This window comes from Microcoleus sp. POL10_C6, assembly GCF_036701585.1.
Lineage (GTDB): Bacteria > Cyanobacteriota > Cyanobacteriia > Cyanobacteriales > Microcoleaceae > Microcoleus.
In genome coordinates this window covers 1-56,359 of sequence record NZ_JAUBRB010000036.1, presented here as the reverse complement: position 1 = coordinate 56,359, position 56,359 = coordinate 1, and the positions used below count along the sequence as shown (strand labels likewise).

General features: G+C 45.9%; 57 protein-coding genes and 2 tRNA genes (1 of these 59 cut by a window edge). 22 read left to right on the top strand and 37 right to left on the bottom strand.

Going from position 1 to position 56,359, the window contains the following annotated elements:
* Together QUA34_RS19710 and rsmH are read right to left on the bottom strand one after the other, a co-directional pair.
* On the bottom strand, positions 1-1,499 hold the 5' portion of the coding sequence (locus QUA34_RS19710; RefSeq protein WP_333388972.1) for a SpoIIE family protein phosphatase. 175 nt of this gene lie to the left of the window's left edge; the window shows 1,499 of its 1,674 coding nt (coding positions 1-1,499); the start codon lies at positions 1,497-1,499; its stop codon lies off the left edge, out of view.
* A 562-nt stretch (positions 1,500-2,061) separates the two neighbouring features.
* On the bottom strand, positions 2,062-2,964 hold the full coding sequence (rsmH, locus tag QUA34_RS19705) for a 16S rRNA (cytosine(1402)-N(4))-methyltransferase RsmH (RefSeq protein ID WP_333388971.1): 903 nt from the start codon (positions 2,962-2,964) through the stop codon (positions 2,062-2,064).
* A 57-nt stretch (positions 2,965-3,021) separates the two neighbouring features.
* Here rsmH and QUA34_RS19700 point away from each other — a divergent pair, with 57 nt between their 5' ends.
* Together QUA34_RS19700 and QUA34_RS19695 are read left to right on the top strand one after the other, a co-directional pair.
* Positions 3,022-4,206: an NAD(P)H-quinone oxidoreductase subunit H gene (locus QUA34_RS19700; RefSeq protein ID WP_333324118.1), complete on the top strand. Its 1,185-nt coding sequence runs from the start codon at positions 3,022-3,024 to the stop codon at positions 4,204-4,206.
* Positions 4,207-4,439: 233 nt separating this feature from the next.
* Positions 4,440-5,654 (top strand): class I SAM-dependent methyltransferase, encoded by a 1,215-nt coding sequence (locus QUA34_RS19695; protein WP_333388970.1) that lies wholly within the window; start codon positions 4,440-4,442, stop codon positions 5,652-5,654.
* Positions 5,655-5,665: 11 nt separating this feature from the next.
* On the opposite strand, the gene QUA34_RS19690 is transcribed toward QUA34_RS19695, so the two are convergent.
* The 8 genes from QUA34_RS19690 to QUA34_RS19655 form a co-directional block, all read right to left on the bottom strand.
* A complete protein-coding gene (locus QUA34_RS19690; protein WP_333234401.1) occupies positions 5,666-6,007 on the bottom strand; it encodes a DUF5615 family PIN-like protein in 342 nt (113 codons plus the stop codon).
* Positions 6,004-6,228 carry a DUF433 domain-containing protein gene (locus QUA34_RS19685; RefSeq protein WP_333137150.1) on the bottom strand — a complete coding sequence of 75 codons (225 nt, stop codon included), beginning with the start codon at positions 6,226-6,228 and terminating at the stop codon, positions 6,004-6,006. The genes QUA34_RS19690 and QUA34_RS19685 overlap by 4 nt, the downstream gene beginning before the upstream one ends.
* A gap of 117 nt (positions 6,229-6,345) precedes the next feature.
* The gene (locus QUA34_RS19680; RefSeq protein ID WP_333388969.1) at positions 6,346-6,993 is read right to left on the bottom strand and encodes a hypothetical protein; all 648 of its coding nucleotides are present in this window, start codon (positions 6,991-6,993) and stop codon (positions 6,346-6,348) included.
* Between the two features lie 79 nt (positions 6,994-7,072).
* A complete protein-coding gene (locus tag QUA34_RS19675; protein WP_333388968.1) occupies positions 7,073-8,206 on the bottom strand; it encodes a DNA cytosine methyltransferase in 1,134 nt (377 codons plus the stop codon).
* Between the two features lie 96 nt (positions 8,207-8,302).
* Entirely contained in the window at positions 8,303-9,052 is a 750-nt protein-coding gene (locus QUA34_RS19670) for a Uma2 family endonuclease (RefSeq protein ID WP_333388967.1), read from the bottom strand.
* A gap of 202 nt (positions 9,053-9,254) precedes the next feature.
* A complete protein-coding gene (hisS, locus tag QUA34_RS19665) occupies positions 9,255-10,529 on the bottom strand; it encodes a histidine--tRNA ligase (protein ID WP_333388966.1) in 1,275 nt (424 codons plus the stop codon).
* 85 nt (positions 10,530-10,614) lie between these two features.
* Entirely contained in the window at positions 10,615-10,899 is a 285-nt protein-coding gene (locus QUA34_RS19660) for a hypothetical protein (RefSeq protein WP_333388977.1), read from the bottom strand.
* A 34-nt stretch (positions 10,900-10,933) separates the two neighbouring features.
* Positions 10,934-11,209: a photosynthetic electron transport-dependent transcriptional regulator PedR gene (locus QUA34_RS19655; protein WP_006633901.1), complete on the bottom strand. Its 276-nt coding sequence runs from the start codon at positions 11,207-11,209 to the stop codon at positions 10,934-10,936.
* Positions 11,210-11,269: 60 nt separating this feature from the next.
* On the opposite strand from QUA34_RS19655, the gene QUA34_RS19650 reads away from it, so the two are divergent.
* Both QUA34_RS19650 and QUA34_RS19645 read left to right on the top strand, forming a co-directional pair.
* Positions 11,270-11,467 carry a hypothetical protein gene (locus QUA34_RS19650; RefSeq protein ID WP_333388965.1) on the top strand — a complete coding sequence of 66 codons (198 nt, stop codon included), beginning with the start codon at positions 11,270-11,272 and terminating at the stop codon, positions 11,465-11,467.
* A gap of 185 nt (positions 11,468-11,652) precedes the next feature.
* Positions 11,653-12,630: a carbohydrate kinase gene (locus tag QUA34_RS19645; protein ID WP_333388964.1), complete on the top strand. Its 978-nt coding sequence runs from the start codon at positions 11,653-11,655 to the stop codon at positions 12,628-12,630.
* Positions 12,631-12,949: 319 nt separating this feature from the next.
* Here QUA34_RS19645 and QUA34_RS19640 read toward each other — a convergent pair whose 3' ends face one another.
* From QUA34_RS19640 to QUA34_RS19630, 3 genes are all read right to left on the bottom strand, one after another.
* The gene (locus QUA34_RS19640) at positions 12,950-13,438 is read right to left on the bottom strand and encodes a gluconokinase (RefSeq protein ID WP_333388963.1); all 489 of its coding nucleotides are present in this window, start codon (positions 13,436-13,438) and stop codon (positions 12,950-12,952) included.
* A gap of 128 nt (positions 13,439-13,566) precedes the next feature.
* Positions 13,567-14,265, bottom strand: a complete 699-nt coding sequence (gene aqpZ, locus QUA34_RS19635; RefSeq protein WP_333388962.1) for an aquaporin Z — start codon at positions 14,263-14,265, stop codon at positions 13,567-13,569.
* Positions 14,266-14,599: 334 nt separating this feature from the next.
* The gene (locus tag QUA34_RS19630; RefSeq protein ID WP_333388961.1) at positions 14,600-15,361 is read right to left on the bottom strand and encodes a DNA-binding protein; all 762 of its coding nucleotides are present in this window, start codon (positions 15,359-15,361) and stop codon (positions 14,600-14,602) included.
* Positions 15,362-15,905: 544 nt separating this feature from the next.
* Here QUA34_RS19630 and QUA34_RS19625 point away from each other — a divergent pair.
* Together QUA34_RS19625 and QUA34_RS19620 are read left to right on the top strand one after the other, a co-directional pair.
* Positions 15,906-16,205, top strand: a complete 300-nt coding sequence (locus QUA34_RS19625) for a type II toxin-antitoxin system HigB family toxin (protein ID WP_333324097.1) — start codon at positions 15,906-15,908, stop codon at positions 16,203-16,205.
* Positions 16,189-16,587, top strand: coding sequence for a transcriptional regulator (locus tag QUA34_RS19620; protein WP_333324094.1), 399 nt, complete (start codon positions 16,189-16,191; stop codon positions 16,585-16,587). The genes QUA34_RS19625 and QUA34_RS19620 overlap by 17 nt, the downstream gene beginning before the upstream one ends.
* A 213-nt stretch (positions 16,588-16,800) precedes the next feature.
* Here the strand turns inward: QUA34_RS19620 and QUA34_RS19615 are convergent, their stop codons facing one another.
* The gene (locus QUA34_RS19615) at positions 16,801-18,123 is read right to left on the bottom strand and encodes a 3-isopropylmalate dehydratase large subunit (protein WP_333388960.1); all 1,323 of its coding nucleotides are present in this window, start codon (positions 18,121-18,123) and stop codon (positions 16,801-16,803) included.
* Positions 18,124-18,539: 416 nt separating this feature from the next.
* Between QUA34_RS19615 and QUA34_RS19610 the strand changes: the two genes are divergently transcribed.
* The 6 genes from QUA34_RS19610 (at position 18,540) to QUA34_RS19585 (ending at position 22,510) form a co-directional block, all read left to right on the top strand.
* Complete coding sequence (locus QUA34_RS19610) at positions 18,540-19,271, top strand: helix-turn-helix transcriptional regulator (protein WP_333388959.1); 732 nt, start codon at positions 18,540-18,542, stop codon at positions 19,269-19,271.
* A 113-nt stretch (positions 19,272-19,384) separates the two neighbouring features.
* Positions 19,385-19,765, top strand: a complete 381-nt coding sequence (locus QUA34_RS19605) for a hypothetical protein (RefSeq protein WP_333388958.1) — start codon at positions 19,385-19,387, stop codon at positions 19,763-19,765.
* Between the two features lie 41 nt (positions 19,766-19,806).
* Positions 19,807-20,154 (top strand): DUF1036 domain-containing protein, encoded by a 348-nt coding sequence (locus tag QUA34_RS19600; RefSeq protein ID WP_333097360.1) that lies wholly within the window; start codon positions 19,807-19,809, stop codon positions 20,152-20,154.
* Positions 20,155-20,429: 275 nt separating this feature from the next.
* A complete protein-coding gene (locus QUA34_RS19595; RefSeq protein WP_333388957.1) occupies positions 20,430-20,795 on the top strand; it encodes a hypothetical protein in 366 nt (121 codons plus the stop codon).
* Between the two features lie 107 nt (positions 20,796-20,902).
* Positions 20,903-22,183 carry a S8 family serine peptidase gene (locus QUA34_RS19590; RefSeq protein WP_333388956.1) on the top strand — a complete coding sequence of 427 codons (1,281 nt, stop codon included), beginning with the start codon at positions 20,903-20,905 and terminating at the stop codon, positions 22,181-22,183.
* A gap of 99 nt (positions 22,184-22,282) precedes the next feature.
* Entirely contained in the window at positions 22,283-22,510 is a 228-nt protein-coding gene (locus tag QUA34_RS19585) for a hypothetical protein (protein ID WP_333388955.1), read from the top strand.
* Between the two features lie 9 nt (positions 22,511-22,519).
* Here QUA34_RS19585 and sfsA read toward each other — a convergent pair whose 3' ends face one another.
* Positions 22,520-23,254, bottom strand: a complete 735-nt coding sequence (gene sfsA, locus QUA34_RS19580; RefSeq protein ID WP_333388954.1) for a DNA/RNA nuclease SfsA — start codon at positions 23,252-23,254, stop codon at positions 22,520-22,522.
* 407 nt (positions 23,255-23,661) lie between these two features.
* Between sfsA and murJ the strand changes: the two genes are divergently transcribed.
* Positions 23,662-25,275, top strand: a complete 1,614-nt coding sequence (gene murJ / locus QUA34_RS19575; RefSeq protein WP_333388953.1) for a murein biosynthesis integral membrane protein MurJ — start codon at positions 23,662-23,664, stop codon at positions 25,273-25,275.
* Positions 25,276-25,349: 74 nt separating this feature from the next.
* On the opposite strand, the gene QUA34_RS19570 is transcribed toward murJ, so the two are convergent.
* The 3 genes from QUA34_RS19570 to moaC form a co-directional block, all read right to left on the bottom strand.
* Complete coding sequence (locus QUA34_RS19570; protein ID WP_006633891.1) at positions 25,350-25,652, bottom strand: DUF3181 family protein; 303 nt, start codon at positions 25,650-25,652, stop codon at positions 25,350-25,352.
* Positions 25,653-25,716: 64 nt separating this feature from the next.
* Positions 25,717-25,974, bottom strand: a complete 258-nt coding sequence (locus QUA34_RS19565) for a 2TM domain-containing protein (protein ID WP_006633890.1) — start codon at positions 25,972-25,974, stop codon at positions 25,717-25,719.
* Positions 25,975-26,062: 88 nt separating this feature from the next.
* A complete protein-coding gene (gene moaC, locus QUA34_RS19560; RefSeq protein ID WP_333077685.1) occupies positions 26,063-26,584 on the bottom strand; it encodes a cyclic pyranopterin monophosphate synthase MoaC in 522 nt (173 codons plus the stop codon).
* Between the two features lie 78 nt (positions 26,585-26,662).
* Here moaC and QUA34_RS19555 point away from each other — a divergent pair.
* Positions 26,663-26,736 (top strand) — tRNA-Arg (locus QUA34_RS19555).
* 95 nt (positions 26,737-26,831) lie between these two features.
* Here QUA34_RS19555 and QUA34_RS19550 read toward each other — a convergent pair.
* The 3 genes from QUA34_RS19550 to QUA34_RS19540 all read right to left on the bottom strand — a co-directional run bounded on the left by QUA34_RS19550 (position 26,832) and on the right by QUA34_RS19540 (position 31,357).
* Positions 26,832-28,076 carry an MFS transporter gene (locus QUA34_RS19550; RefSeq protein WP_333388952.1) on the bottom strand — a complete coding sequence of 415 codons (1,245 nt, stop codon included), beginning with the start codon at positions 28,074-28,076 and terminating at the stop codon, positions 26,832-26,834.
* A 154-nt stretch (positions 28,077-28,230) separates the two neighbouring features.
* The gene (locus tag QUA34_RS19545; RefSeq protein WP_333324073.1) at positions 28,231-29,418 is read right to left on the bottom strand and encodes a glycosyltransferase family 4 protein; all 1,188 of its coding nucleotides are present in this window, start codon (positions 29,416-29,418) and stop codon (positions 28,231-28,233) included.
* A 250-nt stretch (positions 29,419-29,668) separates the two neighbouring features.
* Positions 29,669-31,357, bottom strand: coding sequence for a DUF2079 domain-containing protein (locus tag QUA34_RS19540; RefSeq protein WP_333388951.1), 1,689 nt, complete (start codon positions 31,355-31,357; stop codon positions 29,669-29,671).
* Positions 31,358-31,445: 88 nt separating this feature from the next.
* On the opposite strand from QUA34_RS19540, the gene QUA34_RS19535 reads away from it, so the two are divergent.
* A complete protein-coding gene (locus QUA34_RS19535; protein WP_333388950.1) occupies positions 31,446-32,684 on the top strand; it encodes a histidine kinase in 1,239 nt (412 codons plus the stop codon).
* A gap of 74 nt (positions 32,685-32,758) precedes the next feature.
* On the opposite strand, the gene mutT is transcribed toward QUA34_RS19535, so the two are convergent.
* From mutT to ald, 6 genes are all read right to left on the bottom strand, one after another.
* On the bottom strand, positions 32,759-33,163 hold the full coding sequence (gene mutT / locus QUA34_RS19530) for an 8-oxo-dGTP diphosphatase MutT (protein WP_333324069.1): 405 nt from the start codon (positions 33,161-33,163) through the stop codon (positions 32,759-32,761).
* Positions 33,164-33,351: 188 nt separating this feature from the next.
* Positions 33,352-33,693, bottom strand: a complete 342-nt coding sequence (locus tag QUA34_RS19525; RefSeq protein WP_172187001.1) for a DUF760 domain-containing protein — start codon at positions 33,691-33,693, stop codon at positions 33,352-33,354.
* A gap of 221 nt (positions 33,694-33,914) precedes the next feature.
* Positions 33,915-34,874 carry an RNA polymerase sigma factor, RpoD/SigA family gene (locus QUA34_RS19520; protein ID WP_333324067.1) on the bottom strand — a complete coding sequence of 320 codons (960 nt, stop codon included), beginning with the start codon at positions 34,872-34,874 and terminating at the stop codon, positions 33,915-33,917.
* Between the two features lie 600 nt (positions 34,875-35,474).
* Positions 35,475-36,272 (bottom strand): RNA methyltransferase, encoded by a 798-nt coding sequence (locus QUA34_RS19515; RefSeq protein WP_333324065.1) that lies wholly within the window; start codon positions 36,270-36,272, stop codon positions 35,475-35,477.
* A 73-nt stretch (positions 36,273-36,345) separates the two neighbouring features.
* A tRNA-Leu gene (locus QUA34_RS19510) sits at positions 36,346-36,427 on the bottom strand.
* Positions 36,428-36,691: 264 nt separating this feature from the next.
* Entirely contained in the window at positions 36,692-37,780 is a 1,089-nt protein-coding gene (ald, locus tag QUA34_RS19505) for an alanine dehydrogenase (protein ID WP_333324063.1), read from the bottom strand.
* Positions 37,781-38,092: 312 nt separating this feature from the next.
* Between ald and QUA34_RS19500 the strand changes: the two genes are divergently transcribed.
* The 3 genes from QUA34_RS19500 (at position 38,093) to QUA34_RS19490 (ending at position 41,848) form a co-directional block, all read left to right on the top strand.
* Positions 38,093-39,631, top strand: a complete 1,539-nt coding sequence (locus QUA34_RS19500) for a DEAD/DEAH box helicase family protein (RefSeq protein ID WP_333388949.1) — start codon at positions 38,093-38,095, stop codon at positions 39,629-39,631.
* Positions 39,632-39,730: 99 nt separating this feature from the next.
* Positions 39,731-40,945 carry a DUF790 family protein gene (locus tag QUA34_RS19495; RefSeq protein ID WP_333388948.1) on the top strand — a complete coding sequence of 405 codons (1,215 nt, stop codon included), beginning with the start codon at positions 39,731-39,733 and terminating at the stop codon, positions 40,943-40,945.
* 183 nt (positions 40,946-41,128) lie between these two features.
* Positions 41,129-41,848: a DUF2786 domain-containing protein gene (locus tag QUA34_RS19490; RefSeq protein WP_333388947.1), complete on the top strand. Its 720-nt coding sequence runs from the start codon at positions 41,129-41,131 to the stop codon at positions 41,846-41,848.
* 69 nt (positions 41,849-41,917) lie between these two features.
* Here QUA34_RS19490 and QUA34_RS19485 read toward each other — a convergent pair whose 3' ends face one another.
* Positions 41,918-43,189 carry a hypothetical protein gene (locus QUA34_RS19485; protein ID WP_333388946.1) on the bottom strand — a complete coding sequence of 424 codons (1,272 nt, stop codon included), beginning with the start codon at positions 43,187-43,189 and terminating at the stop codon, positions 41,918-41,920.
* An 84-nt stretch (positions 43,190-43,273) separates the two neighbouring features.
* Between QUA34_RS19485 and QUA34_RS19480 the strand changes: the two genes are divergently transcribed.
* Entirely contained in the window at positions 43,274-45,874 is a 2,601-nt protein-coding gene (locus tag QUA34_RS19480; RefSeq protein WP_333388945.1) for a dynamin family protein, read from the top strand.
* A gap of 163 nt (positions 45,875-46,037) precedes the next feature.
* Here QUA34_RS19480 and QUA34_RS19475 read toward each other — a convergent pair whose 3' ends face one another.
* The 8 genes from QUA34_RS19475 to QUA34_RS19440 all read right to left on the bottom strand — a co-directional run bounded on the left by QUA34_RS19475 (position 46,038) and on the right by QUA34_RS19440 (position 53,115).
* Complete coding sequence (locus QUA34_RS19475; protein WP_333388944.1) at positions 46,038-46,598, bottom strand: Uma2 family endonuclease; 561 nt, start codon at positions 46,596-46,598, stop codon at positions 46,038-46,040.
* Positions 46,599-46,778: 180 nt separating this feature from the next.
* Positions 46,779-47,840 (bottom strand): 3-deoxy-7-phosphoheptulonate synthase, encoded by a 1,062-nt coding sequence (aroF, locus tag QUA34_RS19470; RefSeq protein WP_333388943.1) that lies wholly within the window; start codon positions 47,838-47,840, stop codon positions 46,779-46,781.
* Between the two features lie 219 nt (positions 47,841-48,059).
* Positions 48,060-48,533 (bottom strand): PAM68 family protein, encoded by a 474-nt coding sequence (locus tag QUA34_RS19465; protein WP_333388942.1) that lies wholly within the window; start codon positions 48,531-48,533, stop codon positions 48,060-48,062.
* A 95-nt stretch (positions 48,534-48,628) separates the two neighbouring features.
* Positions 48,629-48,898 (bottom strand): 30S ribosomal protein S15, encoded by a 270-nt coding sequence (gene rpsO, locus QUA34_RS19460; RefSeq protein WP_333205659.1) that lies wholly within the window; start codon positions 48,896-48,898, stop codon positions 48,629-48,631.
* A gap of 250 nt (positions 48,899-49,148) precedes the next feature.
* A complete protein-coding gene (gene ruvA, locus QUA34_RS19455) occupies positions 49,149-49,772 on the bottom strand; it encodes a Holliday junction branch migration protein RuvA (RefSeq protein WP_015174486.1) in 624 nt (207 codons plus the stop codon).
* Between the two features lie 21 nt (positions 49,773-49,793).
* Positions 49,794-50,156, bottom strand: a complete 363-nt coding sequence (locus QUA34_RS19450) for a type II toxin-antitoxin system RelE/ParE family toxin (protein ID WP_333324041.1) — start codon at positions 50,154-50,156, stop codon at positions 49,794-49,796.
* Positions 50,146-50,400 (bottom strand): type II toxin-antitoxin system RelN family antitoxin, encoded by a 255-nt coding sequence (locus QUA34_RS19445; protein ID WP_333324039.1) that lies wholly within the window; start codon positions 50,398-50,400, stop codon positions 50,146-50,148. The genes QUA34_RS19450 and QUA34_RS19445 overlap by 11 nt, the downstream gene beginning before the upstream one ends.
* A gap of 66 nt (positions 50,401-50,466) precedes the next feature.
* The gene (locus QUA34_RS19440; RefSeq protein WP_333324208.1) at positions 50,467-53,115 is read right to left on the bottom strand and encodes an AAA-like domain-containing protein; all 2,649 of its coding nucleotides are present in this window, start codon (positions 53,113-53,115) and stop codon (positions 50,467-50,469) included.
* 1,056 nt (positions 53,116-54,171) lie between these two features.
* Here QUA34_RS19440 and QUA34_RS19435 point away from each other — a divergent pair.
* Together QUA34_RS19435 and QUA34_RS19430 are read left to right on the top strand one after the other, a co-directional pair.
* Positions 54,172-54,381: a hypothetical protein gene (locus QUA34_RS19435; protein ID WP_333324037.1), complete on the top strand. Its 210-nt coding sequence runs from the start codon at positions 54,172-54,174 to the stop codon at positions 54,379-54,381.
* Positions 54,382-54,653: 272 nt separating this feature from the next.
* A complete protein-coding gene (locus QUA34_RS19430; protein ID WP_333175374.1) occupies positions 54,654-55,226 on the top strand; it encodes a hypothetical protein in 573 nt (190 codons plus the stop codon).
* Between the two features lie 40 nt (positions 55,227-55,266).
* Here QUA34_RS19430 and QUA34_RS19425 read toward each other — a convergent pair whose 3' ends face one another.
* Positions 55,267-55,464 carry a hypothetical protein gene (locus tag QUA34_RS19425; RefSeq protein ID WP_333083152.1) on the bottom strand — a complete coding sequence of 66 codons (198 nt, stop codon included), beginning with the start codon at positions 55,462-55,464 and terminating at the stop codon, positions 55,267-55,269.
* On the opposite strand from QUA34_RS19425, the gene QUA34_RS19420 reads away from it, so the two are divergent.
* A complete protein-coding gene (locus tag QUA34_RS19420) occupies positions 55,463-56,179 on the top strand; it encodes a GUN4 N-terminal ARM-like repeat domain-containing protein (protein WP_333324034.1) in 717 nt (238 codons plus the stop codon). The genes QUA34_RS19425 and QUA34_RS19420 overlap by 2 nt on opposite strands.
* Positions 56,180-56,359 lie beyond the last annotated feature (180 nt).

Here is a 56,359-nt window from a genome sequence, read left to right as displayed (position 1 = left end):
CTTGTCACGCTAGCTTCAGTAATTCCGTCACTCGTCAGCAGAAATACATCTCCTGACTTTAGTTCGATCGTACCTGCTTTGCCTCTCCAAACTGGTAGTATCCCCAAGGGAATGCCACGAGCTTTCAGGAAATTCGGCTCGACAGGCGTTTTACCGCTAGCGGCTTGAGCTTTCACCTCCGAGTGAGACCACACGATCGGGTAAATGTGACCGGCATTAGCAAAGGCGAGGTGTCCGGTTGACGGAGTGTAACGAGCTACAACCATTGTAATAAAATGGTTGTTGCCGATCAGGTCGTCAGACATAGTGCTATTCATGTTCTGCATAACTTGATCGGGCTCTGGAGAAACTTCTTGGGAAAGTTCCCGCCGCATCACCGAAATCGCGCTGGCCATAAATAGAGCAGCCGGAACTCCCTTACCCGAAACATCTCCCACCGCTATCCAAATATCCCCCTGAGAGTGAACGTAGACTTCAAAAAAGTCGCCGCCAACTTCCCGCGCGGGATAACAGCAAGCTTGCACCCTGACTGTTTCAAAATCCGGCCAACTTTGGCGCAACAAGTTTGTTTGGATTTGGCGAGCCACTTCCAACTCGTTTTGCATCTGCTTGGCTAAATCCAGAGTCCGCTGGTAGAGCTTAGCTTGAGACAGGGCGAGAGCAGCTTGAGCTGCTACACCTTCTATTAACTCTATATCTTCTGCCGACCAAGGGTTAGCGCCGCCAATCTGGCACAAAGCCAGTACCGCCAGCAATTCTTGCTGGTAAGTCAGGGGCACGGCAATCTCAACCGAGTTACCATCCCCCCCACTGTTTGGGTTCACTTGAGTTTGGCGGCTGGCTACGGCTTGAACCAGCAAATTTTCATCAAAAGAAAAGCTACTGGCTTCAGAGGTTTGGGATTGGTAGGGGAAGGTACTTGGCAATAGTCGATCGGCTTCTACCGGCCGCAGCATACAATAGTTGGCCTCAAAAGTTTGACCTACGGTTTGAACAATAGTTTGTACCATACTAGAGTAATCAAGCGACCCGCGAATCACGCTCATTACCTCATTGAACAGAGATTCCTTGCGTAAAGCGCGGCGCAATGCAACGCTGCGCTGCTTGTAGTATTTGTAAGTATCTGAGGCTTGATTGATCACCAATTTGAGTTCTTCTGGATTCCACGGTTTGGTGATGTATTTGAAAACTTGACCTGAGTTGATGGCCTCAACCAAATCTTCAACATCGGTGTATCCCGTTAGCAGAATCCGAATCGTATCGGGAAATCGCTCGACTGTTTTCCCCAAAAACTCGGTGCCATTCATTTCTGGCATCCGCTGGTCAGATATAATCACCGCCATCTCACCCTGTTCGTCTAGAACTTCCAGGGCGCTGAGGGCGCTATCTGCTTTGTAAACCTGAAAGTCGCGTCGAAACGTCCGGTACAATAAATCCAAGTTGTCGGGTTCGTCATCGACTACCATCAGTTTCAGCTTGCTTCCATCTCCCCGACTCATCTTTCTTCCCCCTTGAAAACCCCCACCATAGCTGTAATCAGCAAGGTGGCGGGAGGAAAAGGGGGGCTGGATATATGCAACATATCAGTTACGTCAAGTTGAGTTAAAGAAACCCGTTTTACCTCAAGGTGAGCATTCCTTTCGCACCATCTGTTCGCACAGATGAGAGGCTTTCGATACTGTAACCCGCCTCGGTAGGCCGCTTCAATAGGGAAAATTCCCGAGTCAGCTTTCACGCTGTGATACGAGCAATGATCTTGTTAGCAGTTGGTACTTTTCTAAACACACCAGCATTCAAAACGGCTAATTAATGCTCTGATTGCAGAGTTCTTAACTAGCTGGGCACTGTCCTCGGTGTGAATTTTAACACTTACTACTAAGGCAGGTATTGCTACCTAAGTCTGGTCAACACCGGCTGTATTTCAAGCCCCACTGTACCCGGAGGGTTAGTGGTTGGTTGTTGGCGCTATTGCCTACATCTTTGCCGAATCGTACTTGATTGCTGCATGCAAGTCTCCTTAATCTCTGAACTTTTTGCAGCAAGCATATTACTACTGCCGAATCAAGTTATTCTTTCTGCCAGTCTGAGCTTAGCAGAACGAGAGCGGGGATTTCTAGCGACTTCTTCGGATTGTGGGACGATCGGCTTTTTTGTCAGTACCTGCAAATTGGGTGTTCCTCTGAGTTGGTGCTTGACTGGTCGGTCTTCGAGACTGTGAAATGTAATGATTCCGATTCTCCCACCTGGTTTTAACCACCTGGGCGCTTGGTTGAGGAAAGTTTCTAAAGAAGCGAGTTCGGAGTTGACAGCTATCCTTAAAGCTTGGAAAGTACGGGTGGCCGGATGGATTCTGCCGTTGCGCTGCTTGGGGGGGAAGCTGGAGGCGATCGCCCCTGCAAGTTCTGTTGTAGTTTGAAAAGGGCGCCCTTGCACAATCCGCCTTGCGATGCGCCGCGACAGTCGCTCCTCGCCGTACCTGTAAATAATATCTGCTAGTTTAACTTCTTCCCAGTGGTTGATAATCTCTTCTGCCGTCAAAGATTGCTGCTGGTTCATACGCATATCTAGTTGAGCTGGGTGGCGAAAACTAAATCCTCGTTCCGGTGTATCGAACTGAGCAGAGCTGACGCCCAAGTCTGCTATGATACCATCAAATTCAGCCTCTGCGGACTGATATTCAGCAAAGTTGCCGTGCCAAAACTCAACGGGCGAGTTGGCAAATCGGGCTTGGCAAAAACGGATGGCTTGTTCATCGCGGTCGATCGCCACCACTGTAACATCAGCCGCCGCCGCTAAAATCAAACTCGTGTGTCCGCCGCCCCCAAGCGTCGCGTCCAAATAGTGTCCGCCTGGACGCACAGCCAAACCCGCAATTAATTCTTGACCCAAAACTGGAACGTGATAGGCGTCAATACTGACATCTGATCCAGGGGTCTCCTTCTCAGAGAGCTCGATATCCTTCATAATCATAAAAGCCAAACAAAAATCAACAATAGCTAGTAATCATTAATTCATTTAATTATGTCAAGAATTGAGACTAGAACCGAACCGATGGTGCTCAACATGGGGCCGCACCACCCTTCCATGCACGGGGTACTCCGGTTAATTGTCACCCTGGACGGGGAAGATGTGGTGGACTGCGAGCCAGTTTTGGGCTATCTGCACCGGGGGATGGAAAAAATTGCCGAAAACCGCACCAACGTGATGTACGTGCCCTACGTGAGTCGCTGGGACTACGCTGCCGGGATGTTTAACGAAGCGGTGACAGTGAATGCACCGGAAAAGTTGGCAAATATTGCTGTCCCCAGACGGGCTAGTTATATTCGGGTAATTATGCTGGAGTTGAACCGGATTGCTAACCACTTGATGTGGGTAGGGCCGTTTTTGGCGGACGTGGGCGCGCAAACTCCTTTTTTCTATACTATGCGCGATCGCGAACCAATTCTCGACTTGTGGGAAGCAGCCACAGGTTATCGCATGGTGAATAATAACTATTTCCGCATTGGCGGAGTTGCCGCCGATTTGCCCTACGGTTGGGTAGATAAGTGCCAAGATTTCTGCGATTATTTCGTTCCCAAAATTGACGAATACGAACGTTTAATTACCAACAATCCAATCTTCCGCCGCCGGATTGAAGGGCTGGGTACTATTTCTCGCAACGAAGCGATTAACTGGGGACTTTCCGGCCCTATGTTGCGCGGTTCCGGCGTAAATTGGGATTTGCGGAAAGTTGACCATTACGAATGTTATGACGACTTCGACTGGGAAGTTTGTACCGAAGCTGCTGGCGATTGTTTAGCCCGGTATTTAGTACGGATTCGGGAGATGCGCGAGTCGGTTAAGATTATCTATCAAGCCTTGAAAGGACTCCCCGGCGGCCCTTACGAGAATTTGGAAGCGAAGCGCTTAGAAAGCGGGCCCAAATCGGAATGGAATGGTTTTGACTATCAGTTTATTGGCAAAAAAGTTGCCCCGACTTTTAAGATTCCCAAGGGCGAACATTATGTCCGCGTTGAAAGCGGCAAGGGTGAGTTGGGGATTTATATTATCGGGGATGATAGTGTGTTTCCTTGGCGCTGGAAGATTCGGGCTGCGGATTTTAATAATTTGCAGATTTTGCCTCACATTGTTCGCGGCGTGAAGATTGCGGATTTGGTGGCAATTTTGGGCAGTATCGACATTATTATGGGATCGGTTGACAGGTAGGTTTTGTCGGTTTTTATCTAAGAAATTAACCCGGTTTTTTTAGGGAACCGGGTTGATTTTTTTTGAACCGCAGATAAACGCGGATAGATATCGATTAATTTTGCTGTTAACGTAGCTAAAATGTACCTTATTTCTCTCTGCTCTCTTCCTCTGTGCCCTCTGCGCCCTCTGCGGTTAATAAAAAAAATCTCTTCTTCACAAATGAAATAACATCAACTTTGATTCGATAAATTATGAAAGTTCAGCAACCAGATATCAATGACAGCAACCTGGAACTCTGCAATTTAATCGGCGAAAAAATTGCCGCCAGTCCCCAGCAGCGTATTACTTTTGCTGAATATATGGATTTGGCATTATATCATCCGCAGCACGGTTATTATAATAGCGATCGACCGTCGATCGGCAAACAAGGCGATTTTATCACGTCGTCTCATTGGGGTGCTGATTTTGCGGAGGTTTTGGCAGAGCAGTTTGTGGAAATGTGGGAATTGCTCGATCGCCCTTTCAATTTCGCGATCGTAGAAATGGGCGCTGGGCGTGGAAATTGTGCCGAAAATGTGCTGCAATATCTGCAACGGCAATATCCCGATTTCTTTCAGATTTTAGAATATATCATTATTGAAGTTTCCCCTGGACTCCAAGCGGAACAGCGGCAAATTCTAGCCGATATCAAGTGTGTTAAGTGGTGCAATTGGAATGAGATAGTTAATAACTCAATTGTCGGTTGTTTCTTTTCTAATGAGTTAGTAGATGCTTTACCCGTGCATCAATTTATTCTGGAAGAAGGGCAAGTTAGGGAGATTTACGTTGCCGCCGAAACACCCAAAAATGAGCAAGAACAAATAAAATTTGTTGAGGTAGTGGGCGAAGTTTCCACGCCTAAAATTGCTGAATATTTTGATTTGGTGGGACTCGATTTGTCGGCGAGTGTTTATGGGGATGGTTATCGCAGTGAGGTGAATTTGGCGGCTTTGGACTGGATGAGTACAGTTGCTCAAAAGTTGCAGCGGGGATATTTGTTAACTATTGATTACGGTTATCCGGCGCACCGCTATTACAATCCGAGGCGCAGGGAGGGGACGCTACAGTGTTATTCTCTGCACCGATATCACAATAATCCTTATATTAATGTGGGGCGGCAGGATTTAACGGCTCATGTTAATTTTACGGCGCTGGAAAGGCAGGGTGAATTGTGCGGTTTGGATGTGGTAGGGTTTACTCAGCAGGCTTTGTTTTTGATGGGGTTGGGTTTGGGCGATCGGCTTGCTTCTCTGTCTACAAATGATGCCGAAGTATTGGATGTGACAACGTTTTTGCGGCGCCGGGAGGCTTTGCATCAATTGATCGATCCGATGGGTTTGGGGGGTTTTGGGGTTTTGGTGCAGTCGAAGGGGTTGAGGGAGGAGGAGAAGGGGAGAATTTTGAAGGGTTTGATGGTTCCTGATTAGTGATTAAAAGTTTAATTTCCACTAATCTCCACCAGTGGTTCACCTGCTTTCAATATCTCCAAAGCTTCAGCTAATGTTGCACTCAAAATCTCTCGCAACCGAGCGTTTGATGTATTGCCGCACGTCAACCAAATAATCTGTGGCGGTGAACCCAGGCGATCGACCAAATCAACAAAGTCACTATCTTTAGTCATTACGATAACTCCCTGCGCTCTCGATGCCTCAAAAATTTCAGGATCTTCGGCATCTCTCAAGCCAATCTCGCGCAAGCCTACTGCTGTGACACCAAATGTGTTTGTAATCCAGGTTGCGATCGCCGGTGACAGATGTGCATCTACCCAAATTATTGTCATGCAACCAATACCGGATGATTGAGTTTGCGCGAAGCATACAAAAGAGATGCTTTCAGATCGTCTGCTTCAAGATCGGGCATTTCTTCTAGTATTTGTTCCGCACTCAAACCAGCCACAAATAAGTCCAGTACGTCTGATACCCTAATTCTCATGCCGCGAATGCAAGGGCGACCGCCGCACTGTCTAGGATTAACCGTGATTCTTGCGAATAGCTCCGACATTAAAGTTAGCTCCTACAACGCTTAGTTATAGTATGAATGAGTGCGAGCGTAATTGTCAATAACTGGATTCCCATGATTATTAACTAATTAAGCGGTACCAATTACTTTTGTCATCACTTAAGCGCACTGACTCAGTGGCGGAAATTGCCATTTTCCAGAATATAAAGTAGATGGCAGCTTTAAAAAATAAGCAGCAGGAACCACCTCAATTAACCACCAATTAAACATATCTCGTTTGGCCACAGCAAAACCAGAAATAGCATCGCCGGTAATGGCATCATACAGAATATCTAAGATGGCATTATAGGCTGTTTTTGTATTGAGTGTTTGCAGCAAGCCATAGAAGATATTATAAGCTTCGTCAGTAGCTTGATATTTTCCAATTTTGTTGATATTAGGAAACAAGGTATCTGCCCAAGTTTCGGGAATTTCACAACCATCCTTCAGCCAACAAGATACAATTGCTTGAACTATATCAGCCTTGTGTTCTTCAGGAAAGTAATGTTTAATCGTCGGTTTAGCGGCTAATGCTATTCCATAAGCCATATAGACGTATCGCTGATGGGATATTGCATCATTAGGCCTTCCAAAGGTTGTCATTACTTCAACAAAGGCTTCTTCTACATTGGACTTTCCACCTCGTTCGTATAAATCGTCATATTTTCTGTCCCAAACCGTCTGAAGTGTTTGCTGTAATTGCTCTGGAATAGTTGAGTTGCTCGGCAATTTAAAATCGGTGTAGTGACCTAGATCAAACTTGATCATTGACTTTCCCTCATGATGTATTTTTTTTAATCATAAACAAAATACAAGCTAATCTTAAGCTTCCTATCTACCGCCCATTTCAAATTAACTGCAAACTCTGCTCGAATCCCTCGGATTCAGCCCATTTTAATCGTTGTTGAATTGACATACCCTGCAACTTTTTACTCATTTCATATAAATCAACTTGGGGATAATCTCCCTTAAATAGCGGAATCAAAGACTCAACAACAGCAGCAATTCCCTGCGGTGGCACTGCATTGCCAATCTGCCGTCGCACTTCAGTCGTAGAACCTTCAAAAACAAAATCATCGGGAAATGTTTGCAATCTTGCCCTTTCACGATTTGTCAAAGAACGCGGTTCTAAATAATGATAACCCCAAGTTCCGCCACCTCCACCAGCAATGATTGTCGATGATGGTTTATCTGGATGAATTCGCCGATAAACGTGACTGATCATGCCTTTGACATAGTATGGACTATCCTTGGGAATATCAGAAAAATTGCCTCCCGGTTTAATTCGATTTAAAATTTCAACGGTGCGGGCTTGAATTTTATGATGTTTGTTATTGTCAAGAACTGCTTCCACATTTTTGAGTGCTTCGCCCGCAGTTCGATAAGGATTTTTGCGATTTTGACCGTATTCTGGCTGAGGATGCACAAAGTTAAATCCTGTATCCATCCGAATGCCAACTAATAACACTCTTTGGCGAAATTGCGGAACTCCGTAATCAGCAAAGTTGTAGAGTTTAGGTTTAACTAAGTAGCCCGGAGCTATACTTTCAAAATCAGAAATTATTTGTTTTATTGCTTGGTAATTATTTGCACTTAATAAGCCTTTGACATTTTCTGCTACAAAAGCTTTGGGCTTTTTTTTGTTGACAAAATCTAGAAAATATGTATATAAATTGCCTCTGGTTCCTTCAAGTCCGGGACGTTTCCAAATTAGGGAGAAATCTTGACAGGGGAACCCTCCTATACATATTTCTGCTTCGGGAACTTGTGCAATGTCTATATTTTCTATGCTGTCGTTGACGATGACATCGGCGATGTTTCGGCTGAATGTTTTGCAGGCGTAGTTATTGGAGTCGATCGCCCAAACTACCTCAAATCCGGCTTGGTGGAATGGCAAATCCATGCCGCCGCAACCAGAAAATAAGGATATGAGTCGCGGTCTTTTTGTCCAGGCGATCGCCTGGAGACGTTCGATTAACATAGGAGTGTAAAGTTTGCCAAGGGCGGGCTGGATGCCCGCACCACAAGAGTGTCATCATACCAAAACCCGATCGAACTCGACTCATCAATTGATATTTCACTCTTCATCATCTAACTCGATCCCCGCTTGACGCAGTTTTTCGGCCAATTTTTCAGCGCGCAGTCGTTCGCGATCGGCTCGTTCTTCCGACCACAGCAACAACTCGCCTTCTGTATCCCACCACCTCAGCCAACAGCCTGTTCTCCCTTCGTGGGTTCCTTCCCAAATACCTAAAAATAAGTCTAATCCCGGTATCCAATAACGTCCATTTTCATCTGGTTTTTGCAACTTGTAGTGATCTGATTCTAAATCGTAAACTTCTAAATGAGCTGTTTTTGCTCGGAAGATGACGTATCTGGGGACTTTGATTACTTGCTCGTAAAAATACCACTTTCCCACCCGCGAGGTAAACTCAACGGAGTATTCTTCTCCATAGGTTTCTGAAAGAAACTCCATCACGATTTGGGGGATGGTTCCTTCTGTATGTGGTGTGTAACTGCGGCGTACTTGAGAGACATTTTTTGGATTTACGGGTTTCACGTACATCCAATCTGGCGCTTTGCAGATAATACGCTGTTCGTCGCTGGTTGAACCTGGGAAACTTATCCCGGCACACAAGGCAAAGTTGGAAACAATTAAGGCATCCTGCATTAATTCAGGAAATGCTGTTAGTGGCTGGCGCAAAGCTGCGGCTAATAATGGTTGGCTTTCGTCTTCCACGGGGTCGTCTGGTAGTTGAAAATCTTCTGGTAGTAGCGGCCAGGTGATTGTGAGTTTTGTTTCTGGGTTTTTAGTTGCTACAGACATAGTTGATCAGAGGTTAAATGTTTTAATGTTTAAATTACATCTTTTGGTTTTTGGGATTCATGTTAATGGCTTAATGACGAGGGAGGCAGAGCCTCTGGATATGCGTAACCGGGCAGAGCCTGGTAACGAGAGGATGGGAATTCAAAGTCCCCCTTCTTAAGGGGGATTTAGGGGGATCTAGACTGGGCTAAAACCGAGAGTTTTAAGGGTTTTTAATTTTCTGCTGTAGTTCGCTGGTCATTGCTAGTAGTTCTGATTGGGCGATCGCACTTTGTTCACCACTCGCCAACCACTTCAATTGTACCGTCTCGTTTTCAGCTTCCGCATCTCCCAAAACTAAACACGCAACAGCACCACTGCGATCGGCCCTTTTAAACTGTTTTCCGAAAGCACTACCGCTCAAATCTATCTCTACGCTAAACCCGGCACTTCGCAATTTTTGAGCTAACAATACCGATTGCTGTTCGGCTTTTTCGCCCCTGGATACCAAATAAAAATCCTGCTTGGGCGCGGGCAAAGGTTGCAACTTTTGCAGTAGGATAATCAACCTTTCGATACCCATTGCCCAACCGACTGCCGCCGTATCTGGGCCGCCCAATTCCTTGACTAAACCGTCGTACCTACCGCCTCCGCAAACTGTTGCTTGCGCTCCCAAATCGTCGGAGATAATTTCAAATGCGGTGTAGGTATAGTAATCTAAACCGCGCACTAATCTGGGATTTAACTGATAGCTAATTCCTAAATTTGTGAGCATTTGCTGCACTTGCTCGAAGTGCGATCGCGACTCGTCGCCCAAATATTCTAAAATGCTCGGCGCACCAGCTACAATTTCTTGAGTGCGCTGATTTTTGCTGTCCAAAATCCGCAGCGGATTGCGAGTTAAGCGGTCTTGAGAATCGGCGTCTAATTCGGATTTGTGCGGTGTAAAATAATCTATCAAAGCTTGCCGATAATTTTGTCGGTCTTCCTTATTTCCGACAGAGTTAATATCGAGGCGCAAATTTTTTAAACCGAGAGTTTGCAGGATATCGCAGGCGATCGCAATTACCTCGACATCCGCACGAGGATCGGCAGTTCCCAAAACTTCTACGCCAATTTGGTGAAATTGCCGCATCCGTCCCTGCTGAGGACGTTCGTAGCGAAACATCGGCCCCGCGTACCAAAGACGCTGCAATCCACCTTGAGCTTCTAAACTATTTTGAATAAAAGCTCGCACTACTCCGGCTGTGCCTTCTGGACGCAAAGTAATCGATCGATCGCCCTTATCCTTAAAAGTGTACATTTCTTTGCCCACAACATCGGTAGCTTCGCCGATGCCGCGTTCAAATAAAGATGTCTGTTCAAAAATTGGCGTCCGAATTTCTCGATAAGCCGCTTTTTTCAAAATTGTTCTAGCTACTTCTTCGACATTTTGCCAATATCGAATTTCATCGGGCAAAATATCCCGCGTTCCCGTTAAAGTTTTAATTGCACTCATTTTGTTAGTCAGTCTTTATTTCTTAGTCCGCGTAGGCGGACTTCGTTTGTGTAGTAGTGATTTCAATCGCCGAATCATCGAAGGGTTAACCAATAACTAATGATTCCCAGGCTCCGTAACGATCGCCATAATAAGCCAAAATGCGATCGACCCGCTCGCGACCTGCCAAATCGAACCCTTCAGGATACTGTATCCACAAACCCCCAACTTGGCTGTCGTAGTAATCAAACCGCTGCGACTGCTGCGGAATTAAACCGGTTTGCACCCCTTCAACTTGACGCAAATGGGTCGCCACTTCGCGATACACCGCCAGCGGTAATCCAGGGCTTTGAATTTGATAGCGGAGTTGTTTTTCTTGTGCCGTTTGCATCATTTCTTTGCCTGTCCCCAACCAAAATCCCTACTTAAGATACTTCTTTATCGATCGGCCGCGGTAAAGGGCAGCAGTTAATATTGTCCAAACATACCTTTCCCCACTGCAACGCCCAGCGTACAAGCGTAACTCGATTGTCAGCCCGCGTCTTGTTCAAGATATTGCTAATGTGGTTGTCAACTGTACGCTTGCTAATCTCTAACTTTTCGGCGATTTTCTCATTAGTCAATCCCGCTGCTACTAACTCTACCACTTGCAATTCTCTGTCCGACAGGGTGACAGGGGTTCCAGAGACAATCCCACTCATAAATTTTTCCTATGTCTGCATATTTACCTATCTACAATTCTAAAGGATGAGGGATCAAGTATGAAGAGAAAATTAAATTTGCTGTGCTACTTTTTCGGGCCCGAAGCACCAACTCGCTTGCAGAATCGCCAGGAGTGCAAACCCAGCGCGCACAAGGCAAGACGGGCAGCCACCACTGCTTGTGCGTCGGGTGGCGGATGCTGCCTTTACCTACCTCCATCTGACATCCGGGCCCAACCTGCAGATGTTGGCGCGTAAAACAACTAACTGATACCCCCGCACTATATTTGAGCCTTTAGGGAGTAACTGCCAATATCAGTAAGTCTGATATTATAGGAGCAGCCATAAAAAAATAGCTGGCAATTTTCCTGGGATGGGTTAAAAATCATTATTGACCTGTCTACTGCTGGTCTAAAATCTCAAATCTCAAATCTCAAATTTCTATGACTTATCCTCGCGTTCTATGTCTGGGTGAAGTTTTATTTGATTGTTTAGCAGACAAACCAGGAGTCTCTCTCGAAGAGGTAGAATCTTGGACGGCATATCCCGGCGGTGCTCCTGCTAATGTTGCCTGTGCTTTGGTTAAATTGGGGACGGCGGCGGGATTTATCGGTGCTGTAGGTGGGGATGAATTGGGGAATTCCCTAGTGCAGGTATTGCAAGAAGTAGGGGTTGATCTTGCTGGATTGCAGCGACATCCAAGTGCGCCGACGCGACAAGTTTATGTCTTGCGGAATGAAGCGGGCGATCGATCTTTTGCCGGTTTTGGCAAATTTGATACTGCGGATTTTGCCGACACCCGCCTCCTCGCTGCACAACTACCCGAAGTGCTGTTTGAAAATGCCGAATATTTAGTGCTAGGCACTTTAGAATTAGCTTATCCTGAAAGTCGAGAGGCGATCGTCCGAGCGATCGAACTAGCAGAACAGTACGACGTTAAAATTATACTTGACATCAATTGGCGTCCCGTGTTTTGGCCAAATCCAGACGAAGCAAAAGCGCGCATTAGAAAAATCTTAAAAAAAGTTGATTTTGTCAAGTTATCTGAGGAAGAAGCCGAATGGTTGTTTGACACTACCGACGCTGGAGCTATTACCTACCGTCTCGATTCTGTAGAAGGCGTTTTGGTGACAGCAGGCGAGAAAGGTTGCGCTTATTGTATCTCGGAAAATGAAGGAAAAATCCCCGCATTTACAGTAGATGTTGAGGATACAACAGGTGCAGGCGACGCATTTCTGGCTGGTTTTGTGCGACAGTTGTGCAAGCAGGGAATTAAGAATTTAGCCGATCCAAAAATAGCCCAAACAATTGTAACTTATGCCAGTGCGGTAGGTGCGATGACAGCGATGAAACCCGGGGCAATTAGATCTCAACCTACTGGGGCTGAAGTAGAAGCTTTCTTGTATTTGTACAAAAATTAGGGCCGCAAACCTATCAGCCTGGAAACGGAGAGGAGGCTAAATGTGGTTCAGAAACTCGGTTAATCAGAAAAAATAACTCTTATACTAAATCCGCCTTAAAAAACCTCAATCCGGCTGTTTGAAATCCATACTATATAGCAATCCTTGCAGGAGTCGTAAATTTTTTACCCCAGCGCAACCCTCTCCGAACCCGCTCGGGAGTAAGAAATTCACAAATGATGCGAGGATTGTTATACAAACTCTCCTTCTACCTGAGAAAAACTAAGAAATCAAGGGGTATTTAAGCCAGATTTGGTATGAGAGGTTTTATTGTGGGCAATTAACCGCACATCAGATAATTTTTAATTTGGCGCAAGATTAACTCTAACGGCTGCGAAGCATCTATGATAATTGCATCTTCAGGTTCTTCGAGACTGTCTAACTGACTTAACAGCAAATCTGCTTTCATGTAGTGATTTTCGCGAGTTTTTAACCTTGTGGCTAATAGCTGAAAAGAACATTTTAGATAAACTATCTTCATTCGCTTGTGGTCTCGGTAGAGCATTTCGCGGTAAGATGTTTTTAAAGCAGAACAAGCCAAAACCACATTTTTATTTTCTAACAGCCACCTGTCTATTGTAGCTTGCAATTGTAATAGCCAAGGAAGGCGATCCGCATCTTCTAAAGGAATGCCCCGACTCATTTTCTCGATATTAGCTGATGGGTGAAAATCGTCGGCATCGCTGAAATCCCAATTGAGAGATTGCGCCAGCAACTTGCCAACAGTAGTTTTCCCAGAACCTGAAACTCCCATCACGATCGTAATCATGGCACCTATTTACCGAATACTTGCAATTTTATCAAGTTGTGCGATCGACAAACCGGGTTTCTTAAGTTGCCGGATGAATTCTCCCACCCTAAAAAATTCAATAAACCCGGTTTCTTTTTGATTTTCGCTCAAATTTCTTCCAGAGTGGGTTTAATGAAATTATAAGCCAAAACGCCGATAATTCCACCTATCACTGGGAATACAATAAACGCCCATAACTGTTGGATTGCCCATCCGCCTTGAAAAAGTGCCACACCGATACTTCTAGCTGGGTTAACCGAAGTATTGGTTACGGGAATTCCGACTAAGTGAATCAACACCAGCATCAAGCCGATCGGAATTCCGCCCAAACCTACGGGATAATTGGGATGGGTAGTACCCATGATTGTAAATAACAGAAAAGCAGTCAGTACAATTTCCGTCAAAGCTGCTGCCAAAAGCCCGTAACCAGTGGGAGAATGTTCTCCAAAACCGTTAGATGCAAATCCCGAAGCAGCCGCATCAAAACCGGGTTTTCCTGATGCTATCATGTACAAAACAAGACCGCCTAAAATTCCCCCTACAATCTGACCTCCTATATAATAAGGAAGCAAAACAGCATCGATCAGTTTGGCAACTACTAAACCGATGCTTACCGCCGGATTAATGTGGCATCCAGAGATAGGGCCGATGGTATAAACCATGATTAAGAGGGATAGACCAAAAGCGATCGATACTCCCAAAAAGCCGATTTTGTCTCCAGCTAAAACCGCACTGCCGCATCCACCTAATACCAACACAAAAGTACCAAAAGCTTCAGCAACCCCAATCTTTATTTTTTTGTTCATACTCATAATTATCTGAAGTTTGTGATGGTTCAATTTCACATCAATATGAGTTCTAAGTATAAAAAATAGAACTCGAATTTGTTTCACTCAGCGCAACAATACTAATCCAAATCATTAGCAATGTGTAGCTCTAATTTTCAGAAATTGTATGGGTTTAACTGAGAATGCGAAATTTGGAATCGATAAATTAGCTCAAACATACTCTATTATGTAAAAAAAGTCAAGAGATAGCTAATTATTCGTCTAAATTGTGCAATTTTATGTATTCAATTCACAACAATTAACTTGACTTCTTCCCTAATTCTGCGATCGTAATTTTACTTATTGTTGCTGATTATCCGATCGCACTTGCAGCTAAAACATCACTGCTAACCGGCTGGTACATCGGGCCTTGGAAGGGGCGGAAGCCTTGCTGGCAATCGGCAGTCATCTTGCACAGCAAGCGGAAATTTAGCGGCGTTGGGGGTTGATTGAGATGATCGACTTCTACGCGAACCAATTCTCGATGCTGCGAAATAATTTCAAAAATATCATCCACCAGATAGCGCTGACAATAGCCGACAATCCAGTGATCTTTAGTACACAGAAGCAGACGGGAAGCGCGCGGATTTTGAAATTCGTGGGCTAAATACAAAAGTTCGCCCACTTGAAGCCGATTAATCCGTTCAATTGCCGACTTTGAAAGGTATCGCAGTCCATCTGCAAAAAAATGGATAAAGTAACGTCCATTTTCATCTCGTTCGGGACAAGGGAACACCTCAAATTTATCAGTTGCCCGTTTGCCTCCGCTGCGCGCCAATAAAGCAATTGGGTCATGTTCGTGTTCAGGGATATTCAACCACTGTACAAATTCCTGGTAGTCAGGGCGCGATCGCGCCATCACTCGATTAGAAAACAACGAAAACAGTTTCTGTGAAGTGTAAACATTATTGAAATCCGGGAAAGATGGCAAAGGCAGAAACCCGCACTTAAGTTTCGCCTCTAAAACACCATTTGTATAATTGAACTGGTATTCTTTACCGTTAAATGTCAATCGACCAATCGGAAACCAAGAACCGCTGCGCGGGCTTTGCCAAGCTAAAAATAGTGTTTTCAAAGTAAATCTCCTGTCAATTCAAGTAGGGTGCACAGTGCGTACTGCACAAACACAACTCACCTACGTGGCTTAAAAAATGTTTACCCGATCGACCCTTGACACTTTACTCTCAAAATGAGAGTATAAGTATACAAACAGGACTTATACCAAATCCGAGTTTACCACCCCTGTTATAAATATTCCGTCATTGCGAGGGAAGCAAAGCAATCGCTTGCGTCTCTGCGATTGCTTTGCTTCCCTCGCAATGACAATAAAGGGGATGCCTAACCCGGATTTGGTATTACCCTGCATAACCGAACTTTGAGATCACCTGTAGAGTTCTGGTGGACAGCGATCGCTCTATATAGCAATCCTAAATCATTTGTGATTTTTTCACTCCCTCCCCTTACCAATGGGAGGGTTGGGGTGGGGTAAAAAGTTTACGACTCCTGCCAGGATTGGTATAGATAAAATCTGTGAGTAAGTCCTGTATAAAGTGATGGAATAAGCCACGTTAGGGAAGGGAAAGAGATGCAAGACAAAACCACCAAAAAAGTCAAAACAAATGCACCTAATTTCGCTCCGCAACCTCCGTAATGATGCTGCTAAATACCTGGATGTCAAAAACCAAATTGAGATTTGGAAAGAAACTGTCAACAAAGCGGAATGGCAGAATTTGGAGGATGTTCGCAAAATTTATCGGGATGCCGAAGCCGTAGGAAACTTTACCGTCTTTAATATCAAAGGCAACGACTATCGCCTGATTGTTGGGATTAACTATGAGAACCAAACTGTTTTCTACAAATATTTTCTAAGCCACTCTGAATACGACAAAGAAAAATGGAAAAATGACCCTTACTTTTGACCGAACGACTTACAGCAACTTGCTGGCAGAAATTGCTCCCAAGGCGATCGAAACTGAAGAAGAATACGATCGCCTCCTGGCAGTTGCAGAAAGGCTAACATTTGCTAAAAACCTCACTCCAGAGGAGAAAGTTTTATACAAGTTATTAGTCACTTTGATAAAAGTTTACGAGACAGAAAACTATCCCATAGACAAATCCGAACCTCATGAGATTTTGCAACATATCATGGAATCCAGCGACACCCGCCAAGCAGACTTGGTAGGTATCATTGGATCTAGCGGCGTAGTATCTGAAGTTGTGAACGGCAAGCGATCCATTAGCAAAGCACAAGCTAAGGCACTCGGCGATTATTTTCAAATCTCACCTAGCTTGTTCATTTAATTTAAGATGAATCGATTGGTTACAATCTAATTCCATGTCTGGTAGGGGCGGCTTGGGCGACAATAATCGCCTAGAATCGACAATACAATAAACCCGCCCCGCCCCGATCGAGACTAATCGATCGAACATAATATAAGGTGCGTCATATCCGAAACCCTCGATTAATTCTAGAGTGAAAGTCTGACGCACCCTACAACTGGTACAAGCAACTATCTAACACAGGAATTCGCGCGGATCGGTGACATACCCAGTCAGGGCAGACGCCGCCGCCGTATAAGGCGAAGCTAGATAAACTTGCGCTTCTTTATTCCCCATGCGGCCGGGGAAATTGCGGTTAGTTGTAGACACGCAAATTTCAGGTTCATTCATCCGCCCGAAAGTATCTTTCGGGCCACCCAAACAAGCGGCGCAAGAAGGCGCTGCGGGTTCGATGCAACCGGCAGCTAAGAAGATTTCCGAAAGCGTTTGACCATCGTATTTTGTGACAAACAAATCTTCGTAAACTTTCTGAGTTGCTGGTACTAAATAAGTCGGAACTTTGACTTTATTTCCTTTCAGAATGCGGGCGGCATTCAGGAAGTCGGAGGTTTTGCCGCCGGTGCAGGAACCGATGTAAACTCGATCAATCTTGACATCGCGGCAGTTGCGGGCTAAGTCGCGGTTGTCGGGAGAGTGCGGTTTGGCGACGACTGGTTCTAATTTGCTGACATCGTAGGTGCGATCGCTATAAAATTTAGCATCCCCATCGCTGTAAAATGAATCGAAAGGTTTGTCTGTCCGCGAAGTAACGTAATCAAACGTAGTTTTGTCGGGCGCAACCGTGCCGTTTTTACCACCAGCTTCAATCACCATATTGCACAGCGTCATCCGTTCTTCCATCGTCAAACGCTCAACTGTATCGCCCGCAAATTCCATTGTCCGGTAGTTAGCACCGGCCACGCTAATATCACCAATAATCTGCAAAATCAGGTCTTTTGCTAACAAATAATCCGGCAGTTCACCGTTGAACACAAAGCGCATGGTTGCCGGAACTTTGATTAACAGTTTGCCGGTTCCCATGATAAAAGCCGCGTCTGTATTGCCGATACCGGTGGCAAATTGTCCGAAAGCGCCGGCATTGCAGGTGTGGGAATCTGTGCCGAAGAGCACTTCGCCCGGTCTGGTGTGGCCTTCTTGTGCTAAGGCGATGTGGCAAACTCCTTTGTAGTCGGGATTTGCTTTGAAGTCCGATCGATCCGTGATGTCGTAAAAGTATTTTATCCCTTGTTCGGCGGCAAAATCGCGGAGAATATCGACGTTGCGGTTAGCGCGTTCGTCGTTAGTGAAAATGTAGTGGTCGGGAATGAGGACGATTTTGTCTGGGTTCCAGACTTTAGCATTCTCACCGAATTCGCGTTTGAAAACGCCGATGGTGCCGGGCCCGCAGACATCGTGGGTCATCAATACGTCTGTTTCTACCCAGATATTTTCTCCGGGCTCGACTTTAGTGCGGCCTGATGCTTTGGCTAATATTTTTTCGGTCAGAGTCATTCCCATAGTGCGATCGCTCTTTTTTATTAGATGCTACAAGTGTATTGTAAGCGAAACATCGCCTGATATTGACAGGTAATTTATCAACTCAACATTTTCTTCAATCTTAAATCTCAAATCTCAAATCGATTGACTGTCACTTTCTTTTTCGCCACTAATCTCTACAATAGCCTCTACTTCGATTAACACACAAATAAAAATTATGCAAGTCACTCGATTATGCGACTGGTAACTAACAGCTAGTGACTGTTATTGTTAGTGATTACTTAAGAAAAGCAATTTAAATCAGGGACTGTCAAAAAATCTCAGAGTGCATTTCTACACTTATATACCTCAACAAGAGTGAAATGAGCTAGATACCCGCACCGCATGAGTATCTGGTTCCGTCATTCTCACCCTGTATGCCAATGGAGATACTTCCCATGAATTCCCAGACACCAAAGCGTCAGCGCGCAGTTATTTTAACATCTGAAGGTATTGATAAATTCCCAGCAGCAAAAGCTGAGGCAAAAAGCTACGAAAATTGCTACCAACATTATACTCTCGAAGTTTTATGCGATCGCACAGACAAGGAGCCAGATACTTTCATTAAGGGATTAGTCAAGCAAATTTTGGATCGCGTAGGGGCGATAGTTGTGGAGATTGCAGGCAAAGTGCAATTCATGACTCAACGGGCAGAAGAACTTTTGAGCCAGTATTTTTTACACCGCATTCCCTACTCATTGCCAGAATCCTTACAACATTGGTGCCAGGAGCAGATTGCGCGAATCGCATTCAACCGCAATATTCCCTCTCGCTGTTTGCCATTGCATATTCAACAAGCAGGAAGACAGTTGAGCGTCCGTCTGATTCCCGATCCCATCAAAGAGCAATATCTCTTGCTGTTGGAGGAAGAAGAACTGCAATCATTCTCTATTTCGACCCTGGAATCGCTAGGACTCACCAAACGCGAGGCGGAGGTTTTATTCTGGATTGCCAAAGATAAAAGCAATGCAGGAATCGCTAAAGTGCTCGGTTGCAGTGAAGGAACAGTGCGAAAACATCTGGAGCATCTTTACGGGAAACTAAGCGTACAAACCCGGACGGCTGCTGTGATGGTTGCTCTGGAAAAGTTGGGGTTGTTCAACGGGGAATTTGTTGCAATATCTTCATAATCCTATACGCGGATCGTCGTATTGCTCTCCAAGTTTATTTTGAGGACTATGAGATCAAACGCTATATGGAGTCTGTAAACTGTGCCCAACAAAAATCCACTACGGAGGTAAAAATGGAAACCAATAATGTAGACGCAACGGTCGATTTTGTCGATGTCGGTGTTCAGAAACAGGATGGGGCAGCTCGCGAAGGTCAATCAGATGCTAAACCGGGCATCGAAAATGAAACAGTGCTTCACACGCTACGCGCATCATCAATCTTCTCTGTGGAAAACAAAGAAGTTTTACCTCAAAAAAGCCAAGAAGATGCAACAGTCGATTTTGTTGATGTCGATGCCCTGAAACAAGATTCGACAGCTCGCGAAGGACAATCAGATGCTAAACCGGGCATCGAAAATCAAACATTGCTTCACACCCTACGTGCATCATCGATGTTCTCTGTGGAAAACAAAGAAGTTTTACCGGAATTTACCCGTTCCAACACAGGGAAATAGAACCGTATTCATTGGCAATTACTCATTGTAAGAGGTGGAATATGCTCACAATTTGCAACAAATATACATCTGGTGTTTGGGTAGCTATTATGTACTATCGTCCCAACTGCCCAGATGGTGGGAATTGGGCAAAAAAAGGTTGGTGGCGGCTCAATCCTGGCGAATGCAAAGTGGTATATGGAGGGAGTTTGCGTAGTCTGAATCGCTACTACTGTTACTATGCCGAGGCTGATAACGGAGCAAATTGGTCAGGGCCTTACGTGAGGCCTGTCCCTCCACAAGCATTTGACTGGTGTGAGTGGACAAGCAGCACCCAAGCAACTAATGTAGGCTTCCGGTTGCTTGATATTAACAGTTACGACAATTTCACGCTGAATTTGACAGCATAAATCTGAGTGGCGTTGTCAAGTTAAATTTTTATTCTAAATTTAACTTGACAACTCAATTTAAACATGAATCGTAACCGTTACGTAAGTTGTTGCAATATCTTCATCATCCTATACGCGGATCGTCGTATTGTTCTCCAAGTAAATTTGGGTGATTATTAGATCAAAAGCAGTTATCTAGCTTCAGCATATAGCTAGAAACTACTTGCCCTTAAGGTTGTTAAATAACAAGGAAATAAACAAGGTCTTCTACGACTAAACTTCATGCCTCAACTTCCATGTCGCAGTTTCCAGCAGTCCAGGAAAACCAAGACGCCAAAGTTGAAGAGGTGGATCAATTTGGTATGTCTCAAGAAGGAGCTTCGCCAGAAGCATTTTTCGGTAATGGCTACCGTTATCGCCATGACTGGGGCGATCGCAACGGACAGCACATCTTGAATCTTAATTGGGGCATAATCACACCCAACTCTCTCGTCTTCGTTGCGATTGGTGAAGGCGCTTCTGGAGGTGGAAAGTTTATTGGTAATGCTCGGTATACTCTCCATAACGTTGCCCCAAACAACGGTGTTGTTAGTATTTGGGTCAACATAAAATGGGGAACCCCGATTCGGCTCTCTGTTGACTATTTCGTATTCAACCTTTAGGAGCATGGATGAAATACAGGGCTGTTTCCTCACAAGTCACAGCCTTGTAATTCAATAAGTCTATTATCGCACTCACCGTATTATCCAACTCTAAATAAGAGGTATTTATGTCTGAACAACCTAGTTTTCCCATCCCAGAAACTGCCCAAGCCGATGAAACGACAGGGCGTTACATTATTACTTTCCGCGAAGATGCAGTGACAGAAGGATTAGACCTCCTGAGCGACCAAACTGGTATCAGAGGGCTGGCAAATGCTGCCGATTTCCCCGACTCTGCTCTAGACTTGAGCCAAATTGCAGCAGCAGGGGGAGCGGTGTTTCCTACTCTCGGCGTTGCCGTTGTTTCCTTAGACGAAGGGGGTTTAAGCAGCATCATGACATCAGCGGGAGAGGATTCGGCTATTCTGGCGATCGAGCCGGAGAGCACCTTCTACGCGATTGGCGATGGGTTGTCGGCAGACTACCTGCGGGGCTATCGCGATGCGGTGGATAACCTGTACGACAAAGCCACTAATACAGAGGTAGCAGACATCCAGAAACAAGAATGTTTTACTGATGATACCGAGTTTACTTGGGGCCTGAAGGCGACGAAGGTGATGAAGTCTCTGTTGACTGGTAGTGGAATGAAAGTTGCTGTGCTGGATACGGGGATGGATCTCCAACATCCCGACTTCGCAGGCCGATCGATCGTATCGCAGTCCTTCGTACCAGGGGAGGACGTACAAGATGGCAACAGTCATGGTACCCACTGCATCGGGACAGCCTGCGGGTTCAAGGATCAGAACGGTCGCAGATATGGGGTCGCTCACAAATCGACCATTTATGTCGGTAAAGTGTTGAGCAATGCCGGTAGTGGCGCTGGTGCCTGGATTCTGGCTGGGATGGAATGGGCGATCGCCAATGGGTGTCAAGTGATCTCGATGTCTTTAGGAAACACCACTCGAACACCGTCTACTGCTTACGAAACTGTCGGCCGCCGAGCACTGCAAAATGGGTGTCTGATCGTGGCAGCCGCAGGCAATAACGGACGAACCGGAGGAACCGTCGGACAACCAGCCAATAGCCCGTCGATTATGGCTGTTGCAGCGATCGATAACTGCGTCCAAGTGGCTGACTTCTCGGCTACCTCTGAGCTAATTCAAGGAACTAAAGTCGATATCGCCGCTCCAGGAGTGAAAGTATACTCATCAGTGCCTATGAATAAAGGGCGTTATGCTGCTTACAATGGCACTAGCATGGCTACACCTCACGTAGCTGGCATCGCGGCCCTGTATGCCGAATCGACTGGTAAACGAGGTGCTGAACTTTGGCAATTGCTGACTGCCTATGCTATGGCACTACCATTACCATGTACTCGTGTCGGAAGTGGCTTAGTAGAAGCTCCGTAATGAAGAATATCCAAATCCCCGCAGCACTTTAAGCCTGCGGGGATTTAACAGAAGACAATTTACAATACCGCAATGGATTTGCTCCAAAGGATGCTAAATATGTCTGACGAACAAGTACAGCGCATCATAGTGACTGTTGACGACCAAAACATATCGGTAATTCAATCGGTTGTCACTGCCTTAGAATCGGCGGGAATGAAAGTGGAGCAGGTGCTAGCTGTTACTGGCATCATTACTGGAGAAGTTTCTCAATCGAAGCTAGAAGGACTAAAGAGCGTACCGGGCGTGGCTAGTGTCGAGATCGATCGAGAAATGCAGGCAATTTAAACTAATCAATCATTTAGGGGTTAGTAGATCCAGTTTTGCTAACCCCAAATAGCGAATGCCTTCCGGTGTCACATCAAAGCGACAGGGCAAAATCTCTACACCTTCACTAATCGCCTGTCTGAACAATTCTCCGTAAAGGCGATCGGCACTATCCCCCGGAGCAAAATCCGTACAATCCCCGCGATTAATAAAATACAGCATTACAGCCCTCGAACCCTGCCGCACCACTTCTATCAATTCTCTCAAATGCTTTTGTCCCCTCTCCGTCACTGTATCGGGAAATAAAGCTAACTCCTCTTTTACCCAAGTTGTATTTTTCACTTCCAGAAAAATCGGTTTTTCCTGACCCGTTAGCCAAAAATCCACTCTACTTTTTTTATCAGTGCCGTAAACAACCTCCGGTTGAATTAAACTGTAATTGCCCAACTCTGGAAACAATTTCAATTCCAAAGCTAATTTAACTACTCGATTTGGCAGCCCAGTATTAACTCCCACCCAAGTTGGCACAGTGTCGCAAACTTTAATTAATTCCCAAGTATAAGCTAATTTGCGTTTGGGATTGTCGCTGGGAGATACTAGCACTGGATTGCCCGGAATGTAAACACCAGTCATCGGGCCAGTATTCGGACAGTGCGCGGTGATTATTTCTCCCGAATCTAGTTCAATTTCTGCAAAAAATCGCTTGTAACGTTTGATGAGAATTCCGGGTAAAAGAGGAGGATATTGGTAAATTAAGCCAGTCATTCGATTTTAGATTTTAGATTTTAGATTCTCGATTGTAGATTGTAGATTTTACCTATAACCGAATACCTGGGTTCGCACTTCTTAAATAAGTCTGGGAGCTAACACAATCGATCATAAGTTATCAACTATATGTTATTTATCTGCTTTTCTCAACTCATTTGTTTCATCATTTTTAGAGGGTAGATTGTATATTGTAGATTTTAGATTGACGCATCATAGCACGAAAGGGCGGTTTGTAGTTAGGACGCATAGTCCCGATCGATTATTAAATTGCCGCAAGTCAGTAATATCGATAAAATTGGTATCAGCGCAATTCCCCCTAGAAGTTTTATGAGTTCATGATATGATTCTCCCGATTCGCGATTAAAATAAGTGAATCCTTTTAGCACTAGCGTTTGTAACCATTTGTGTCCCAATTACAGAAGCCCTCTCGTTCCCTCGCAGGGATTGCCGGCATTGTCGCAGTCGCCACTCTAATTAGCAAAGTCTTTGGATTGGTGCGCCAAATTGCGATCGCCGCAGCCTTTGGAGTCGGTGTCGCCGTCGATGCCTACAACTACGCCTACGTCATCCCTGGTTTCTTATTTATTTTGCTGGGAGGGATTAATGGGCCATTTCACAGCGCCATAGTCAGTGTTTTAGCTCGCCGGGATAAAAAAGAAGCAGCACCCTTAGTCGAGACTATCACCACCTTAGTCGGGGGCATATTGCTGTTGGTAACAGTCGCTTTAATTATTTTTGCAGATCCAGCGATCGATTTGGTGGCACCGGGATTAAATAGGACAGCAGAAGGTTTACAAATCAAAGCAATTGCCGTCCAGCAATTTCGGATTATGGCGCCGATGGCGTTACTTTCAGGCTTAATCGGCATTGGTTTCGGCACTCTCAACGCTGCCGATATGTACTGGTTGCCTTCGATTAGTCCTTTATTTTCTAGCGTTGCACTTGTCGGCGGTTTAGGGATTCTCGCACTGCAACTCGGAGACAAAATTATTCAACCAGAATACGCACTAATTGGCGGCTTAGTGTTAGCTTGGGGAACTTTAGCGGGCGCAGTTTTGCAGTGGCTGGTGCAACTGGTGGCGCAGTGGCGCGCCGGCTTGGGAACATTGCGCTTGCGGTTTAATTTTAAACGGCCGGGAGTGCAAGAAGTAATTAAGGTGATGGTTCCTGCGACCTTATCATCAGGAATGCTGCAAATTAATGTCTATACTGACCTATTTTTCGCATCCTACATCCCTCAAGCTGCCTCTGCGTTGGGTTACAGTGGCTTGTTAGTTATGACGCCTTTAGGGATCATTTCTAATGTAATTTTAGTGCCATTTCTACCCATATTTTCTCGCCTCACCGATCCGAGAGATTGGCCGGAATTAAAAGATCGAATTCGTCAATCTTTAATTTTGACAGCCCTGACGATGCTGCCGCTGAGCGCTTTAATGGTAACACTTGCTGGGCCGATCGTCCGCGTTGTTTACGAACGCTATGCTTTTGATCGAGAGGCCTCGCTGTTTGTCACGCCGATATTGATGGCTTACAGTATTGGAATGTTTGTGTACTTAGGACGCGACGTTGTGGTACGGGTATTTTACGCTTTGGGAGACGGAGAAACGCCTTTTCGCATCAGTATTATCAATATCTTTTTAAACGCTCTTTTGGATTATTTGTTGGTAGGAGCCTTTGGCGCGCCCGGATTAGTTTTGGCGACGGTGGGAGTGAATCTTCTTTCGATGATTATGCTTTTGTACTTTTTAGATAAAAAGCTGGGTGGTCTGCCTTGGGGGCAGTGGGGTTTACCTTTTCTGGGGTTAACTTCTGGCAGTTGTCTAACTGCTTTCGTTACCTTGGCTACTCTGCAAGGCTGTCAAAGAGTTTTGGGTACTGAAGGTTTGGTAATTCAATTAGTGCAGTTGAGTGTGGCAAGTTTTGTAGGGTTAGGGGTTTTTGCCGTGTTTGTCAGTCAGATGAAGTTGCCGGAAGTTGATATGTTTGTCGATCGTATTCGGGGGCGTTTTCGCAAATAAAATTGTCGGGGCGGGTTAAGGGCGAAATACCAGACACAACGCCCACAATCTGCGTACAAAACCCGCCCTTTACTTTACATTTTCCGTTGAAATTCCTCAAGAACATCCATCAATTGAACTTGACACTGCATCGGAATTAAATCAGCCAGTGGCACTTCCCGCTTGCCGCCACCCAACTTGACTGGAATTCCTTGCAAAACTTGTCCAACTTTGTCAGCATCTAAATTGCCATCTTCCAGCATGGAATAAAGCTGTTGGGCAACAACGGTATGCAGGTGAGCATCATTGAGATACAAATGCCACTTGGCAATGTCAATGTAGACATTTTCGCCGATTTCGGCTGCTAAGGATTCGATCGCCTGTGTAGTATTAGCCATATCAAAAAAGCCGAAAGTTATTTGTTATCAATCAAAAGACTTAACAAATCGTCGCCAACTGCCTTCAGCCAGAATCTTTGGTGAGGGGCGAATAATCGGCGATCGCAAAATGGTAAATCGCGTGGGCCAAAACTACTAGAGCCCATCCACCCGTTACCGAAATTGCCCAAGGCCAATCAGCCTTTTGCAAATTGTGAACAAACCACAAACCAGAATTGGTAGCAGAAAAAAGACCGACGTGGATAGCAAAATTCATCCGGTCATCTAAGCGGCGGTACTCTGGATCATTGCGATCGGGTTTGCGAGGCCAACGAGGAGGCATAGTTTTTCACTTGATATTAGTAGTTCTGTGCCTATTTTAATCATAAGTGCAGCTTTTTGAATGCTGCATCCCTCTTTCGGCAGGAAACTTATGCCTCTACATTTTCATAGTCTCCAGACTTGCCGCCACTTTTACTCACCAGGCGAATCGATTCAATGGCGATCGACTTTTCCAATCCTTTCGCCATATCATACAAAGTCAGCGCCGCCACCGAAACCGCCGTCAGCGCCTCCATTTCCACCCCTGTTTCCGCCTTAATTTTCACCGTCGCCCGAATTTGATACCCCGGCAACCCAGCATCCGGCATCACCTGCACCTCCACGCTACTCAGCGGCAGAGGGTGACACAGAGGAATCAAATGTGCAGTCTGTTTCGCCGCCATAATTCCAGCCAGCCTTGCAGTGCCCAACACATCACCCTTCGGCGCATTCCCCGCCTCAATCGCGGCAAAAGTCTCCGGCAACATCCGCACCCGGCCTGCAGCCACAGCTTGCCGCACAGTCGGCACCTTCGCCGAAACGTCCACCATTTGGGCTTCCCCGCTGTTGTCGAGGTGAGTTAGCTGTGCCACATCGGGCAATTTAGAAAAAGTTTGCGAAAGGTCTTGCATTATTTTGGTAATGGTGTTACTGTTAGATTCTGTGAGAAAAGAACTTAATCAATTTTAGATTAAATCTGAACTCTACAGGGGCTTGTAGCTTAGTTGGATAGAGTGCATGGCTACGAACCATGAGGTCGGGGGTTCGAATCCCTCCAAGCCCACTACTAAAAGTTATGAATTTTGAGTTTTGAGTTGTGAATTAAGAAATTAATTCGACTCACCACTTAAAACTCATAACTTTTTTAATTTGGTACGTTTACTGATTCAAAGCATAAATATCTTTGCCTCGACCGATCGCAAATTTCATCGAATTAGACAAGCCCTTGCTAGACTGAGTAATAAAAACCAGCAAAGCCAAGCCAGCAAGGCCAGCAGCAAAACCAAACATATTTCTGTAGCCAACTTGTTCAGCAACAAAGCCTAAAGTCGGGCCAGCAATCGCAATTCCCAAATCAAATCCGCCAATACAAAGCGAAAACAAGCGGCCCCTTTCATGAGGTTCGCACCTGTCAGACATCAGTGTTACCATCATCGGCAAAACCGTACCGCCCGCGCAACCTTCAACCAAAGCTGCGATTAAAAAAGCACTGCTGTTGTTAGCAAAATACAACAATAACATAGATACGGCATAACAGATTAAGCCGCCAGAAATAAACAAGCCGCGACCGTATTTGTCCGAAGCCCGTCCCGTGACCACTCGTATCCCGAAACTGGCGATAGCCGCCGTAGAATAAAATAATCCAGGATTCAAATTAGCCTTAGTTTCTTGGATAAACAAAGGCATAAAAGTGCTCAAAGTTCCAAATACTAAACCAACCACCAATAACACTAAAGCCGGAATCCGCACTCTAGGATTCCAAAGCATTTGCCAGTATTTTTGGCTATTTTTGTCCTCAGATAGCGAGTCCGAGAGTGTTAAATCTGCAAAATTAGGTTCCGCAACTTTGCAGGTAAAAAATATAGCCATTGCAGCGAAAGCCGCCGACATCGCAAACAAAGGAGTATAACCAACCCAAGCTTGCACAAATCCGCCAATAGCCGGCCCAACTGCTAAACCAATAGGATTCACCAAGCTCATGTAACCGATTAATTCGCCCCGCTTTCCTGGCGGCGACAAATCTGTTACCAAAGCGCTGTAAGCTGTAGTAAAAGCGGCGATACTAATGCCGTGAAAAATCCGAATAAGTAACAGTAAGGGGATAGATTGAGCTAACAGGTAGCCAAAAGGGGCGATCGCAGCGACTAACGCACCTAGAAGCAAAACTTGTTTTCGACCCCTGCTGTCGGCTATTTTGCCCAATTGCGGTCTCGATAGCAAAAGTCCGATCGCAAATGCACCCATCACAAAGCCAATTTGCTGTTTTGTGCCACCCACAAATTGAACATACAGCGGCAAAGTTGGCAGTAGCGAAGCCAAACTCGACCAGAATAGCAGGCCTGCGGTGAATAAAGTCAGTAAGCTGCGTCTGGGTTGGGGATCGATGTCCCTAAAAATATTCAAGATGCTAATTCCCTTTAAATCTTCTGAGTGCGCTCAAGCTGAGGTAGAGTGTATCTATATCATTGTGTTACAATTTCTTAATATTTGCCACAAAAAAACTTGATATTCTACTCACAGTCAACAGTCAACAGTCAACAGTCAACAGTCAGCGTTCTTACCAATCAACCTCAGCCCTTTCCTCGACCACCCGGTCATAAACCCACTGGGTTTCCATCGCCAACTTCGGCCAACTAAATCGGCGTTCCAAATCCTCATAAGCATTGTCAACCAACCACTGCGCGTAACCCGGATTTTTCAACACCTCCAAAATTCCCCAGGCCAAAGAATCCCGATTGTTTGCCTCAGTAACAACGCCAGTTTTAGTGTGCAGCACAACCTCTGGAAGTCCGCCCGCATCCGAAACCACCACAGGCACTCTTGCAGCAAAGCTTTCTAACGCTACAATCCCAAAAGGTTCGTAAAGACTGGGAAAAACCGCACAGTCAGCCACCGTCTGAAATTTGTCAAGATGTTCCTCAAACATGAACCCAGTAAAATAACACTTATTCCAAATTCCTAAATGCCAAGCTAAATGTTTGAGATGGTCTGTATTGCCGCCACCAACAATTACAATTTTCGCTTTACCCCCCATTTCCCAAATTACTTTAGGTGCCGCATTTAGAAATACACCAATGCCTTTTTCATAGCTAATTCTTCCTACATAATAGACAATTTTCTCATCATCAGCAGCAAACCTTCGGCGGAAATCCATCGCGTCAAATTCGTGCCACCGGGGCTTTTTATCCGATCTGATTCCGTTGTGAATTACCTCTATTTTGTTCCACGGAGTCGATAGTACCCGTTCGGCTTCCCGCCGCATATAATCACTACAAACAATTACTCGCCAAGCATTGTAAGCGAGGTCGTTTTCCTTGGCGTTAATGTAGCGCTGCCCGTCATTGTGGATACCGTTGAAGCGCCCATATTCGGTGGCATGGATGGTGGCAATTAGCGGTACTTTAAACGTATGCTTGAGGGCGATCGCCGCATCTCCCACTAACCAATCGTGAGCGTGGATGATATCAAAGGGGCCTTCCTCAAGCATCAGTTTCCCGCCTTGGTGGCCCATGCTTTGGTTGAGGTTCGCCACCCAGTGAAAAAAGTCCCTAGCGTGCCCCACCACCACCCGATGCACACGTATTCCTTCCACCACTTCGTACATCGGCGCGTGGCCGAACTCTACAGTAATTAAGTGGATTTCGTGTCCCAGCTTCACCAATTCTGGATATAGTTCCGATACGTGGCGCGCTATACCGCCTACAATTCTGGGAGGAAACTCCCATGCCAAAACCAAAATTTTCATCTTTCTCCCTCCAAATAATTTATATAACTTAATGTTTAGGATTAACAGATTTATTGTATAATTATCACCCTTAAATTTAAGTTGAGCGTAAGTTGATGCCCAATGCCTGACTTTTGGCAGCAACAAAGACAGAAAATCATGCCTAAACCTGGTTTTTGCATGAAATTGCTCGATCGCCATTACCTGAAAAAAACAGGTTTCCTCAAGATTTGAGCCACTGAGGGAAGCAATGGCGATCGTAACTACCCGCTTACCGTTTCTTCAAAATCGGCTCCAATTCGCGCCGAAAACGGGTCCAAGCAGCAGCAGATGCAGAATTAGAAACAGCACCCTGACGCATCAAAATCGCGCCGTCTTCAAAGCCAACAATTCCGTACTCTCCAGATTTTGACATTCGATCGATCGCTGGTACGATCTCCCGCAACTGTCCCCGTTCCCCGCGAAACGCAGCCTGATACTGCTGCAACTGCCACAAATCGGCAATTACATATTGCATCTTCACTGCCTTCCCCGCATCATTGCGGAGTTCAAACATCGGAAACCTGAGAATTTCCCGCCTGCTTGACAAAATCGGCACAATAGTATTCGTCGCTGCCACGCTAGCATCAGCAGGAATTTGAGCCAATAGCGGCCGCACTTGCAAAACGTGCTGCCATTGTCTGACGAGAGGAACCTGCACCCAAGGATCGATCGCATCGGGCAAAATCAAAGAAAAAGTCCGATTTGGGTTAGAAGTGAAGGTAAAAAATAGCGACAAACAGATGCAAAACCCCCAAAAGCGGCGAAAATTTGAAGAAGAAGGCAGAGGAAATAAAGCAGAAGGAAAACGCAAAAACATTCTTTCCTCTCTCACCATTCTATCTTCTTCCTTTTGACGCTGGGCCCACCACAGAATTGCCCCATAAAAAAGCCCTGGAACCACAGTCATCGCATAACGAATATTAATCGCCAGCACCGACTCTCCTTTCGCTAAAAATAGCTTCAGCAGCGGAAATCCAGCTATCATCCAAGACGCAGGCGCGAAAGCAGGAACCAAAGCTAATGGCAACCACTGGCCAAGCAGGTATCTAATCTTACCAAAAAACGGCGTAAATAACTGAGCCACCAACCGCCAGGGATTGCTCACCATTCCCCAAATAATTTCTAGAGTAGAAGCTTCATCTCCATCAGCATATTGACCGAAGCGCTCCATCATAAACCGCTGGGATATATCAGCAGAAAACAAAGGCATAATCAGATTGGTCAGGACGATCATATAACCAAAACTGAGTATGCAGACAGCCAAACCAGTCCGAGGGTAGCGCCGGCTCAAAATCAGGTAAACTCCGACGCCAAATAAAACAACTCCCCCATCTTCTCGCACGGCCAAAATTAAAGTTGCCAGAATCCCAAACAGCGGCCACCAGCGCTTCTCCATCGCCAGCAGCAAACCAAAGACATACAGCGGCATTTGACAAATATCGTGAAAATTGCCCAAAGTCGGGCCGATGACCGCGTTAGCGCAGTAATAGCTCACAACAATTGTCGCCGACAGCCTTGGTTCCAGATAGTGTCGGGCGAGAGCATAGAGCACTCCTCCAGCCGCCGTAATTAAAGTCACCTGCAACACAGTCAAAGTGACGGGCGAGGGAAACAGCGAGTAAATTGGCAGCCACAACATCAGCGCCGGGGTGAAATGCTGCCCCAACCGATAGTAAGATACTTCCGGGAGCTGATTTTGGTGAACGACATTAGTGGACAAAGCTGAAGAGAGGGAACTCTCAAACAAGTGACCCCGAGTGCCGTTCCAAAAAAGTTGATTGAAAATGCCTTGGTCGTAAGTAGCGTAAAAGCTGTAGTAGCGGTGCAGCGTCAGCAACAGGCACAGCACAAAAAAGGCGGCCGCCACTTGAACCACCACCCGCAGCGACTCATTTTTCTTCCATCTCAAAAATATCATCGGCCCGCCGTAATGAAATTATCGGACAATAGCATAAATCTAAAGTAAGTATTAAATTAAAGTAGAAGTGAAATAACTCGGCTAGGCAATGCTCAATTATTTTCACCCGATCGAAAAGCTCAACAGCGTCCATCCCACACCCGGCACAAGTGGCACTGACTGTTCTCCCGAACAGCAGGTCAATTCCGCACCGCTTTTACAGCTTTTGCTGTTTGTAGACAAGCGTTCCTCTTCCCGGGAACAGACCAGACACATCCGCAAGTCCCTAAAGGATTTGAAAGCAGACTGCGACTTTGAGCTTCAAATCATCGACGTAGGAGAACAGCCCGATTTAGCCGAACACTTTAAACTTGTAGCCACTCCCTCGCTGCTCAAAATTCATCCCGATCCGCGACAAACTCTCGCCGGCAGCAATTTAATCGCCCAACTCGAACACTGGTGGCCCCGCTGGAAGCGTTCTGTAGAGGAATACGCAGCTCAGCAACAGTCTGCCCCAGCACTTGCTGAAAGCCTGACTAACCCAAAACCACTCTATTCCGTTGCTTGCGCCGCCGAACTTGTGCAGCTTTCTGATGAAGTTTTTCGCCTCAAACAGGAAAAAGAACACCTGCAAGAGCAGTTGCAGTTGAAAGACCGGATTATTGCGATGCTAGCTCACGACTTGCGTAATCCCTTAACGGCAGCATCTTTGGCTTTGGAGACTTTGGAGTCAAGTCAGAAGGTGAAAGAGGGGGAAAAGTCGCGTTTGACACCGAGTCTGGCGGCTCATTTGATGAAACAAGCCCGCCGCCAAATCCAAATTGTCGATCGTATGATTACAGATATCCTGCAAGCAGCCCGGGGTACAAACGCTCAACTCCACATTGAACCAAAAAGAATCGAACTGGGGGCGATTTGTCAAGATGTAATCTTGCAGTTTCAAGACAAATTTCAGGCGAAAAGTCTGAACTTAGAAACAGACATTCCCGCAGATTTGCCCTTGGTTTATGCCGATCCCGATCGCATCAAACAAGTCATAGTCAACCTGCTTGACAACGCCAGCAAGTACACGCCAGACCAAGGAACCGTTAATCTTTCAATTCTCCACCGCACCGCTTACAAAGTTCAAGTCAGCATTTGCAACAGCGGGCCGGGAATTCCTGAAGAAGATTGCGCGAGCATTTTTGAAGACAGCTTTCGCTTGCAGCGAGATAAATCAACAGACGGTTACGGCATTGGACTGTCTCTGTGTCAAGGCATCATCCGCGCCCACTACGGTCAAATTTGGGTAGACTCTGTACCCGATAGAGGCAGTTGTTTTCACTTTACTCTGCCCGTCCAAAAATAGTTGACAGTTGACAGTTGACAGTTGACAGTTGACAGTTGTCAGTTGTCAGTAGCAACCGAATTTGATATTACAGCTCAACTTTTCCGCAGTGCAGCAATAATCTGTGCGTTTGCCTTGGGAAAAGTAAATTGGTCTATTTCGTCGAGTGTCACCCAGCGAATTTCATCGCATTCGATCGTTTGCGGTTCCCCGCTGACGTGGCGGCAATGGTGCACGTATAGTCTAACTGTAAATTTAGTGTAGTCGTGGTCAATTGTAATCAGGCGATCGCCAACTTCTACGACAATCCCCAACTCCTCCATAATTTCCCGTTCTATGCAAGCTTCGATTGTTTCCCCAGGCTCCATTTTACCGCCCGGAAACTCCCAGAAACCCCCGTGCAGTCCATGTTGTCGGCGCTTGTCAATCAAAATTTGTTGGCGATCGTTCCAGATTGCAGCAACGCCGATAACTTTGTGGGCAACAGGAGAAACAGACATATTAATTAGGAATGGGGAATGGGGAATTGGGAATTGGGAATGTAAGAATAATATCAATAATTCTTCAATTATTTAATCTAAAATCAATCCTCTAAAATCTCAAATCTCAAATCTCAAATCTAAAATATTAAGCCCCCATCTTGCGAGGGGGGGCTTGACACTTGGATCACTTAAATGTTAAGAATCTACTAATCGTCCGAGCCATGTCTCTCACTGGCTTGTATGGACTTTTCAAAAGTCATTCGCTGTTCGGCATTTTTCAGAAAATAACCGCTAATCATAGCCGAGGCGAGCAATCTACCCAAATGTTCGCGACTGGTAGTCACTGTCACCCCGAAGTGTTCCGAAGGCAAATTCCCCAATAGTCCAACAATATTTCGCTCCATTACTTGAAACACTTCGTGAGAAGTCGGCTTAGACAACTGAGAAACTGTGTCGGGAGCCATTGACTGCACGTATTGCCATAATAAGTTGGCATTTTCTCCGTCTTCTTCAAAGAATTCTGGGGATTTATTAGATGAGTTGCTCACGAGTACCTCCGTTTCAGAAACAGCTTGTTATGTTAGACGCGGGCGGTTAAATTAAATAACCCTTATCTGATGGCTGCTGATCTTTATTACTAAGTAATTACTAATGTAGCAGGACAGTCATAGCAACCAAGTGGGCACAACCGAATTAAAAGCGGCGGTTTTTACGATTTTAGATTGGGGATTGCAAGTGGGGGGAACCCGATCGCCAATCCCCAATCTAGCTAGCTGGCTAGATAATCGTTGATATCTTGCTTGCGCTTGCGGAGTTTGGTCAAAGCTTCCCGTTCTATTTGCCGCACTCGTTCCCGACTGATGTTGAGACGATCGCCTATTTTTGCCAAAGTTAAGGTTTGCCCGTCTTCTAAACCGAACCGCAAGGCGAGCACTTCTCGCTGTTGCTGAGTCAGTTCCGCCATCAGGTTATCTAAGTCAGTCCGCAGGGAAGATTGCAGGGCAAAATCTTCCGGGGTAGTACCCGTATCTTCCAACAAATCGCCCAACTCTGTATCTTGATTGTCTCCCACGCGCAAGTCCAGGGAAAGTGGCAGGCGCGCGCGATCGAGATATTCGCGAATCTGTTTGGGAGTCAATTCTAACTCGGATGCCAATTCCGCAGCCGTGGCCGCGCGACCAAGCTGCTGAGCAAGTTGGCGCTGAGCTTTTTTAATTTTGTTGAGCTTTTCGGTAATGTGGATCGGCAAGCGGATGGTGCGGCCTTTTTCGGCGATGGCCCGAGTAATTGCCTGACGAATCCACCAATAAGCATAAGTAGAAAATCTGTAGCCCTTAGTGGGGTCAAATTTTTCTACTCCCCGCTGCATCCCGATCGTGCCTTCCTGAATTAGATCCAGTAAATCTACGTTGCGCTTGATATATTTCTTGGCAACAGACACTACCAGGCGGAGATTGGCTTCCACCATTTGGCGCTTTGCCCTTTCCCCGTTTTCGATCGTCCGCTGCAACTGTGCCTCAGACAGCCCAACTGCCTGTGCCCATTCAGCCGCCGTCGGGTCGCGGCCTAACTCTTCGGCTAAAATATTTTTCTCCTGATGCAGTGCGGTTGAGCGCTGTACCTGTTTCCCATAGAGTATTTCTTGCTCATGGGTCAACAAGGGAACGCGGCCGATTTCCCGCAAGTAAGCGCGAACAGAATCTGTATCTGAGGACTTAAGAGTTTTCATGAGCTTTTCCCGCTGAGGATCTGTGCCTCTAAAGGTTTGCGGTAGTCGCAAACCCCTAGCTTTAGCTGGGAAGGAAAGCGGGCGGGGACTTGCGCTTTCCTTCCATTTAAAGAGGCTTAATTTTATGGTAGCTAGCTACTACTCCCAGTCAGCACCGTCTCAGGTTAGGTTTTGGTTGGGGCGTGCACAATACTACGTTATGTTAAGAATCTTAACATTTGTGAGAGCAATTGGCTACACTTCTTCATATTTATTTCATGCCAGCCTGAACAGTTGATACGAGAGTACCCGCTTTCCTGGCTTTACAGTTTGCATCAATATAAACAAAAGCCGCCACACCTCAGAGGGGGAGATTGGTAGAGGGGCAGGGCTGTTTCATTATCTTGTAGGGGCAGCCCCCCGTGGCTGCCCTGAATATGAAGTTACAGATATTGATGAACCCGCCCCAACAGATAATGACTCATAACTAATGACTAATAACTAATGACCGAAAGCATCCAGGATACAAGCCCCCGGATTCATCCGTCCAGAAATAAAAAACCTGTATCCGATAAACTTGCCCCCGAATTTATCCGTGGGATCAATGCTTCAATCTAAAATCTAAAATCTAAAATCTAAAATCGATTGACTTCTTTGCCGTTGAGCTTCGTACAAGATGAGGGCTGCGGCGATCGACACATTTAAAGATTCTACGCCACGACTCAGGGGAATTTGGATTTGTCGATCGGCCAAACTCCTCAATTCTTCCGACAAACCAGAGCCTTCGTTGCCCAAAACTATCAGAGTCGGCACTCGCAAATCTACTTCCCAATAACTTAAACTGGCCCCGGCGACAGTTGCTAAAATTTGCATTCCTCGATTTTTATACGCGGAGACTTCGGCGGTTAAATCTGGACTGACTGCCATTGGCAGCTTAAACCAAGCTCCTGCCGAGGCGCGCAGCACTTTGGGATGGTCTAAATCGGCGCTGTCTGCGCTCAGCAGCAAACCGTCGGCATTAGCAGCCGCAGCCGTGCGGACGATCGCCCCCAAGTTGCCGGGATCTTGGATGGTTTCTAAGGCTATTCCTAAAGTTGACAATTTTGCGGGTTCTGTTGCGGTGCGGGGTGCGGTGGCGACAATGCCGTCGGGTTGGACTGTAGTGGCGATCGACTCTAACACTTTTGCACTTACTAATTCTGTGCGATCGGCTAAATTACCAACTTGCTCCCAAAGTTTCCCGTGATCCTCCAGCCATTCGGGAGTGCAGCAAACCGTTGCTAGCGGGTATTTTGCCGCGCAAGCTTCTTCGAGCAAGTGCGTCCCTTCGAGTAAAAATAATTGTTGTTCCCTGCGTCCCTTCGAGCTGTGCAGCTTGCGGATTTCTTTAACTAGGGGGTTTTGAATACTTGTCAGCATTGTTTAATTCAGCAGAGCGAATGGGGTTATTGCCTTTACCGGGTTAACCCCAAACTTCCTTCTGCCTTTGGAATGCGGAACCCGGGACTTGAACCCGGAAGGCTTGCACCACATGAACCTGAATCATGCGCGTCTACCAATTCCGCCAGTTCCGCATCGGTCACGAATTACTACTCTGCCATACCTCCGCGAATCTGTCAAGTGTTTTGGGGAATTTATTTTTTTTCGGGGCTGCTAGTAATATTTGGCACAAATTACTGTTCGGGTTGAGAAATGCCTTAGTTTCGAGGATTTACTGTTAGCCAAACATCGCAAAACGCTGTGTAGTTGAGTACGGTGCATCAGATCGTGTCCGGTTATTAATAATCCACAAGCTTTGATCTGACGCACCCTACGGGATTTGCTGAAAAAATGGGAATCTAATCAGCCAAATCGGGGAAAACATCGCGCACGGCCGGATGCACCAAGCGGTGATTCTGCACGTTCAATCCCTTCGCCAAACTCGGATTCATTTCCAAAGCTTTAACCCCGTTATTTGCCAACTGCAAAACATAAGGCAAAGTGCTGTTATTCAAAGCTTGAGTCGCAGTCCAAGGAACGGCACCGGGCATATTGGGCACGCCATAATGCACAACTCCTTCCTCAACATAAGTAGGATTTGTGTGAGAAGTTACCCGCAAAGTTTCCACGCAGCCACCTTGGTCAACGGCTACGTCAACTATCACAGAACCGGGGTGCATCTTCGCAACAAATTCGCGAGAAACCAGCACCGGAGCTTTTTTACCTAAGACCAAAACCGCACCGATTAACAAATCAGCATCGGGAACAACTGCTTCAATTTGCAAAGGACTGCTGTAGAGGTATTCTACTCGGGAACCGAACAGAGTTTCCAAGTAGGCTAGGCGATCGACATTTACGTCTAAAATCTGCACTCTGGCGCCCATTCCTACAGCAATTCGCGCTGCTTCTGTGCCAACGATGCCGCCGCCCAAAATCACTACTTTACCCGGTCTTACCCCTGGTACGCCACCCAAAAGTATGCCCCGGCCACCTTGCTGCCGTTCCAGAAACCGAGCTCCGAACTGCACGGCCAAACGCCCTGCAATAATGCTCATCGGCGTCAGCAGTGGCAATTTTCTGTCCGGGAGTTCGACGGTTTCGTAGGCGATGGCCTGGACTCCGCTGCTGATTAAATGCTCGGTTAATGTGCGATCGGCCGCCAAGTGCAAATATGTAAACAGCAACTGCTCTTTTTGCATCAGCGGATACTCAGCAGGCAGCGGTTCTTTAACTTTAACAATTAGTTCGCGCTTCCAGACATCGGAAGCCTTTAAGACAATCTTAGCCCCTGCTTGAACGTAGTCCTCGTCCGCGAAACCGGCCCCAGCACCAGCATTCGTTTCGACGAAAACTGTGTGGCCTTTGTCCGAACAAGCCCGGACACTTGTGGGGCTAAGCCCGACTCGAAACTCTAAATCCTTGATTTCCTTGGGGACGCCTATTTCCATCTATAACCTCTAATCTCAGGCATACGTAGATCGAATCTAACCTAAAAACCATCCCCAGCGGGACAATACTCTTGTAGATTTTAGATTTGGCAATCCGGCAATCCGGCTAGGAGAATATTTGTTGAATTTTTATCCAGTGCGATCGCAATTTCCTCAATTTAGACTTGAATTACATAATTTTTTGATTGATAGATCGACCGCAGATGTAGGGCTGATTAACACAGAGTAACGCAGATAATTTCAAGAAGAGTCAATATATTTGATCTGTCACTTATAATTTAACAGGCATAACTCGCCCCCCTATCTAAACAAATGCCACGCACACCTACCTTAACATTCGATCGCGGAACTCTATTGCTGCACCCGCCGCCCAAAGGCAGAGACTGGGTGGACTTTGCGACATGGGACGATCGCGTGGAAAAATACCGCATTCGAGCAATTCACTACCGCCCGCTGGTAGAATGCCTCCAAGCCGAGTGCATTCACTTCACCGACGAAGCGAGGGGATACGAACTACTCGAACTCGTACCCAGCGTGGAAATGCAGCCTTACCCACATCAAGAACAGGCCCTCGCAGCTTGGCAGGAAGCAGGAAGCCAAGGAGTAGTCGTCCTCCCCACCGCTTCCGGCAAAACTTATCTGGCACAATTAGCCATGCAAGTCACTGGTCGCAGTACATTAATTGTAGTACCAACTCTCGATTTAATGCACCAGTGGTATGCTAATTTAAAGGCAGCTTTTCCCGACATCGAAATCGGATTATTGGGCGGAGGTTCGCGGGACAAAACGCCAATTTTAGTGGCAACCTACGACAGTGCAAGTATTCATGCAGAAACTTTGGGCAATAAATATGGTTTGCTGGTTTTTGACGAATGCCACCATTTGCCAACGGACTTTTATCGAGTAATTTCCGAATATGCGATCGCGCCTTTTCGACTCGGACTGACAGCTACACCCGATCGCACCGACGGCCGCCACAGCGATTTGCATTTCCTAATCGGCCCCACAGTATTTAGCAAAAGACCAGAAGATTTGGCAGGCGATGCTTTAGCCGACCATAAAATAGTTCAAATTATGGTAAAACTGTCAACAGAAGAAACCGAGCGCTACGCCGAATTAATCAACATTCGCAACGACTTCTTAAAACAGTCTAACATCAGAATATCCAGCCTCGAAGGTTGGAAACAGTTTATCATGGCAAGCGCGCGATCGCCCCTGGGACGGCGCGCCATGCTAGCCCACCGCCAAGCCAAAGAAATCGCCCTTTGTACCGAAGGCAAACTGCGAATCTTAGCCCAAATACTAGCAGAACACTCTCCCCAGCGCACCCTAATTTTCACCGGAGACAACGCCACAGTTTACCGAATTTCCCAAGAATTTCTCATCCCCACAATTACCCACCAAACCCCAGTCAAAGAACGCCACGAAATCCTCGATCGCTTTCGCAGCGGCGAATACAAAACCCTCGTCGCCTCCCACGTCCTCAACGAAGGAGTGGACGTTCCCGACGCCAGAATTGCTATCATCTTGTCAGGAACCGGCAGCGAACGCGAATACATTCAGCGATTGGGTCGAGTTCTCCGCAAAAGCAGCGATGTAAATAAGTTAGCAATTCTCTACGAAGTCGTCACCGAAGACACCAGCGAAGAAAGAACTTCTCAACGGCGCCGAGGAGGAATGCAGCCTCACAAACCCCAACCACAAACACAAATAGAACCGCCAAAGCCAGAATATCAGAAATTAGAAACTGTCAAACCGACACCGATTTACGGAGTCAAGCGAGAGACAACCAAAAAAGCAGCAGAATCACCCGCAAAATGGGGAGAAGACAATGATGAAATTCCCTGGTAGCAAGCCTAAACTATTTCTGAACACTCTCTTTCTTTCTCTTTCTTCCCTTCGCGTTCTTCCCCTCTTCGCGGTTCGTAAAAAATAAAAAACTATTAACAAATGTTACCCACTGATTTATTAAGTCACCGCCAAAACGGAGAATCAATTATTCCTCTCCGCCTCAAGATAGATGCTAAAAACTTAGAAGCAGCTACAGAAATGATCAACTGCTTCCAAGAGTCGATCGGCAAAACCCAAGGCGAACTCGACGGACGCTTGCTAGAATTAGAAGGCGACAGCCCGGATTATCGGCTGAAACGGGGATTAGCGCACCTCCTCAAAGGCGGTTTCTGCACCTTAGAAGTCATTAGTCCCCTAGAACCCTCAGAGTTGAGACAGCGGGTTTTTGCCTTGTCCGCGCGATCGACTCCCAGCCCTCAATCCACCCAATTAACTTTGGAAAAAATAGCATCTGAACTCAGCCAAGAGTTAAACAGAGAAGTTTTTCCTCACGAAATCACTACAGGTTTATACGCGGATTTAAACGAAAACAAAATTCTCACTGAGTTCAATGCACCAACTCCCGAAAACTTGCTTCACAAATACAATCTTTCTCAAGTTCAAGGCATATTTTACCGAGCAAGTCAAGTCCAATTAACCGCCCACCGCAACGATCCAGGAGAATACAAACTCTTATTTCGCTATCTGAAACTATTTCAATTAATGACTTACATCGAAGGCGATGCAGACCACGGTTTTACACTGACAATAGACGGCCCTACAAGCTTATTCAAACCCAGCACCCGCTACGGCTTAGCCCTGGCGAAAATGCTGCCCGCGCTGCTGCACGTCACTAAATGGAGTATGCACTCGACACTGCACACAAAAGATCCTTTTAGCGGCGTTTTAAAAATAGGTAAATTTACCCTAAATTCCGACTGCGGTTTAGTCAGCCACTATCCCCCTGGCAAGCCTTATGATAGTATGTTAGAAGCCGCATTTGCTGAAAGATGGAATTCCACAAAAACCGAGTGGCAACTAGAGCGAGAAGTTGATTTAATTCCGATTCCTGGTAGTGTGATGATTCCCGACTTTCGGTTAGTGCATCCCGACGGGCGAGTGTTTTTATTAGAAATAGTTGGCTATTGGCGGCCGGAGTATTTGCAAAAGAAATTTGCACAAGTACAGAAGTCTGAATGCGATCACTTGATTTTAGCTATTTCCGAACGCCTGAATTTAGAAAAAGCCGGGGTGAATGTAAATGATGTGCCAGCAAAAGTAGTTTGGTTTAAAGATAAATTGTTGCCCAAATCAGTCCTGGAAGTCCTCGAATAGCAACCAATCCGCGCATCAGGGGCAAACTTCTTTCTTTCTTTCTATCTCTCTCTGCGCCCTCTGCGCCCTCTGCGGTTCAAAAAAATCCTCCTCAAAAAACATCGCACATTGCACGCTATACTAAAATGGGAATTCACCCAAATCCTTGCCACCGCGTAGTCTCACCCTAGAACCGATTGAAAAATGGCAGACACAAGTATTGTCGAAAGAATCAAAAAGCTGTTAGCCCTAGCCACCTCATCCAATGAAAACGAATCGACAGCAGCAGCCGAAAAAGCTTCCCTTTTACTGGCACAGTACAATCTCAGCCTCGCGGATTTAGGGCCAAATCACCAAGAAGAGATTGACGAAAACTCAGTAGAAACAACATCGAAATTTGTCACTTGGAAAATGATGCTGCTTTCGGGAATTGCCGACGCTAACGGTTGCACTGCTATGCGAAATACTTATAATGGCAGTATGTTTTTGGTGGGAACTTCTACAAACCTGATTGTTTGCAAACATCTGTACGAGTATTTGAGTTCTGCGATTGAAAAAAGGGCTAAATACCGCAAAGGAAATGGTAGGGGGTTGGCGTATCTGAATGCTTTTCGGGTTGGATGCGCGACGAGGTTGAGACAAAGATTGTTGGAACAAAAACAGGAGATGGAAGAGTCCGGGATTCCGGGTTCGGGGGATGTGGCGGCGACTCCAGGGATTGTAGTTCGATCGATGTTTGAGAAAAATCAACGGGCGATCGCGGATTATCTAGAGGGCCGAGGGGTTAAAATTAGAACGAGAACAGATTCTCAAGTCAGCAGTGAGGCGGGTTTTAATTCGGGGTATGAAGTGGGCGACAAAATTAGTTTGCACAAGCAAGTGCAGCCGCAAGGGGATCTGAAACAACTTAATGAATGTCTTTGAGTTCTGGATAGTAATTGATGGATAATCAAAACAGGGGTAAACTTAAAGCAAATTACAAATTAGGTCGGATTATTCCGATTCTTGCGATTTATCTCGGACTTTGAAATAGTAAAAAAGATTAGCAACAGCCAAATTCGAGGCTTTTTCCAAGTTCGACGATACTAAACTTTTATGACCCGCTATTTCCCCTTGCTCAATGATATAATCTTCGTACTCTTGACGCTGCTGCGGATCGAGCATTAATTCCAGTTGAGTGCAAAGCGCATAAAAATGAGACTTCGGCCTCAAATTTTCATAAAATAACTGTTCATCCGGTATCGCCAAAGCTGTTTTGGCTGAATTTTTATCCCCCATAACAGCTAAGTCTGATTTACTAAAATCAGCACTCTCTAACTGCTTTAACTCACTTTCTGGCAAAGCTTTAGTCCATTCAATCTGATTAAGCCAAATGTCTAAGGCAGCTAAATCGTGATTGTGAATTCGCGTGATTTCAGGAAACAGAAAATCTAGTTCGTCATCAGAGTCACAAGCATCAATTATTCTTAAGCCATCTTGACGGATTTGTTGTTGAAGCTGAGAAAGCCGATCGCCTGCAGCACCAAATTCATTTTGCACCTGATACGTGCCGATAATACTTTGCTCGATTGCCCAACTGCACTCTAACCGACGCAACTGTCCCGCCGCACAAGTTTCTTCTAATAAATGCGGATTTGTGTAGTCTGCTAAAGCTTTAAACAACATCCCCCGCGCTTCAACAATTTCAGCGTTGCGGCCGTTGATATCTTGCACTTGCAAAGCCGATCGCATTCGTTGAATTGCTTGATTAAATAACCCGTAAGCCCGCACTAAAACTAAACGGTGGCTGTTAAATTTTATATCTGCAACGACTTCGGCAATTAATTTCTTAATTTCCGCGCTTTCGCCTTTTACAAGTTCTTGTAAATCGATGAATCCTTTTTCTACTTTAACGTCCAGCCTCTCTACCGCTTTTTTTAGTTTCAATGTCTGGTGCAAATTCACCGCTGATAAGGCTACCCCGGCGAAAGTTCCCACACCAATGACGGCTGTTGTCGCTTGCAGCACCCCCAAAGTGGCTTGGACGCCTTGAAAGCCCATGTGCATTTGCTGCATCTGTAAGCCGCCCATGACAAACTGCATGGGAGACACTAAGGGCGATAGTGGGTTGTTGTTGAGGGCTGCGCCAACGGCATGGGCTACGAACTCTCCTGTCGCTGCATCTCTCGCCATGCCGATCGGCACTCCAGCCGATGTAAACACTTGTACGTACTTGCCAGCCTCGATCGCAGCCTGTACCGCTGCGGGAAATACAAAGTTCATCATCAATTTTTACCCTGGTAGCAAACCACAGAATAACTAATATATTATGATAGTTTAAATAAAAAAAATTATCACTAGGCCCTGCAAATGGACACTTCGCTAATTAGTCCGCAAACGGTTGAGCTTTTTTCGCTGCTGACTGGGCAAAAACTACGAAAAGAGGATATTACTCCGCCTCTGCTTTTTCTGGCGGGGCTAGTGACGGTATTGTTGGGAGTCATTCATGCCGACGGTACGGTAAGTGCTGAGGAAAAGCAGCGATTGCGGACAACTTTTACGGAACTTATCCCCGCTAACAACAGTTTGCGCCCATTGGTAATGCCGATGGTTAAGAGCGTGCAAGACCGGCAAGTTTACAATAAAGTGACGGTGTTGTTGGCGCTGACTGCGTGTTTTTCTGAGGAGGAAAAACTACTGCTGATTAGTTTTGGGTATCAAATGTCGGCGGCAGATGGGACAATAGATGAACGAGAAAAACAATATTTGCAAAACATTGCCAACAGACTCGGAATCGCTGGGCGATTTTTGACTGTTTTGGAAGCGAGTTTTAGCAGTCAAACAATAAGCGATACAGCAGCTTTAGCAGAAGTTCACTCGTTACTCGATCCAGCACAATTTCAAGCTCTCGATTCTATGTTTGTCCGTGCTGCTAGTCACATTATCCAACATTTGCCGGCCAAACCGAAACAGCAAAAAAATCACAAAAGTTCAGTCTCGTCCTATCAGGAGTTGAAAAATTTTCAGGAGTATCGGCAACAACTGGATGCTGTTTGTGGAAAACTAGGTTTAACCCTGCGAGATGGAAGCGATCGCAACGTGCTCTCTCCTAATTTACCAGAAGAAGTAACAAAAATATCTCGTAAATTAGAATCTCAGCGGTTTCGCGTTGCTGTTGTCGGCGAGTTTAGTAAAGGAAAATCTACTTTACTCAATGCTTTGCTGGGGGAGGAAATTCAACCGGTGCGGGATATTCCCTGTAGCGGTACGGTGACAGTTTTGACATACGGCCTACAGCAGCGCGTTATCTGCAAATACACAGACGGACGAGAAGAGGAGATTTCACCTGAGCAATATAAAGATAAAGCATCGATTTCTGAGGAAGCGGCTTTAGGTTCTTTTGGGGAGGAAATTGTCAATTCAGAAATCAAAGAAATCATTTTCGAGCATCCGAATCTCGAATTGTGTACCAATGGTGTAGAAATTATTGATACTCCCGGATTGAACGAACAAGCGGAACGCACGTTAGTTACGGAACAGGTTCTCAAAACAACTGATGCGGTGATTTTTTTGACTCACGCTCAGAATCTTTTGACAGAAAAAGAGCGGGAACTTCTTTTGTATTTGAAACAAAAGTTGAATCCCGATCGAGATGATGAAGCTGCAAGAAATATTTTTATTTTAGTTAATTTTGCCGATTTGCTGCGTCGGGAAGGAAGCCGCAAGCAGGCAAGAGAAAGGGTAGAAACGTTTGTTAAAAAACAAAATTTGATTGTGGGTGAAAACCGGATTCATTTGATTTCTGCTCAATCTGCACTTGAGGCTATTTTGGATGGGACGGAAAATGAGTATGTGAAATCTTTTCAGGATTTTACCAAATCTCTGGAACAGTTTTTGACAGTTGAACGGGGGGCGATCGCACTTCAGCAATCAGCAGCCGGAATTAAGCAAATTATTAATACTGGCTGCGATGAATTGAGTCAATATAGGGAAATCTTAGAAGGAAATTTGACAGTTTCTAAAGGAGATAAGGCGAATATTTTTGAACAAATGGCGGAAGCAAGCGGCCGCGATGTTAAGATTAGACTTTTAGCTAATGAACTGAGGGAGGAATCTGTAGGAGAAGCTATTGAATCTTGGAATGAATGGGTCGAAGGATTGGGACAACGCCTGATTGCAAAAAGCGACGGCTGGACTTCGGAGCATTCGCATATGTGGAGTCAAAACGAGCTGACGAAAGATTATTCCGACCAATTTGTGCGAGATATCACCCAAGAAATAGAAGATTGGGCTACTCAAAAAGTACAGTCTATTTTACAAGAGAATACGGGAGCTTTAAATAGTCAAATAAATGAAGACATTGATGCGATTCGGCAGGAGTTTCAAAAGTTCGATAAGCAACTGAGTAGTAACCTTGTCAGTCAATTTAATAATTTGGCGATGGCAGGTAATTTGGGCGAGATTGGTACAACTGGAAGCGGGATTGCTGAATCAATTGACGATATTGGCGACGGCGGATTATTCATGGGCGGTTTGGGAATTGGTGCTGTCGCGGCTGCTGTGTTAATCGCTCTTCCACTTGGTATCATTCCAGTAATTTTAGGGACAATACTTGCGGGTGCTGGTGGAGGTTTGGGCTGGAGCTTTTTAGATGGCGATGCCGTTAAAGCTCAAATAAAGGAAAAAGTTTGTGAGTTAGGGATTGACAAGTTCAACGAATCTTCACAGTCTATTCTTGATAAGATACACGAAAGAATTATTGCAGTCTTTGAAGAAAGAGTTGAAGCCAGTAGCGGTGCGATGTCAAAAGCGATATCGCTGTGGGAGAATTTATTAGAACAGCAGGAAAAGCACGATCGCCAAAATCAAGCAGAATGCGAGGCCCAAAAAGTTTGGCTGGCTGACAAACGTCGGGAACTTGAACAAGTACAGAATCAAATTGAAACAATCTTAAATCAAAGTGCTCGCTAATTCAATGACGAGAGGGTAAGCGCAAAAAAACCATAGTACCTTGTAAATACTATGGTTTTGTCGCATTGCGTGACAGTCAATAGTCCCACCGCCGCGAGTTAAAGTTTTCCCGTTGTCATGCACCCTACGACTGATATCTTGCACAGAGTACGATCGCCCTCAATCAATCAATCAATTCCGCTTCTTCAAAAATCTGTCTAGTCGTCAACTCCAAACCAGGCAGCAACTCATCCACAATCGGTGTATTATCCGTATAAACTTGACTAGAACCATCGGTCAAAAAACTTTTAATTAAAATAGCCTCTGGATCAATCACCCAAACTCGCGGAACGCCCGCCGCCAAATAATCTTTCGCCTTCTCTTCAAATTCCTTCATACTTTGATCCGGCGATATAATCTCAATCACCAGTTCAGTACTTGCAGGACAAGCTTCATTTCGCCGCCAACTTTTCGGCAGACGTTCATAAGAAATGTACGTTAAATCGGGAACAGGTACCCAATCTTTATCCTGACGTTTTAACAAAATTGCCCATTCTGGAAGCACTCGCCCGCGTCCTTTACACCATACACGAATCAGGTCACACAAAGCTCCCTGTAAACTGGAATGAAAAAATTTTGGAGACACTTTAGGAACTGCTTCACCATCTACAAACTCACAATATACATCTCCGTCGGGCAAAGCTAGAAATTCTGCTAAAGTGAGTTTGGTTTCGATGCCTACCATGACTCCCAGCCCTCTCGCTAATTAACTCAAATATCAATTATACAAAATTTCCCAACATTCCTAGAAGTACGATCGCCCCTGGGCCTCTATTCCAAAAACCGAATAACAAAATCCCCGACTTCTTTAAGAAGTCGGGGATTTAACAGCGATCGCATTTTAGGTTAGGCGTTTCGCCTGTTTTTATACCAAAGCTGGCACGGGTTGCGGCCAACGGTTCATGACTTTACCAATCACCGCCAATTCTTCCATCAACTTGTCGAACTGATCCGGTGTTAAAGATTGCGGCCCGTCAGACAAAGCTTTTTTCGGATTCGGGTGCACTTCAATCATCAGCGAATCAGTACCAGAGGCGATCGAAGCAAACGCCATCGACGGTACAAACTGCGCCCAACCGGTGCCGTGACTGGGGTCAACCATAATCGGTAAGTGAGTCAGAGTCCGCAATACTGGTACTGCCGACAAATCTAGCGTATTCCGCGTATATTGCCTGTCATACCCGCGAATTCCGCGCTCGCACAAAATCACGTTCGGATTGCCAGAAGCCATGATATACTCAGCAGCCATCAACCATTCTTCAATGGTGGCCGAGATGCCGCGCTTCAGCAAAACAGGTTTGTCTTGAGCTCCGACTTTCTTCAACAGTGAGAAATTCTGCATATTTCTCGCCCCGACTTGGATTACGTCGGCTACTTCTACGATCGCACTTAAGTCGGCCGCATCCATAACTTCTGTGATAATTCCCAAACCGCTAGCTTCCCGGGCCGCAGCTAGCAATCCCAAAGCACTCTCGCCGTGGCCTTGGAAAGCGTAGGGGGAAGTTCTCGGTTTGTACGCGCCACCACGGAGAAAATGAGCTCCAGCAGCTTTGACGCGCATTGCCGTTTCGACAATCATTTCTTCGTTTTCGACCGAGCAAGGGCCTGCTACGATCGCGATCGGGTGATGCAAGCCGATCGTTACAGTTCCTAAAGGAGTAGCAACCGCTACTTCGCTGGGTTCTCCTTGGCGATATTCGAGAGAAGCACGTTTGTAGGGTTTTTCCACGCGCAGCACTTCTTCAATCCAGGTGCTCATTTCGCGCAGTTGCATCGGTTCGAGCTCAACGGTGTCGCCCACCAAACCCATGACGGTTTTGTAACGGCCGACGATTTTTTCTGGGATCAAACCCCAGTTAGTGCGGAGCTCTTCGTCGATGCGATCGATCTCGGCTTCTGGAGTGCCGGCTTTCATTACAATAATCATATTTTTTTTGCCTTTTCTGTTGGGCTAAACTACGGATGATGACTCTGATGCACTGAGAAAAATAGATGCAATGGCGATCGAGAATCTATTTATATCAGTATTATTAGCATTGTTCTGGGTGGGTTCTTATTCCCTCCCCAAATACAAACTCTAGATGGTTAACAGCTTAGTTTTTAGCTAATGACTAATAACTAATAACTAATGACTAATGACTAATGACTAACTTTTTGGCTTGGCGGCGCGCCACGCTTCTCGCATCCGTCCAAAATTGGTATTAAATTCTTCCCACCCCAGAGTGCTTCCTGAAATTTCTTCATCCCAGGAAGCCGAGAGGACTCCGTAGCTTAATCCCAGAACGCCTAGACCAAAACAGCCCATGCTTACCAGCAATACTGCTGTGTTGGGCAAATCAAACAAGCCTTTGCTGACTATCAAATAGCTGACAAAAAATGTGGAAATTCCCAGGATGGTCGGTATGCCGCAGAAAACCGCTATGCGAGATATCATGCGTTGGCTGACTACTTCTGGGATGGATTGCGCCTGTTTTCCGGTTTTGTTAGCTTTGGGCTGCTTGTCGGCAGAATCCGACTCTAAGGCTACGCTTGCTTCGGGTTCTGGGGGCTTTTTAGGCGTTTTTTTACGATTCGTTGCCGGTTCAAAGGGCAAGCGCTTGCGGGGTGGTTCGGAGGACATATTTTATCTCTAACCTGAAATCTCGAACATTTTTCAATAAGTCTTGGTGTTTGTCCAAGATTAAAGAATATTGTCGCAAATTTTGGCTTGGGTGTTTAGCCGCGAATGCCTAGGCGGGCAATCAATGCTTTGTAGCGATCGACATTTTGCTTTTGGATGTATGCCAGCAGGCGCTTGCGGCGGCTGATCATCATCATCAAACCGCGCCGGGAGGCGAAGTCTTTTTGGTTGATTTTCAGGTGGGCGCTGAGTTTGGTGATGCGATCGGTCAGCATGGCGACTTGGAGATCTGCTGAGCCGGTATCGGTTTCATGGGTTTGGAAGTCGCCCATGATTTCTTGTTTGCGCTGTTGTGTAAGAGCCATGAATTGATTTTAGTTTTTTTTGTACGATTGTCACAATCTCCAATGTTATCACAGGGGAAGCATAATAACGATAAAATTTTTGCTACGGATGGGTTTGTTTTTTGAGCAGAATAGACTTGAATTGTAAACATACTTAGGACGGGCGGGACGCCCATCCCACAGGAAAAAAAATTGTGGGATGGGCGTCCCGCCCGTCCTGGGTTTTTATTCCCGGCGGCTAGATATTGTAGGGGATTATCATTGTAGGCGATTATCGGCTCAAATAGGCGATCGCCTCACGTATCCAATCATCGGCATTTCCTTTGGCGGACAAAGTGCTGTCTTGACTGAGGGTTTGCAGCGCTTGCAAAACTTCAGCCGCAGTGTATCCCATCGCCAGCAGGATCATCTCGACTTCTTCTTGAATAGCTGGGGGGACTCCGGCGGCGACTGAAGTTGTCAAACCTGCTTGCTGTCGCCATTCGGAGAGTTTGCTTTTGAGTTCCAGGGCGAGACGTTCTGCGGTTTTTGTACCCACGCCCGGTGTTTTGGCGAGGATGCGGGTGTTACCGCCGACGATCGCCTGGACTAAATCTTGCAATCCTAAAGTATCGAGAAGTGCGATCGCCAGTTGAGCACCAACACCGCTGACACTCGTCAACTGCCGAAACAAATCGCGTTCTGCCGCGCTGCCAAAACCGTACAATACGATTTGGTCTTCCTTAACTTGCTGGTGGGTAAAAATTTGGGCGACTTCGCCGGATGCCGGCAATTGACCGGTCACGCGGGGCAAAATTTGGATTTCATAGCCGATTTGATTGACTTCGAGAGTCAATATGACGCGGTTGCTGCCTTTGGCGATATCGGCGACTGTGCCTTTGAGATAGCTAATCATAAAATTAATAATAATACACCGCTATTCGTTTTCATCAAACTCGGCGATGATGTTGCGGATTTCGTTGAGACTAATATCTGTTCGATCTGATTTTGAGTAAATGGTTAACAACAGTACGCTGACGGGCGATTCGACTTGATAAATCATGGGATACCCTGCACTTTTTCCTTTTTGGATGTTGCTGTTTTTCACCCGGACTTTTAAGATGATATAATCTTCGCCCATTCCGGGAATGCGATCGCCAATAAAATTGCCAGCCTGTATTTGTTCAATTACTGGCTGAGTATCTAGCCGGATTTGGCGATATTTTTTGGATAATTCACGCAAATTTCGCTTATACTCAGGCGTTAAATCGATTTGAACGAGCTCGGATTCATTCGACATCGATGCCCTCCCACATTTGAGAAAGAGGTATTCGCTGTCCGGTTTTAGCTTCCTGCAACGCTCTTCTGAGACTAGCTTTTACTTCTTCAACTGGAGTATCGTCGGGGTCTTCTTCAGCTTCATCTTTAGGTTCGGGAAGAAGGACGATAATTCGCACGGGGCCCGGAGTGTCTAGTGTTAAAGGTCGATCGAGAATTAATTGACCTTTTTCGTCGATCGTTCCTGTGACTTCAAAGGCTTTCATTTCTTTGTCCTGGATTTTTTTTAATTAATACTATTATATAACCCTGTCCGAGCGATTTTGTTATTCTCAAGCCAAAATAAGCTGCTGTTTAACCAAAGACAAATCCGTCTTACCAAAATTAACAACCAAAGCCACATTAAAATTTTCCAAGGATTTGACAAACCACATAATTTCATTAGAAGCTTTACCTTCATAGTGATTAAACAAAATAGAAAATCGGTTTTCCAACTCTGGTTTAACTTTGCCCGAAAGTAGAACGAGTTTGAGCAGTAAACCCATTGTCCGGCTGGCGCCGAGGTTGTACACCAAGTCGTAAAAAACGTAGTGGCTGAGATGTTGGGAATTTTCAACTACTAAGAAGTTGAACAACTGGTGGCAAGTCCGAACTAACAATGAATTATTGAATTTCACCGAGTCATTTTCTCGCAATGTATTTTTGATTTGCTTGTACAAACGGTCATTAAATTGACGCCCGCCGTACTCTGGTTCTACGGACGATATTAAATATTCATATAAATCCACTTTAAATGAGGCGTAAGATGGAGTTTTTCGGGAATCTCTCAGGAAAAATTGAGCCGCTTCTTTGTAGCTGCGATCGCCTGCTACTTTTCCCGCAAATTCCCTGACCGCTAAGTGCAGTTCTGCATCATTCAAAAGTGTGGGATTAGCCGCTCGCTGCACAATTCCTATTTCTGTATTTCTCGGCTCAACCATATAATTTAAATATTGAGACAAATGTGTTTCAAATTGTCGCTGTCTTTGAAATGCCAGTTTTTGAATGGTTTGTTGGTCTTCCTCAATGCTGCCCTTGCTCAGCAGAGAATACCCGTACAAATAAGGATACCGACATATCAATTCGCCCAAAGGATAATCTGTATCTTGTGTCTGCGGTTCCGCCTCTCTATCTAAGGCTTTTACTAAGCGCTCTAGGGTCTGGAATTCTTCACTTTTAGTAAAGAAAGCTATTTGTTCTTGCAAGCGCTTGACTATGTAAAATTCCGTCCCGAATCTGGGAGAACTCTGCTTAAATAAAGCTACCAACTTGGCGATCGCGAACTGGTTGTGTGATTGCAATTGCCAGCGGTTGATCGGGATGTAGCAGCAGCGGTGGAGGATATATTTAAAGTGCTGATCCAATCGCTTGACGGAGACTATACTGTACAAAGTTGCTTCAATCTCTCGATCGGGATAGCCCATGCCGTCGATAAATAGCTTTCGGAACCGCTCGATCACCTGTGCGGGGGATTCTGTTTCCACGCAGGAGACGATGTGATCGTACAATCTCTGTTCGTTGCTGCCTGTTGGAACACTATCTGAGGGCGGGGTGAGGATGCGGCTGTCTGCATCTGTGTCTACGCTGCTGTCTGCAACTTGTGCGACAACCACTTTCGGTTTTTCCTCAAAAGTTCGATCGGGATTCAAGAACCAATAGTGTTCTTGGCTTAATTGTTTGTTAGCCGCCCAATCCAAAGCTGACTGCAAACTTTCCCCTGTCAATAACAGCGATTCATCTTCGCGGTCTGAAGCTAGCCATGCTGCTAGCGCGGAGCGGTAAGGGGCCAATTTTCCCAGCTCTTTTTCTACCCAGAATCGATTAAAAACTGACTGATAAATTAGGTTGGAAACTATTAATTTACCGTGAGATTTAACAACCAGTCCTGACAGTTGCAATTCGATTTTTTCGGGAGAGTAATCTGCTGGTACTCCCTGCGATTCCCCGGATTTTGTTGCCTGGGGCGGTTGCAAAGCTTGCTGGTACAGCGTTAACAGCCGCGTGAGGTCGCAGTGGCTATGGAAAATGCGATCGCGTATTGCTGTCAAATGTTGGGGTTCGTCTTCTTCTTCCCAATTTTTAATAATTCTGTGTTTGACCAGTTTTTCAACTTGCTTAGCTTCGGAATTTCTGCCAATAAAAGGCCCGTATTCAAGTACCAAGTGGCAAAGTTTTTGAGTTAGAAACGGTTGACCGCCCGTCCAAGCTAATATTTCTTGGAGCACTTTTTGGGGGCGAAAAGCTTTCAGGGCTAATCCTTTTGCTAGCGGCAAACTTTCGTGCAGTTGGAATCGACTTAAATGAATCTGCCGTCCAATATTAAAAGGGTTACATCTGGGATCTCGGATCAATTCTGAGGGGGCTGCTACTCCCATAACAGCAAAAGTCAGGCGATCGTATTCCGGTTGCTCTGCCCGCTTGGAGTAACAAGCCCGGATCAAAGCAAAAAAATCGCTGGTACTGAAATTTAGGCTGCTGATGCTGTCAATGTCATCGATGAAAATTACCAGATTTTGCTGAAGTGACTTGAGCAAAACTTTTTCGATAAATATCTCCAATCGCTGCACCGGCGATAGCAGTTCGCGATCGTTCCACCACTTGATGGCATCAAACCTGTTTGTGATGTGTAAACTGCTGGCCATGCGGTACATGATGCCGCCATACCACTTTTGGGGGGAGATATCTGGGCTGCTGATGCTTCTCAAGTTGATGGCGGCAAAAACTGTACCTTCGGCTTGCAACCTTTTGGCCGTTTGCACTAGCAGGCTGGACTTTCCCATTTGTGGCGAACTCAACACGTAGCAGAAGTCTCCGGCTTTGAGTCCTTCGTAGAGCTCGCTGTCTGCCGATCGCCTGACATAGGTGGGCGCAGCGGCAGGCAAATATCCTCCGACTTGATATTGGTACGTTGAGTTGACTTCTGCTGTAATCTGGGAATTCATCAAGATTTTACACCCCTATGCTGTGCGATCGAAAGGTTACAAATTGCAATTATGGCCCGCTTATAGCATTTTAGATTTTAGATTTTAGATTGGGGAATGACTTATTCAATCAGGGTTTGGAGTTTGCCTGTTGCATTTGCATGGTTTTTTTTGAATTTGCCTTACTATGGTGGAAAATTTTTCTTCCTCTTTCTCTATTGTCTACTAGCTCAGCTTTCTTCTCGTCAATCTTTACCGTATCTTTGCAAGCGTTCACCGCAAATCTTACGATCTGCCCAATCGTAGCGCGCCACTTGATTTTTTACACTCGTTCACATAATTAGATAAATTTTCAGTCGATCGGATTGAGAACGCTCAAACGCCGTTTTTTTCACTTTTTTTTACAATAATACTTTAAAATTCACCCGGTGGTATGATGTGGGCAGGGAAACTCCTAACCACAGCGCCGTCAACCTTCTGCCTTTAGCTCCGCCTGCCGGATGCCGGAGGAAAAGACTGAGCAATGGCTGCCAATAAAAAACCCCAGCGTTTGGCTGAGGACTGCTTGAGTGGGAGATATCGTTAATCTGCGTTTTTTTAGTTGACTTAGATTGCATGGAATTCCATGCTGCTGACTTTCCCCGGGCTTTCGCGTTTGGGGATTCCTCAGAACAAACTTTTCAGGATGCATCCACAAAAAGTTTAATTCTTAAAGGCTTTGTCAGTACCAGGCTAACCACTCGCTCAACTATAAAAGTTAAGTCGGTGGCTAATTGTAGAAGATGCGCCCTGATGGCTTAACTACCCGATGGATTAGCACCCTGATGGCATAACTCCCTGATGGATCGACGCCCTGATGGCTTTCGCTCCACTACCCAAAAAATTCGGGTTGATGGATGATCGTGGACATTAGTAACACGTCACTTCCGGCGGTTCCGATCACAAGCGGGTGTGCCTGTCTGAATTGATTATGGCAGGCAGATTTATCAGAAGACAAGTGGGCTATTGCATCAACCCATTTCTGACAGATCGGGTTAGCCAAAAAGTGTCAATCTACGGAAATCAGGGTCATCGAACATGAAAAACAGCATCTTAGTATTAGGGGTAATTGCCTCGGCTGGCTTCGGCTTTTTCCAGGCAGGCAGCACCAGCGCTTTAGCGATCGCCCCACAACATTCATCAGCCAGCCGTTTGACGGCTTGGGAGAGTCGTCCCGACTTTAACTACACTGGAACGAATGAGGATGGGGAGCAAGAAGAGGTAAAAACGCGTAAAGGCAGGAAATAATTGGCGCTATTGTGTGGTTCGCTCTGATGCGGTTGTGGTTGTAGTTGTGGTGCTTGTTGTCCCAACCGCCTCTGATCGAGGCGGTTAAAACTCGATCCCAAGATCAGTCTACCTAATCCCAGGGGTGGGGATCAGTTTCAGAGAACGGTGGATGGGAAAATAAATAGGTAAGGCGAGTCTGTCGGTGGAGTTTCCCCGCCTATCAACTTCCTTACCTTCTGATGTTCGGGATTTGGATCTGGCACAATCGTATTTCATCTCGTAAAAACCCAATGGAAAATACTCTCGAAACTACCCGCAGACAGCGCGTATTGACAAGAACCCAGGAACGGCGTCAGGCAACACCCAAAGAAAAACAGTTAATTCATCTGCTAGCCAATATGGCTTGCAGTTTGATTAAATACGACTACAAACACGCAGCGGGCAAGGGCACCCTCCCGCCTTCGGAAAGCAAGCGTTTAGCGGAATGGCACTACCTGCGAGTTCAGCAAATTCGCCGGATCGAACGCTCATTGGAGCCTGTAGCGACCCTTAAGCGCGTTTACTACAAGAGCATCCTCAGTCCGAGAGATCTGAAGTCTTTGAAACTTCTGTGGCTGGAGGAGGACAAAAACCGTGTCAAACGGGTCGATCCTGAGTTGGACGACATCCTTAGCGAAGCTTTGGATCGGGGAGATACTTTAAAACAGCTATTTCACTCGATCGAAGTCAAAGAACGCACCTTTTCTGAAACTCCTCGCCCCGGCGCCGTCCCGCTGTGGGTCAAAGAGTGGGAAGACTCGGAATATGATATAAACTTTTTTCCGCCTTCGTTCTCTGCATGGGTTTCGATCGTGGACGACTAGGTTCAAGAAAAACTCTTTGACATGGCATCGATTGTAAAGTTCAGATGGTAGACTTATTTGCAATTGCTGCCATTGGCGAAAAGTGTACGGGCGATCGATCGGCTAAACTAGGCAGCGTGGCGCGCAGGCATCCGAGTACAGAGAAGTGAATCCGAGTCAGTACCATTGTACAATGGGGGAAAACCAGGGCTTCAGCTAATAGCTGATAGCTGATAGCTGATAGCTGATAGTTTCTCATGACTGACTCGATTTCTACTTCTCCTCTAGACTCGGCGGCCGATACAGCCGAACTCCGCTCTCAGTTGAGGTCTGGTTCGGAAAAAGCTCAACTGCAACTGCTGCAACAACAAATAGCAGATTCCGGTTGGGATGTATTGATGGAATTTTTATTAGAGCGCAAGTCAGAGGCACCGACTGCGGTAATGGGTAAGGCTTACCAAATTCTTTACAGTGCTAATTCTCCGAGAGCGACGGAGTTTTTGCAAGCGAATTTTCCGACTGGGGTTGTGCCGCTGCGATCGGACTCTAACATTGATTACACTCCGCTGCAACAATTATTGGCGTTACAGGAATTTCAAGAAGCCGATCGCTTGACTTTAGACAAGCTTTGTGAATTGGCGGGTGATACAGCTTCCGTGAGAAAGTGGCTGTATTTTACGCAAGTTGAGAGTTTGCCCGTGGCGGATTTGCAAACAATTAATACGCTGTGGAAAGTTCATTCCGAAGGCAAATTTGGCTTTTCGGTGCAGCGGGAAATTTGGCTCGGTTCGGGGAAGAATTGGGATAAGTTGTGGCCGCTAATTGGCTGGAAGAAAGGGAATAATTGGACGCGGTATCCGCAAGAGTTTATTTGGGATTTGAGCGCGCCGAGGGGTCATTTGCCGCTGTCGAATCAGTTGCGGGGAGTGCAGCCTTTTGCAGCTTTGATGGCTCATCCTGCCTGGTTGAAGTGAATCGTTGTGGGGCTTTTGGAGAATGCGGGCCGGGCTGGATGTTCGGCCCGACATTTGTTGGTGAGGGGGTGTGGGATCTGACGGTAACAACCGCGTCAGAACATAGATAGGGCTTGCTGAATATATCGAGCGCATATTACGTGGGCTGGGTTAAGAGAGCGTGCGATCGAGAGTAAAGTG

What these genes read in the sequence shown, in the direction of transcription:
- rsmH (WP_333388971.1), bottom strand. Translation starts at nt 2,964, where the DNA reads ATGAAGGATATCGAGCTCTCTGAGAAGGAGACCCCTGGATCAGATGTC.
- QUA34_RS19700 (WP_333324118.1), top strand. Translation starts at nt 3,022, where the DNA reads ATGTCAAGAATTGAGACTAGAACCGAACCGATGGTGCTCAACATGGGG.
- QUA34_RS19695 (WP_333388970.1), top strand. Translation starts at nt 4,440, where the DNA reads ATGAAAGTTCAGCAACCAGATATCAATGACAGCAACCTGGAACTCTGC.
- QUA34_RS19690 (WP_333234401.1), bottom strand. Translation starts at nt 6,007, where the DNA reads ATGACAATAATTTGGGTAGATGCACATCTGTCACCGGCGATCGCAACC.
- QUA34_RS19685 (WP_333137150.1), bottom strand. Translation starts at nt 6,228, where the DNA reads ATGTCGGAGCTATTCGCAAGAATCACGGTTAATCCTAGACAGTGCGGC.
- QUA34_RS19680 (WP_333388969.1), bottom strand. Translation starts at nt 6,993, where the DNA reads ATGATCAAGTTTGATCTAGGTCACTACACCGATTTTAAATTGCCGAGC.
- QUA34_RS19675 (WP_333388968.1), bottom strand. Translation starts at nt 8,206, where the DNA reads ATGTTAATCGAACGTCTCCAGGCGATCGCCTGGACAAAAAGACCGCGA.
- QUA34_RS19670 (WP_333388967.1), bottom strand. Translation starts at nt 9,052, where the DNA reads ATGTCTGTAGCAACTAAAAACCCAGAAACAAAACTCACAATCACCTGG.
- hisS (WP_333388966.1), bottom strand. Translation starts at nt 10,529, where the DNA reads ATGAGTGCAATTAAAACTTTAACGGGAACGCGGGATATTTTGCCCGAT.
- QUA34_RS19660 (WP_333388977.1), bottom strand. Translation starts at nt 10,899, where the DNA reads ATGCAAACGGCACAAGAAAAACAACTCCGCTATCAAATTCAAAGCCCT.
- QUA34_RS19655 (WP_006633901.1), bottom strand. Translation starts at nt 11,209, where the DNA reads ATGAGTGGGATTGTCTCTGGAACCCCTGTCACCCTGTCGGACAGAGAA.
- QUA34_RS19650 (WP_333388965.1), top strand. Translation starts at nt 11,270, where the DNA reads ATGAAGAGAAAATTAAATTTGCTGTGCTACTTTTTCGGGCCCGAAGCA.
- QUA34_RS19645 (WP_333388964.1), top strand. Translation starts at nt 11,653, where the DNA reads ATGACTTATCCTCGCGTTCTATGTCTGGGTGAAGTTTTATTTGATTGT.
- QUA34_RS19640 (WP_333388963.1), bottom strand. Translation starts at nt 13,438, where the DNA reads ATGATTACGATCGTGATGGGAGTTTCAGGTTCTGGGAAAACTACTGTT.
- aqpZ (WP_333388962.1), bottom strand. Translation starts at nt 14,265, where the DNA reads ATGAACAAAAAAATAAAGATTGGGGTTGCTGAAGCTTTTGGTACTTTT.
- QUA34_RS19625 (WP_333324097.1), top strand. Translation starts at nt 15,906, where the DNA reads ATGCACCTAATTTCGCTCCGCAACCTCCGTAATGATGCTGCTAAATAC.
- QUA34_RS19620 (WP_333324094.1), top strand. Translation starts at nt 16,189, where the DNA reads ATGACCCTTACTTTTGACCGAACGACTTACAGCAACTTGCTGGCAGAA.
- QUA34_RS19615 (WP_333388960.1), bottom strand. Translation starts at nt 18,123, where the DNA reads ATGGGAATGACTCTGACCGAAAAAATATTAGCCAAAGCATCAGGCCGC.
- QUA34_RS19610 (WP_333388959.1), top strand. Translation starts at nt 18,540, where the DNA reads ATGAATTCCCAGACACCAAAGCGTCAGCGCGCAGTTATTTTAACATCT.
- QUA34_RS19605 (WP_333388958.1), top strand. Translation starts at nt 19,385, where the DNA reads ATGGAAACCAATAATGTAGACGCAACGGTCGATTTTGTCGATGTCGGT.
- QUA34_RS19600 (WP_333097360.1), top strand. Translation starts at nt 19,807, where the DNA reads ATGCTCACAATTTGCAACAAATATACATCTGGTGTTTGGGTAGCTATT.
- QUA34_RS19595 (WP_333388957.1), top strand. Translation starts at nt 20,430, where the DNA reads ATGTCGCAGTTTCCAGCAGTCCAGGAAAACCAAGACGCCAAAGTTGAA.
- QUA34_RS19590 (WP_333388956.1), top strand. Translation starts at nt 20,903, where the DNA reads ATGTCTGAACAACCTAGTTTTCCCATCCCAGAAACTGCCCAAGCCGAT.
- QUA34_RS19585 (WP_333388955.1), top strand. Translation starts at nt 22,283, where the DNA reads ATGTCTGACGAACAAGTACAGCGCATCATAGTGACTGTTGACGACCAA.
- sfsA (WP_333388954.1), bottom strand. Translation starts at nt 23,254, where the DNA reads ATGACTGGCTTAATTTACCAATATCCTCCTCTTTTACCCGGAATTCTC.
- QUA34_RS19570 (WP_006633891.1), bottom strand. Translation starts at nt 25,652, where the DNA reads ATGGCTAATACTACACAGGCGATCGAATCCTTAGCAGCCGAAATCGGC.
- QUA34_RS19565 (WP_006633890.1), bottom strand. Translation starts at nt 25,974, where the DNA reads ATGCCTCCTCGTTGGCCTCGCAAACCCGATCGCAATGATCCAGAGTAC.
- moaC (WP_333077685.1), bottom strand. Translation starts at nt 26,584, where the DNA reads ATGCAAGACCTTTCGCAAACTTTTTCTAAATTGCCCGATGTGGCACAG.
- QUA34_RS19545 (WP_333324073.1), bottom strand. Translation starts at nt 29,418, where the DNA reads ATGAAAATTTTGGTTTTGGCATGGGAGTTTCCTCCCAGAATTGTAGGC.
- QUA34_RS19540 (WP_333388951.1), bottom strand. Translation starts at nt 31,357, where the DNA reads ATGATATTTTTGAGATGGAAGAAAAATGAGTCGCTGCGGGTGGTGGTT.
- QUA34_RS19535 (WP_333388950.1), top strand. Translation starts at nt 31,446, where the DNA reads ATGCTCAATTATTTTCACCCGATCGAAAAGCTCAACAGCGTCCATCCC.
- mutT (WP_333324069.1), bottom strand. Translation starts at nt 33,163, where the DNA reads ATGTCTGTTTCTCCTGTTGCCCACAAAGTTATCGGCGTTGCTGCAATC.
- QUA34_RS19520 (WP_333324067.1), bottom strand. Translation starts at nt 34,874, where the DNA reads ATGAAAACTCTTAAGTCCTCAGATACAGATTCTGTTCGCGCTTACTTG.
- QUA34_RS19515 (WP_333324065.1), bottom strand. Translation starts at nt 36,272, where the DNA reads ATGCTGACAAGTATTCAAAACCCCCTAGTTAAAGAAATCCGCAAGCTG.
- ald (WP_333324063.1), bottom strand. Translation starts at nt 37,780, where the DNA reads ATGGAAATAGGCGTCCCCAAGGAAATCAAGGATTTAGAGTTTCGAGTC.
- QUA34_RS19500 (WP_333388949.1), top strand. Translation starts at nt 38,093, where the DNA reads ATGCCACGCACACCTACCTTAACATTCGATCGCGGAACTCTATTGCTG.
- QUA34_RS19495 (WP_333388948.1), top strand. Translation starts at nt 39,731, where the DNA reads ATGTTACCCACTGATTTATTAAGTCACCGCCAAAACGGAGAATCAATT.
- QUA34_RS19490 (WP_333388947.1), top strand. Translation starts at nt 41,129, where the DNA reads ATGGCAGACACAAGTATTGTCGAAAGAATCAAAAAGCTGTTAGCCCTA.
- QUA34_RS19485 (WP_333388946.1), bottom strand. Translation starts at nt 43,189, where the DNA reads ATGATGAACTTTGTATTTCCCGCAGCGGTACAGGCTGCGATCGAGGCT.
- QUA34_RS19480 (WP_333388945.1), top strand. Translation starts at nt 43,274, where the DNA reads ATGGACACTTCGCTAATTAGTCCGCAAACGGTTGAGCTTTTTTCGCTG.
- QUA34_RS19475 (WP_333388944.1), bottom strand. Translation starts at nt 46,598, where the DNA reads ATGGTAGGCATCGAAACCAAACTCACTTTAGCAGAATTTCTAGCTTTG.
- aroF (WP_333388943.1), bottom strand. Translation starts at nt 47,840, where the DNA reads ATGATTATTGTAATGAAAGCCGGCACTCCAGAAGCCGAGATCGATCGC.
- QUA34_RS19465 (WP_333388942.1), bottom strand. Translation starts at nt 48,533, where the DNA reads ATGTCCTCCGAACCACCCCGCAAGCGCTTGCCCTTTGAACCGGCAACG.
- rpsO (WP_333205659.1), bottom strand. Translation starts at nt 48,898, where the DNA reads ATGGCTCTTACACAACAGCGCAAACAAGAAATCATGGGCGACTTCCAA.
- ruvA (WP_015174486.1), bottom strand. Translation starts at nt 49,772, where the DNA reads ATGATTAGCTATCTCAAAGGCACAGTCGCCGATATCGCCAAAGGCAGC.
- QUA34_RS19450 (WP_333324041.1), bottom strand. Translation starts at nt 50,156, where the DNA reads ATGTCGAATGAATCCGAGCTCGTTCAAATCGATTTAACGCCTGAGTAT.
- QUA34_RS19445 (WP_333324039.1), bottom strand. Translation starts at nt 50,400, where the DNA reads ATGAAAGCCTTTGAAGTCACAGGAACGATCGACGAAAAAGGTCAATTA.
- QUA34_RS19440 (WP_333324208.1), bottom strand. Translation starts at nt 53,115, where the DNA reads ATGAATTCCCAGATTACAGCAGAAGTCAACTCAACGTACCAATATCAA.
- QUA34_RS19435 (WP_333324037.1), top strand. Translation starts at nt 54,172, where the DNA reads ATGAAAAACAGCATCTTAGTATTAGGGGTAATTGCCTCGGCTGGCTTC.
- QUA34_RS19430 (WP_333175374.1), top strand. Translation starts at nt 54,654, where the DNA reads ATGGAAAATACTCTCGAAACTACCCGCAGACAGCGCGTATTGACAAGA.
- QUA34_RS19420 (WP_333324034.1), top strand. Translation starts at nt 55,463, where the DNA reads ATGACTGACTCGATTTCTACTTCTCCTCTAGACTCGGCGGCCGATACA.
- QUA34_RS19425 (WP_333083152.1), bottom strand. Translation starts at nt 55,464, where the DNA reads ATGAGAAACTATCAGCTATCAGCTATCAGCTATCAGCTATTAGCTGAA.